Source organism: Streptosporangium sp. NPDC002524 (genome assembly GCF_040295985.1).
Classification (GTDB): domain Bacteria; phylum Actinomycetota; class Actinomycetes; order Streptosporangiales; family Streptosporangiaceae; genus Streptosporangium.
The window spans coordinates 1-55,719 of the sequence record NZ_JBEOWK010000036.1 but is presented as its reverse complement, the minus strand read 5'-3'; the positions used below and the strand labels follow the sequence as shown (position 1 = coordinate 55,719).

The following is a 55,719-nucleotide window of genomic DNA, read 5'->3' as shown; positions in this document are numbered from 1 at the left end:
CCGGGGCGTTCCTCAGTTCCCGGGAGGCACGGTCGCCGCGATGACGACGTTGCCGACGTTGCTGACGATGGTCGCGGTGACGGTGCGCGCGACCGCCTCGGCGGCGGCTCCGGCTCCCCAACTGCCTCGTTCGAGCTCCTTGGCGCGGGTGATCACGGGGGTCGTCCAGGGGATCTCCCGGTGGAACTGGGGGAGCGTCCCGCTTCCCGAGAGCAGTGCCGCGAGCGCGGCGACACGGGGCCGCGGTTCCGCGCCCTCGACGAGCACGTCGCGGACGTCCTCGAGGAGCCGGGAGCGGCGCCCGTTCCCGCCGTCCTGGAGGACCTTCGTGTCGAACAGGCCGAGCGTCTTGCGGCTCGCACGGCGGATGTCGCCGCGTTCGACGAGCCGGTCGAGCAGCGGGCCACGCAGTGTCGGCCCGATCGCCGCGAGCACCGTCTGGACGCCCCGGGGCTTCTCGGAGACGTAGTCCCAGGTGAGGCGGAGGATGTCATCCGACGGCGGGTTGTCCTCGACGGCCCGCACCCGCGTCGTCCCGGCCCGGCCCGAATCGGTTCGCACATGCTCGCCGAGTCCGAGATCCGCGAGCACCGCTCCCGCGAGGGTGTAGAAGAGCGTGTTCTCGCCCGCGATGGTCCCGGTGCCGGATCGGAGGCCGGAGTTCGGCTGGAACAGGAGGAGCAGGAGATCCTCCGCCAGGGTCGGGGCCCCGAGCCGTCCTGTCGCGCCGGGCGTCTCGGCCTCGCCGCCGACGAGGGGTCGTTCGGGCTGCTGGGTCATCGGTCCTGCCTTTCGGTGGGAAGTGGTGCCGGGGGTCGGGGGCCGGGGACATCGGAACGAGAAGTCGTGCCGAAGACACGTGGTCATGGTCTTCGGCGTGACGATCAGCCGGGCCCGGTGTTCCCGGTGATCAGTACGAACAGCGGCAGGCCCATGTTGTTGACGACGTGGACGGCCACCGCGGGCCAGATCGATCCGCTGCGGCGCATCGCCTCGGCGGCGATGACGCCCACCACGAACGCCGTGGTCATGGCGATGTTGATGCCGTGGAAGAGGGCGAAGACCACCGAGCTGGACAGGACTCCGACGACGGGCCCGTAGCGCAGCAGGGCGTTGGTGACGACACCGCGGAAGAGGAACTCCTCGCCGATGGGGGTGAGGACGGACAGGAAGGCGATGGTCAGGATCAGGGGCAGCACGCCGCCCCCTGCCGCGTCGTAGTACGAGCCCTGGGGATCGGCGTCGAACCCGGTCAGGGTGATGACGGCGTAGTTCACCACGCCCTTGAGCAGGAACGCGACCACGCCCGCGACCACGCCGATGCCCATCCAGCGCCAGGTGGTGCGGCGCACACTGAAGGCGCCCCAGGAGCGGATGCGGATCAGCGCGGCCGCGGCGAGGCCGACGAGGCCGACGACGCCCGACCAGGCGGCCAGGACCAGCCCGTACGCCACCGCGTCCGACTTCAGCCCCAGCGGGCCGAAGAACGGGGTCACGGCTATGGCGGCCGCCGCCGCGAGGAGGCCGACCACGATCTCGGGCCAGCCCGGACGCGTGGGATAGGTGGCGCCGGCCGGAGCAGGCTGCCGCGAGTGATCGGCATGGTCGGTCGACATGATGGTGAACTCCTTGTTCTCGTGGTCTCGATGGGTGTCGCCGGGCCCGGCGCGTGGCGTCCGGCGCGTGGCGTCCGGCAAGGGCACCGGCCGGCCTCTGGACCCGCCGTTGAGGGGCCGGCCCGCTTCTGGACTCGCGTTGGTGCGCGGCCGATGTGTCTTCAGGACGTCAGGCCGGGCGGGATTGCGAGAGTCGCACTTCGCCGCCGTGAGAGTCCGCGCGGCGCCGTCCCGCTTCCGGCCGAGCTCCTCCGAACACGAAGGAGGGACCGCGCCGCGCCGAGATTCGGAGGTTCGGAGGTTCGACGTCGATGACCGGTGTGGAGGACATGCGTCGATTCCAGCAGCCGCCGCGCTCGCCGGGCAGTGCGACCACGTCATGACCCCGCCATGACATTTCCCGGGCGAACGTATGACGCGGCGTCACTGGTCCCGTCGCGAAACAGACATCCTGTGCCGGTCGATCCTGGCATCCCGGAAAGTGAACCCCCGTGCGTCCCGCCGGCGGTCACCGCGACCGTCTTCCCGCACCGCCTCGGTGCCGGTCTCCCGCCCGATGGCGTCCCCGGAGGACGTGATCGGCGTGTGACGCGAGGAGAACGTCCGCACGATCCTTGATCCCGGAGGGTGCGCGGCCTGCCGTCGTCCGGATTCGGCGGAGGAGAGCGGCGCGTTGATCGGGGCGGGGCACTGGCAGGGCTCAGATGGGCCACCGACGTCCCAGGTCAGAGCAGGTTCGGCGGCTGGTGACACGTTCGTCGGCGGCGCCCGGATCGCCACGAGGAGCGGTGAGCCGGGAGGGGCGGTGACAGGGCTTATGGGGCGGGGGAGCGGATGTTGGGGACACGGATGGCCTCGATCTTGGAGTTACCGTAACAGTCACCGTCACCTTTGGCCAGATGTGAGCAGAAGTTCTGACTCTTCCAGTGATACTTCTTGACATTTCGCCGAAAATGGAGCGTACTTCGATCGGATGTTGATCTCACTACCCCCCGCAGCACCACCGATCACGACGCGACCGGTCAAGGCCTAGACCCATGTCGCGCGCGAAAACGGTGTCCCGAGCACCCGCAAGTCACCCTCACGCAAGCGTCACCGATTGGGGAACCATGACCGAGGTAGGCAGAGGCATGGCGAAAAGCCTGCTCTCCCGGCGTGCCTTCACCACGTCCGCGGCGGCAGCCGCGCTGGCACCATTGGTCACAGCGAGTCAGACCGCGGCGTCGGCCCAGGCCGGTACGGCCGGCACGACCACGGGCGCGGTCCGCCGCATCACCCTGTACGCCGAACGGCTGGAGAACGGCCAGCTGGGCTACGGCCTGGAGCCCGGCAAGGCCACGATTCCCGGGCCGCTCATCGAGATGGTCGAGGGCGACACCCTCGAGATCGAGATGGTCAACAACCTGGACGTGACGGCGAGCCTGCACGTCCACGGGGTGGACTACGACGTGGCCAGCGACGGCACGAGACTGAACGAAAGCGTGGTCGAGCCCGGGGGCCGGCGCACCTACATCTGGCGCACCCACGCGCAGGGCAGGCGCGGCGGCGGCGCCGGCATCGAGCCCGGCAGCGCGGGCTACTGGCACTACCACGACCACGTGGTGGGGACCGACCACGGCACGGGCGGCATCCGGCAGGGGCTGTACGGCCCGCTGGTGGTCCGGCGGAAGAAGGACGTCAAGCCCGACAGGACGTTCACCGTCGTCTTCAACGACATGACGATCAACAACCAACCCGCGCACCAGGCGCCGGAGTTCGTCGCCAAGGTCGGCGAGCGGGTGGAGTGGATCGTGATCACCCACGGCGAGTTCTACCACACGTTCCACATCCACGGGCACCGCTGGGCCGACAACCGCACCGGCATGCTGGAGAGCCTCGAGGACCCGAGCCGGATCATCGACACCAAGATCACCGGGCCCGCCGAGTCGTTCGGCTTCCAGCTGATCGCGGGCGAGCGCGTCGGCCCGGGGGCGTGGATGTACCACTGCCACGTCCAGAGCCACTCCGACATGGGGATGGCCGGCATCTTCACGGTGACGGACGCGGACGGCAACGTGCCGGGCCAACCGGGTGGCGGTCACGGTGGCCACGCGGGCGGCGGCCACACGGGCCACTGACGGCCGCGCCCGGCCGGCCCGGCCCCTGGCCGCCCCCCGGCCACCCTCCCAGACCGGACCTCCGGCCACCCTCCGAGACCGGACCCGGTCGCCCCATGCCGTACGAGCACGGCCCCACGCAGACGTCGACATCCCGGACCGCGGCCGACTCCCGAACTCGTCCGCGAACGGTTCCGAACCCCCCTCGATCCCAAGGAGTGATGATGGGTCGAACAGGCTATTCACCGCCCCGGCCACCCGCCTGGCGGCGCGTACTGATCACGATGTCGAGTGCCGTCCTGGTGCTCGGACTGGCGGCCCCGGCCGCCGTGCCGGCCCAGGCGCAGGCCCGGCCACAGGCGCAGGCCCCCGCCCCGGCCGCCAAGAAGCCCGCCGTCAACGTGCTGGTCTTCAGCGGCCAGGCCGCGCAGCAGGACGACCCGGTGCGCGCGGCCGCGACGGCGATCAGGGAACTAAGCGCGAAGAACGGGTTCTCCGTCGAGGAGGCCCAGGATCCGGCGGTCTTCACCGCCGGCAACCTGGCGCGGTTCCGCGGCGTGGTGTTCCTGTCCGCCAACGGCGTGAGCCTGGACGAGTCGCAGCTCGCCGCCTTCCAGGCGTACATCAGGGGCGGCGGCGGGTTCGTCGGCATCCGCGACGCCGCCCGCGCGCAGGTGGACTCGGCCTGGTTCACCGAACTGATCGGCACCCGTCCCGTCGGCGCCCTCCCCATCGCGGAGAAGGTGACGGAGGCCGCGGCGAGCGCGGAGAACCCGCCGAACGAGACCAAGGACAAGGTCTTCGACGGGGACAACGACACCAAGTGGCTGGCCCGGACGACGACCGGGTGGGTGCAGGGCAAGCTGGAGAAGGCCGTCGTGGTGGCGCACTACGCGCTGACGTCGGCCAACGACTCCGCCGGCCGGGACCCGAAGGACTGGACCCTCCAGGGGTCGCAGAACGGGACGGCCTGGACGGATCTCGACAAGCGCAGCGGGGAGGTCTTCCCCCAGCGGGCCCAGAGCAAGGAGTACAAGTTCGAGAACACCACGGCGTACCAGTACTACCGGCTCAACGTCACCGCGAACGGCGGTGAGCCCCTGACCCAGCTCGCCGAGCTGCGGCTGTTCGGGCCCGACTCCGCGCCTCCCCCCGCGGCGAAGGAGCAGAAGGCCGTCGTGGACATCGTCGACCGCCTGCATCCGGCGAACGAGGGGCTTCCGCTCACCCTGTCGCGGACCGACAAGTGGCTGAGCTGGAACCCCAATCCGGTGGGCAAGGTCCACACGATCGCGCAGGTCGAGGAGTGGACCTACAACCCGAGCATGAACGGCAACGGCCCGTTCCACCCCATCTCCTGGTGCCGTGACTACGACGGCGGCCGGTCCTTCTACACCGGCATGGGCGGCACCGCGGCGAGCTACACCGGCGACAAGCAGTTCCGTACGCACCTGGCCGGCGCCATCCGGTGGGCGACCGGCATCGTCCGGGGCGACTGCCAGGCGACCATCGCGGCCAACTACACCACCGAACGGCTGACCACGCCGAACACGCAGGGCCAGCTCGACCAGATCGGCGAGCCGCACGGCCTGACCGTCGCGCCGAACGGCAAGGTGTTCTACATCGGCAAGGCGGCGTGCGCCACCGGCCCGATCCCCGCCTGGACCGACCCGAAGGTGGGCCTCGGCTGCGGCACCATCCACCAGTGGGACCCCAGGACCAAGCAGGTCAAGCTGCTGACCACGCTGCCCGTCATGGGCAACCGCGGCAGCGGCGACGAGCTGGTCAAGAACGAGGAGGGCCTGGTCGGCATCACCCTGGACCCGGACTTCGCGGAGAACGGCTGGATCTACGCGTACTGGATGCCGCACGCGTCGATCGACCGGGACAGGCGCATCGGCAAGCGGACGGTCTCCCGGTTCGACTACGACTCGCGGACCCAGACGATCGACCAGGCCAGCCGCAAGGACCTCCTGCAGTGGGACACCCAGATCCACAGCTGCTGCCACGCGGGCGGAGGCATGACCTTCGACGAGGCCGGCAACCTCTACATCGGCACCGGTGACAGCAACTCCTCCGGCGGATCCAGCGGTTACTCCGGCAACAACTGGACCCAGGACTACAAGGGCACCTCCTTCCAGGACGCCCGCCGCACCTCCGGCAACACCAACGACCTCAACGGCAAGATCCTGCGCATCCACCCGGAGCCCGACGGCACCTACACGGTCCCCGAGGGCAACCTGTTCACCGGCGAGGAGGAGGGCGGCGGCAAGACCCGCGCGGAGATCTGGGTGATGGGCGTCCGCAACATCGCGCGGCTGCAGTGGGACAAGGAGAACAACTGGATCACGGCCGGCTGGGTCGGCCCGGACGCCGGCGGCCCGAGCGAGACATGGGGACCGGCGAAGTACGAGACCGTGACGGTTCTCACCTCCGCCGGCAACCAGGGCTGGCCGTACTGCATGGGCAACAGGCAGCCCTACCGCGACCGCAGCAACGCCAACGCCACCCAGCCCGCCGAGTGGTACGACTGCGACGACCTGAAGAACACCTCGCCGCGCAACACCGGCCTCGTCGACATCCCGCCGGCGCGCGACAACATGATCTGGTACTCGCCGCAGGGCGGCGGCCCGGTCTACCCCAAGCGGCAGGACGGCAGCGGTCTCCCGACGTACAAGCAGGGCGAGGAGACCCTGACCATGCCCTACCTCAAGGGCGGCGGCCAGGCGGTCATGTCGGGCCCGACCTACCACCGCTCCCAGGCCGACACCGCCAGCGGGGTCGCGTGGCCGGAGTACTGGGACAACAAGTGGTTCATCGGTGACCAGTCCAACGCCAACAACCGCGTCGCCGTGACCGTGAACCCCGAGACCGCCAGGGACGCGGGCCGGCCGGCGTTCGCCGAGGACCTGCGGAACATCATCCCGGGCGGCAACGGCGCAGGCCAGCTCCAGTCGTGGATGGACGCGAAGTTCGGCCCCGACGGCGCGCTCTACATGCTCGACTACGGCAGCGGCTTCTTCAGCCTGCACGCGAACCAGAAGCTGGTCCGCGTCGTCTACAAGGGCGGCCCGGCGACGCCGAACCCGGACGCCGCCACGGCGCGTCCCGTCCGGCAGAACGCCGACCCCAGGACGATGACGTTCTCCAGCGCCAAGGCCGGCGGCGTGTCGTGGGAGTGGGACTTCGGCGACGGCAGCGCGCCGTCGAAGGAGGCCGCCCCGACGCACACCTACGCCGGCTTCGGCACCTACGAGGCGACGCTGAAGGTCACCTACGCCGACGGCGAGCAGGCCACCGGGAAGATCACCGTCACGGTCGGCTGCGCCGCGCCCGACGCCCGGCCGACGGTGCAGCTGCTCGACGCCCTCACCGGCGTGCGCAACAAGGTGGCCGGCGGCGGCTGCACGATCAACGACCTGATCGACGACGAGGGCGACTGGAAGAACCGCAACCAGTTCGTCCAGCACCTCGACACCGTCGTGAGGCAGCTCCTCAAGGACGGTGTCATCACCGCCCAGGAGGCCGAGGCGCTGCGCGCCGCCGGCGCCAAGTCGGAGGTCGGGAGGGTGAGCGGGTACCAGCCCATCTTCGACGGCACGGCGTCGTCGCTGCTGGGCTGGACCCAGGCCCCGTCCGGGCGGTTCGCCCTCCAGCCCGACGGCACGATCCGCAGCTCCGGCGGCCTGGGCATGCTGTGGTACTCCGACAAGGCGTACGCGGACTTCTCGGTCCGGCTGCAGTTCCGTGACAGCTCGCCCGACCCGCATCGCGCCAACAGCGGCGTCTTCGTCCGGTTCCCGGACCCGAGGACCCCGCTGGAGCAGCGTCCCGCCGGAAGCTGCGGCACGGTCGGCGCGGCGCGCACGTCACCCGCGTGGGTCGCGATCTTCTGCGGCCACGAGATCCAGATCTACGACGGCGACACAGGCGAGCCGCAGAAGACGGGCTCGGTCTACAACTTCTCGCCCAACGCCCTGAACCGGGCCGGGGCGACCCCGAAGGGCCGGTGGAACGACTACGAGGTCCGGGCGGTCGGCCAGCACTACACGATCATCCGCAACGGCACGGTGATCAGCGAGTTCGACAACACGCCGGGCAAGGCGTCGTCGCGCGCCGGTGACCCGCCCACGGACCTGCGCCAGTTCATCAGCGGGTTCGTCGGGCTGCAGAACCACGGCAACAACGACGTGATCGACTTCCGCAACATCCGCGTGCGCGACCTCTAGGACGGTACACCGGCCGGGTGCCGGGCCGGGGAGCGTTCCCCGTGCCCGGCACCCCACCCCAGCTCGGAAAGGTGCATCGACACATGCATGTCGGATCCCTCCCCTCCCTCGTGATCAGAGCCCTGCGGCGGGCGTCCGGAGCCGTGACGGCGCCGCGCCTCGCCGTGGCGCTGCTCGCCGTGGCGCTTCCCGCGCTCCTGCTGTCGTCGGTCCAGGCCGCCGCGCAGCCCCGCGCGCAGCTCACCGCCGCGCAGGCGGCGGACCAGGTGCTCACCTGGACCGCCGACAACAGCATGACCGCCTACAAGTCGACGCCGGAATCGGCGACGGCGGGCCCCGCCACCATCGTCTTCGAGAACAGCGCGGCCACCGGCAACACCACCGGCATGACGCACACGCTGACGTTCGACACCTCCACCCCCGGCTACAACCACGACGTCAGCCTCAACATCATCGCCAGCCCCTTCGACGCCGAGGGCGGCCGGCACACCGCCCAGGTGAACCTCACCCCCGGCAAGTACCGCTACTACTGCGTGATCCCCGGTCACGGCCAGATGGTCGGCGAACTCGTCGTCACCGAAGGCGGCGGCGAGGACACGACCGCGCCGCAGGTCTCCGCGCAGGTGGCGGGCGACCGGGACGCGAACGGCGCCTACGTGGGCGCGGCGACGGTCACGGTCTCGGCGAGCGACACCGAGTCCGGCGTGGACACCGTGGAGTACGCGCTCGACGGCGGGGCGTTCGCGGCCTACTCGGCCCCGGTGTCGGTCAACCAGGCGGGGGCGCACACGGTGACCTTCCGCGCCACCGACAAGGCGGGCAACACCTCGGCCGTGGGCTCGGTGGCGTTCACGGTGGTGGCCCCGCAGGAGGAGGACACCACCGCGCCCGAGGTCACCGGGGTGGTGACCGGTGAGCGGGACGCGGACGGCGAGTACGTGGGCGCGGCGACGGTGACGGTCACGGCGAGCGACACCGGCTCCGGGGTCGACACCGTGGAGTACTCGCTCGACGGCCAGCCGTTCGCGGTGTACACGCAGCCGCTGACGGTCGGCCAGCCCGGCGCGCACACGGTGACCTTCCGGGCCACCGACAAGGCGGGCAACACCTCGCCCGTGGAGTCGGTGGAGTTCACGGTGGCGGCCTCGGAGGAGGAGGACACCACTCCTCCGCAGGTCTCGGCGCAGCTGTCGGGCGAGCAGGACTCGGCGGGCAACTACGTCGGCTCGGCGACCGTGATGATCTCGGTGAGCGACACCGAGTCGGGGGTGGCCACGGTGGAGTACTCGCTCGACGGCGGGGCCTACACCGAGTACCCGTCCCCCGTGTCGGTCACCAAGGCGGGCGCGCACACCCTGTCGTACCGGGCCACCGACAAGGCCGGGAACACCTCGGCGGTGGCGACGCTGAGGTTCACCGTGGTGGCTCCGGAGGACGACACCACGCTGCCGCAGGTGTCGGCCGCGATCACCGGCACCCAGGACTGGGCCTGGAACTACGTCGGCTCGGCGACGGTGAAGCTGACGGCGAGCGACGTCGGCTCCGGGCTGGACGCCGTGGAGTACTCGCTCGACGGCCAGCCGTTCGCGGCGTACACGCAGCCGCTGGTGGTCAACCAGCCCGGCGCGCACACCCTGTCGTACCGGGCCGAGGACAAGGCCGGGAACATGGCGGTGGGCACGGCCAAGTTCATGATCGTGGAAGCCGGCGGCGAGTAGCGACAGCCGCCGGGAAGGGGTGACGGCCGCCCCGGGAGGCGAGTTCGCCGGCCGGTGAGCGGCCCCCGTCCTCGGACGGGGCCGCTCACGCGTCAGGCCGCCCGGAAGGCGGCGACGGCCCGGGTCCCGGCCGGTTTTTGATGAGGAGGCGGCGGGTGGCCGGGGAGAGCGGATCGCGGGGCCCTGTCAGGAATCTGACCGCCGACTAGACTCGTGGCGTGTTCGATTCGCCTGACTTCGATACATCGTCTTATGCCGATTTCGACACACCGGCGTATGTGCGGCACACGTACAACAGCTGGGACAACGCCGGGTGGCGGTCGCTGCTGGTGCAGAGTTTCGACCACGCGTCCGAGGCCGAGCACCTCCCGCTGCCCGCGGTGTCCGACCTGCACATCGTGCTGTGCGTGGCGGGCAACGCGGTCGTCCGGCTGTACGCCGGCGGCAGGCCCGTCGAGCGGCGGTGGGGGCCGGGCCACCTGGAGCTCATGGTCCCCGGGCGCGCCACCTCCTTCACCTACCGGGCGACGTCGAGGTTGCGGACCGTCCAGGTGCACATCCCCTCGTCGGCCGTCCGGGAGGCGGCCGGGGCGCTGGGCGGTCGTGAGCCCGACTTCGAGGGGCTCTCCGCCGCCCTTCAGGCGGGAGATCCGGTCGTCGAGCAGCTTCTCCGCGCGCTGCCGGGCACCGGCGGCGCCGGCGACCTGTACGCGGAGTCCGCCGCGGCGTTCCTCTCGACGCACGTGCTCACCCTCGGCAGGGGCGTGCGCCTGCCCGGTCCCGAGCACGCCGCCGTCCGGGCGGGCGTCGCCATCATGCGAGATCGCCTGGCCGAACCCCTGACGCTGGCCACGATCGCCGCCGAGGTCCACTTGAGCGTGTACCACTTCGTCCGTGTGTTCCGGCAGGCCACCGGCGAGACACCGCACCGGTACCTCACCCGGTTGCGGATCGAGCGGGCGCGGCGGCTGCTGTCCACCGGCTCCCTCAGCGTCGAGCAGATCGCCTCGCGGTGCGGGTTCGCCACTTCGGGCGCGCTGTCGTCGGCCTTCCTGCGCCATACGGGTGTCCGCCCCTCGGCGTACCGCAAGAACTGATCGATTGACCGCAATCTCCCGCATGTCCAGTGACGTCGGCGGCTTCTACGTTTGTGGGCATGCCGTACTCCTATGGCGTGAGCGCACGCTCGCGGGCCGCTCCTGACGCCGTCTTCGCGGCGCTCGTCCACCCGGCCACCTGGCCCCGGTGGTCGCCGATCGACTCCGCCGACGTCGAGGGCGGCGATCCCGGGGACCGGCAGGAGGCCGGCGACACCAGGATCTTCCGCAGCGGCCGCGGCGTCTCCCGGGAGCGGATCGTCGAACTGGTCGACGACCGGCGGTTCGTCTACGACAGCGTGAGCGGGCCCTTCCGCTCCTACCGCGGGACCGTCGAACTCGCCCCGGAGCCCGGCGGGGGCACGCACATCACGTGGTCTGCCACCTTCATCCCCAAGATGCCGCTCTCGGGTGGTTTCTGGCAGTGGTACCTGTCCCGCTTCATGCAACGCATGGCCGACGGTCTCGCCGCGTACGCGAACGCCACCGACGGGTGATCGGCATCTTCCCGCGGTGGCGGCGAAGTCCGGGGCGTAACGCGCCCCCGTCGCGGCCCGTAGCCGTTTTTCGACCATCCGAGACCAGTGAGGGGACACCCGATGTCCATGACGAGAGCACGTTCCATCCGCGTCCGGAAGTGGTGGGTGCTGTGGGGGCTGATGGCACTGTCCGCGGTCGGCTTCGCCGTCGGGTCGGTACCGCCGTACCTGACCGGAGACGCGGCCGACGTCCCGTTGCCCCTCAATCCGGAGGTGGCGCTGCACTACCTGTCCCTGATGGTGCACGCCCTCCCGGGTGGCCTCGCCCTGGCCCTCGGGCCGGTGCAGTTCGTCAGCCGCCTGCGCGTCCGCCGGCCCGCGCTGCACCGCGTCGCCGGCCGGGTGTACATGATCTCCGTCGTGATCGCGTCCGTCGCGGCCGCGGTCAACGCCGCGATCACGATCAGCGGCTTCGCGGTCCAGGTCGCGTTCTTCATCCTCGTGGCGGCGTGGCTGTACACCCTGGCCATGGCCTACCGGAGCATCCGCCGCGGCGAGGTGGGGCTGCACCGGATCTGGATGATCCGTAACTACGCTCTGACGTTCGCCGCGGTCACCCTGCGCGTCTACCTGCTCCTCGGCCTGCAGCTGTCGCCCTCGGCGGGGTTCGAGGCGATCTACACCTCCGCCGTGTGGGCGTCCATCCTGGGCAACGTCCTGGTAGCCGAGTACTTTATCGTCCAGCGCACGCTGGCCCCCCTGGCCCGCCGCCAGCGGCACCGGGACACCCCACGGGTCTCCACGCCGGTATGACGAAAGCTAACCTAATATCACGGAAGGTTGACAACGTGGGCGGCGCCGACGGCGTCGTCCACTGAACGGGCCTGATGAGGGCGGCGGCGTGGCCCTCTGTCGGGCCGCCGTGCGGGGGACGCGGGCATCGTGCGGACGTTGTCGGTGGCCGGTGCCGATCCCGGCCGGAGGAGCGGCGGCGGCAGCGAAGGGCTACCCCTGTGCGCGGCCGCGTGCTGAGGGCACGTCGAGGTGGTGGTGGTCGCGCTCATGGGTCGGCGAATCCGCGCCGGCCGACGACTGGATTCATGGAGGCGAGGGGGCTTCAGCGGGTCGCGAGGCGGTGTGCTCAATTCCGGGACGAGCGTCTGTGAAGCAGGGTAATAAATCTACATTGTAAAGGCGCTGGCCTGAAGTTCAAGATCATTTACATATGGACTAAAGACTCATCAACCACAAGCGGGCCTTCGAAGAGGCTGAGTACGGAAATTGGCGGTAGCGAATTGCGACTGCTTCGCCTGTCAATGGTCCGTGATGAGGGCATCCGGAGCGGCAGCCTTGTCGGCCTCGGTGGGCAGGGCACCGGCGGGTGGTGTCCAGAGAGCCGTGGCCGAGGAGGCGGATGCGTAGTTCGCCGTTACGGGCCGACAGCCGGACGTCGGCCAGGTGTCGAGGCCGACGACCTCGGCGATGCGCGGTCCGGTGAAGTAGGGCAGCAGCGCCAGAGCCGTGTCGCGTGGGCTGGCGGTGAGCTGGACGTGGCGGACGTAGAAGTCGTCGATGGCCGACAGGTGGGTGTCGATGGTGTTGGGGGCGCGGCGGCCGTTCTTCACCGGAAGCAGGCGGGATCGGTTGCGCCTTCGCCCAGGCGTTTGACCTCGATTGTGGTTGAGGTTGCAGGATGGCGGCCGAGGCGTTGCCCCCTGTATCCGACCTTGAGGAGTGTGCCTGTTGAGCACGGATTCCGGTTTGTATTCGATCATCGACTACACCGTTGATGGCTTTGACACGCAGCGTGAGCTTGTGGAGGCGTTCGCGGAGATCCAGGAGAGGTGGGTGCGCTTCTATCCTGGCTATCACTCGGCTCGTTTTCATGTGAGCACCGACGGGACCCGGGTGTACAACATCGTGCGCTGGGCGAGCGAGGCGGATTACCGCCACTTCGTGGAGACCTCCGACACCGATGGCCGGATGGCCGCGATCGGCAAGGCGCTGGAGGGTCTGTCCGGTAAGGCCGAACCCCGTATGACCGGGGTGCCCACCTACACCGTCGTCCGTGAGGTCGGTCCTGGGCCGCAGCGCCTCGATGCCTGATCGTCCGGTCCCTGTCGGCGGGCGGTGGTGTCCGCCGGCAGCACGCCGGGTCGCCGAGTTCGCTCCATCAATTACGATCACTGTGCGGGATGTTCATGAAGCTTGAGATATACGCCGATGTGTTGTGCCCCTGGTGTTACATCGGCAAGAGACGCCTGGCGGCCGCCTTGTCCCAGCACGCCGGCCGTGACAGCGATGAGATCGTCTGGTGCGCCTACGAGCTTGCGCCGGAGGAAGGCCGTACGCCTGGCCCGACCGCCGCGGCGGCCATGGCCGGCTGGTGGGGCGAGCAGGCGCCCGCCCGCATCGACCGGATCCGGTCTCTGGGCGCGGCGGAGGGTTTGGAGCTGAACCTGCATCTGGCCCGCCCGGTGAACACCTTCGACGCGCACCGGCTGGTCAAGCTCGCCGCCGACCGCGGCCGGGCCGACCAGATGATGGAGTTGCTGCTGTACGCCTACCACACCGAGGGGCACAACGTGGCTGACGCGCAGGTCCTGCAGCGTCTCGGCGGCGAGGCCGGACTGGATGCCGGGGAGATGCGCACTGTGCTGGACGGCGACGACTACGCGGAGGAGGTACGCGCCGATCGGCGTCGCGCGGCCGAGCACGGCGTCACCGGTGTGCCCAGCCTCGTGATCGACGGCCGCCCGCCGGTCTCCGGCGTCCAGCCGGTGGCCGATCTGCAGCAGCTCCTGCGAAACGACCTGAGCGGCTCACACGGCGTTCTGATCAATCCTGACCGGCCAGGCTGACGGATGACTCCGGTCATGCCATCTCTTTCTGGAAGGAGTTGTCATCAGCGATGGACAAAGGCATGGCCCAGGAACGTAGGTCCCACGACCTGCCCAAACGGGTGCTGTCACCGAACCGGTACGAAGATCAACGGTCTACCGCTTCTGTACTCAGCCTCCTCGGAGGCCAGCAAGAGGCCGCCTGCGCGCCCAGGCATGTGTGGGCCGGTACGCGCATCTGACGGAGGTGGTCTTGAGGTCCGCCGGGTCTGGCATTGGCGAAGCTTCATCCCGCAGGACGGTTCACGGTGGGTGAGGTGTCCATGCGCCAGGCCTGCCGCAGGATGGCGGCCAGGCACAGCACTTCCACGGCGGCCAAGAGCAGGTAGTGGGGTTTCGCCGATCCGCCGCCGATGACGAACGCCGCGGTCAGTGGGGCCGCCACCAGGGTGACCCGCCGGGTGGCCGCCGGTTTCAGCACGCGCGACAACACCACCATCGCGATCGGGATCTCGACCATGATCGCGGATCCCACCAGGAGTAGCGGGGTGACGGTAACGCCCTCGGCGTGCCCCGCCATGAGTCCCCGTAGAAATCCGGCGTCCAGGAAACTGAGGACATCCGCGTAGAGCATGGTGAAGATGACGACGGTCCACAGGGTGGAGAGTCTTGCTCGTACGTCGCTCATTTCGGCCTCGGCGCCTTTCTGGGTCGTCGGACGAGGGGTCCGGGGGTTCCCGGCTGGTTCCGCGGGGCTGCCCGGCGATGGCGGAAGCCGCCCGTACCGGTCGTGGGGACAGGCTGGCGTGACGGGTGGGCGTATCGCCACGGCCATGGGTCGGCGCCCGGATGGCCGTAGGTCGGCGGTGCGGGATCTACTTTGGTCGGATTCCGCTGGGCCGGGGGCGGTCGTACCCTTTGAGCGTGACGACCCCGGCAGGCCTGGAGCATCGGATCCTGCTTCCCGCCGACGCGCTCAGCGGTCCTGAGCCCGTCCGGTCGCGCCCGGCCGGGCGCATCGGGCGTGACCGGGCGGCCGATGTGGTGTTGTTCCTGCTGGCCGTGGGGCTCACGGTGCTCGGTGTGGTGGAAGGTCTTGGCCAGGGTCTCGCACCGGTGCCGTTCGCGGTGGACGCCGTTCTCGGTGGGCTGAGCTGTCTGGGGGTGTGGTTGCGCCGGCGATGGCCGGTCGGTTTCGCGGTGGTCGCGGTGGTGTTCAGCGTCTATTCGATGTCGGCGGCGGGGGTGGCGCTGATCGCGTTGTTCACCGTCGCGGCGCACCGGCGTGTGGTGGTGGCCGGTCCGGTCTTGGCCGGGTGCGTGCTGGTGCCGTTCCTGACGCCGCTGGTCCGGCCGGATGTCCCGGTGCCGCCGTGGTGGCAGGTCCTGCTGGGTTTCGCCTGTATCGCCGCGGTGCTCGCCTGGGGGATGTTCGTACGGGCCCGGCGGCAGTCTCTGCGTGAACGGGCCCGGCGGGTCGAATCCGAGCGGGAGTTGCGTCTCGCCCAGGTCCGTCAGTCCGAGCGTGACCGGATCGCCCGGGAGATGCACGATGTGCTCGCCCACCGTCTGTCTCTGCTCAGTTTGCACGCCGGGGCGCTGGAGCTTCGTCCCGATGCCGCGCCCGAGGAGGTCGCCCGGGCTGCCGGGGTGATCCGTGACAGTGCGCACCGGGCGCTGGAGGATCTGCGTGAGGTCATTGGCATGCTCCGTGTCGGTCTCGGCCGGTCCGGGGAGGGGCCTCAGCCCACCTTGGCCGATCTTCCTGACCTGGTCGATCAGTCGCGGCGTGCGGGCATGCGGGTGTCGCTCGACTGCCGGGTGGGGGAGTCGGCGGCCGTGCCCGCGGCGACCGGTGTCGTGGCCCGGCGGCAGCACGCCGTGCGTGTGCTGAGCCTGCTCAGCGGACGGGAGCGGGAGGTGGCGGTCGCCGTGGGCCGGGGCGGGTCCAATGCCGAGATCAGCGGGGAGTTGTTCATGAGCGTCGCGACCGTGAAGGCCCACATCTCGCACATTCTCGACAAGCTTGACCTCAACAACCGTACCCAGATCGCCCTGCTCGCCCACGACGCCGGTCTGACCGGCTGAACCTCAGCCGGCGGCAACCTTGACGCGGCCGGCGCTGATCTCCGCACCCGGCCTCCCCGGAGGCCCGTCCCGCGAGAAAGCGAGCATCGGCCCGGTCACACCACCGCGTCGGCCCAGGCCAGGCTGAGTTTCCAGGCCGCGGCGCGAGTGGCGGCGTCGTAGGAGATGTCGGGTGAGCGCGTCTCCCGGTCGCGGACGTAGTAGCGGCCGGTGACGCCGGCGAGGCCGGGGGAGGTGGCCAGGCGCAGCGCGGCCTCGGCTCCCTGTTCGGGGGTGAGCAGGCGCCGGTGGATGAGTGACCGGAACGGTGCGAGGGCGGCGGGGACGACGTCGTCGATGATGCCGGTGCTCACGATGCCGGGGTGGACGGCGTTGACGGTGACGCCCGCGTCGTGCCAGCGTTCGGCGAACTCGTAGCCGCAGATCGTGGCGAGCAGTTTGGCTCGGGCGTAGGCGGCGAAGGGGGCGTATCCGTCGGCGGGATTGATGTCGCGCGCGTCGGTGACGGCGGAGAGGTCGAGGGGGACGGGCCGAGGGCGGCCGAACAGCGGCACGGGGCGGGCGTCGGACATCGTGGCCGACACGACGTTGACCACGCGGGCGTTCCTGGCGGCGAGCAGGTGGCCCTCCAGCAGGTGGGTGAGCGTGAATCCGGCGAGGTGGTTGACCGCCAGGTGCGCTTCGACGCCGTCGGCGGTCAGCAGGCGCTCGCGGTAGTGCGCGCCGGCGTTGTTGACGAGCAGGTGCAGGTGATCGTGGCGCGCGGTGAACTCGGCGGCGAGCCGGTGCAGGTCCGCGCGGGAGGCCAGGTCGCCGGTCAGGACCTCGACGCGGTCGGCGCCGATCTCCTGGGCGATCCGCCGCCGCAGCGCCTGGCCGCGGTCGTGGTCGCGGCTGGTGGTGACGACGTGCGCTCCGGCCATGGCCAGGGCGGTGGTGATGACCCGGCCCATCCCGCCGGTGCCGCCGGTGACGAAGGCGGTGCGGTGGTGCAGGTCGGCCGGGAGGTGTGCGGCGCTCACGAGGCGATCCGCGGGGCGCGGCGCAGGTAGGCCGGTTCGACGGTCTCCTTCACGATGAAGTCGGCCAGGTCGGCGCGCGAGACGGCTGTGGTCAGCCGGATGCGCAGGTCCGTGCCGGTGCGGTAGCGGCCGGTCGGCGCGGTGTCTCTCAACGCGGGTGGCCGGACGATCGTCCAGTCGGTGTCGGAGGCGCGGATCAGTGCCTCCATCGCCTCTTTGTCGCGCATCTTGGACCCGACCGAGGCCCACAGCGCCAGCGAGTAGGGGGAGCGGTCGCGGCTCTCGGCCGCGCCGTGGGCGCTGACCACCACCAGCCGGCGGACGCCGGTCGTCTTCATCGCGCGCAGCGTGGAGCGGATGCCGTCGGCGCACACCGTGGCGGGGCCGCGGGCTGAGGGGCCCAGGGCGCTGACGACCGCGTCGTGTCCCGCGACGGCGTCGGCGAGACGCTCGTCGGCCGGGCTGAGGGGGGCCGGTTCGGGGAGGGGGAGGTCTGGAAGGGCCGGGCCGGGAAGGGCCAGGTCGGGGATGACTTCGACGGTGAGTCCGGGGGCGGGTGGCAGGGCGTCGGCCCGGCGGGTGACGGCGGTGACGGTGTGCCCGGCGCGCAGGGCGGCCTCGACGACGGCCCTGCCGGTGCCGCCCGTGGCGCCGAGGACGACCATCCGGACGACTTCTGAGTCATTGTGTCTCATAGTTGAAGCTTGGCATTCATTCGACTTCTGAGTCAACTTGTCTCATAAGATGAGGCATGGCCGACACCACCGATCCGCGTGTGACCCGCAGCCGTGAGGCGATCCTCGCCGCCGCGCGAGAACTGTTGCGCGAGGAAGGTCCCCCCGCCGTCACCCACCAGCGGGTGGCCGCGCGGGCCGGGGTCGGCCGCGCCACCGTCTACCGCCACTGGCCCCGCCCCGAACAGCTGCTGACCGACGCGATGGCCGACGTCCCGATGCCCTTCTTCCTCGCCCCGGCCACTCCCGTACGACCGTGGCTGGAGCGGCAACTGCGCGTGCTCGCCGACCAGCTGGCCCTGCCCGACGTCCTGGCGGTGACGACCACGCTCGTGCAGGGGGCGCGCTCGCAACCGCAGATCACCACCCGACGCGACCGGCTCGCCACCACCATCGGCCGGCAACTCCGCGCGGCGCTGACCTTGGCGGAGCAGGCGGGAGAACTCCGGGTGGCGGGTGATTCCCGCGACGCCCCGGCCCTGATGATCGGCCCCCTGCTCTACCGCGGCCTGCTCGAACCCGGCCCGGTGTCCGACGACCTGATCGACCGCCTGCTTGACGCCGCGGGCACCTGGACCACAGACGGCCCCGCCGAAGACCCACCCCGCGAAACCCCCCATCCGCCCACCACCGAACCCTGACACCGACATGCCCCATGGCCCGGGGCCCCGCATTCGCGGTCTCACGCCTGCTGGTCAGACGCCTGACCGGTTACGGCAGGTCAGGCAGGTCAGGCAGGTCAGGCAGGTCAGGCCGTCGCTTCGCGGACGTCCTCTCCCCGTTCGGCGAACGCCTTGAAGTCCCGCATGTGCTGTTGCGACTGCTTGCGGAAGGCGCCGGGCATCAGAAGGCCCATCAGCTTCATCAGGAAGCCGCTGAACCGGTATTCGTTCTCGCTCTCCCAGAGCGTCGTCTCCGGGCCGGCTTCGGTCAGCCGCTCGCGCACGGCGCTCCACATGCCCTCGCCGACGATCTCGCGGTCGAAGTGAACGACGCTCCTTTTCGGGATCTCGCGCAGGTCCGCCGGTTCCCGGCGGGTGATGGTCTCGGTGCACTCGATCTTCCGCCGGCCCATCTGCATCACGACCCGCGACGTGGTGCCGAGCTGCCCGTGCTCCCCGTTCAGCGGCTCGTGCGACACCAGGCCCCGCAGCCAGTTCGGCAGGTGTGCCGGGTCGGCGAGCAGCTGGACCGCCTTCTCCCGCGGCAGGGCGATCTCGATGGAGACGGTGTATTTCATGGGCGCATCATTCTTTTCCTTCTGGGGGTGGGCCGGCGTGCTTTTGTACCGCTCGTCGTGCTCCTCGGCCGAGGGCGCCGCATTCCGTGCCCGTGAAGTGAAGGCAGGGGTGCGATCCGCGGTTGGGTGCCAGAGGGCGCGTTCACCGTGCGATCTCGGTACGCGTTGATGTTCTTACGCAGTGCGGGGGCGGCCCTTCGCCTGGCGATTCGTCATTCTCGTCGTGGGTGCGAGCGCCGGTCCACCGCAGCAGGGACGTCAGGCCGGGTCGGGTGCGTAGAACGCGGTGGTGGCCTCGACCGCGGACGCGACGTGCTCCGGTTCGCCACCGGCGGCCAGATGAGCCTGGCCCCAGGCCGCGGCGCTGCGCCGGCTGAACTCGCGTCCTTCGGGCGACTTCTCGAACTCCTCGTGGCCGGCGATCTCACCCTCGGCCAGGAACCGGGCCAGGGTGAGCAGAGCCAGGTCCCAGCCGACGCCGCCGGCGCCCGGGCCGTAGGTGGGGAAGAGGGGTTCGTCGACGAACGCCGCGTGGATCAGTTCGAGCTCCGTGTCGCCGGAGGGGCCCGGGACCAGGCGCACTTCCACCTCGCTCGTGCCGGGCCAGGCGTCGGCGTCCGGTCCGTAGAGCCAGGACACCTTGAGCAGACGCGGCGGCTCGCACCGGAGGATGTCGCCGTGCTCACCACCGTCCAGCTCGAACTTTCCGCCAGGCCGAAGGTCCCCGGTGACCGGCTTCAACCAGCGGCGCAGCCGCTCGGGGTCGGTGATGGCGCCCCAGACGTCGTCGATCCCCGCGTCGTATCGGCGCCGCAGCTCCACGGTGTACGCCTCGCCGGCGGGCACTCTGCCGCTGCCCATCGCCCGGTGCACGGTGGCCAGCTCGTCCAGTACGTCTTTCATGTCATGCCTCTGTCGGTCGTGGATCGGTTGTGCCCGTATCGGTGCCGGACCCGGCCTGCCGGGCGGGTTCCCGGTGGTCCCGGCCGCGCGTGCACGCCCGCCCCGGACCAGCTCGGTCCCCAGGGCGTCCAGGCGTTGTTCCCAGGACCGGCGAAACCGGTCCAGCCACCCGTCGACCTCGCTCAGCGGCGCGGGCTCGACGGCGTAGAACCGCCGAGCGCCCTCGGCCCGCACCGACGCGAACCCGCTGTCACGCAGCACCCGCAGATGCCGGGAGACGGCCGGCTGGGAGATGGCGAACTCGGCCCGGATGACGGCCGTGATCGCCCCGGAGGTCTGCTCGCCGTCGGCGAGCAGCTCCAGAACGCGCCGGCGCACGGGGTCGCCGAGGATGTCGAACGCGTGCACGACGGAGATCGTACCGGTCTGCACTTATATAAGTAAAGACTGATATTTTGGCGATCCTTACTGAGCCCGGCGACGACGAGACCCGCTCCGAACGGGGCACCCGCTGTTCTCGGCCCGTGTCCGCCCTCCCCCTGGCCGTCGAGCTAAGGGGGATCCGACTGCTGTGGGGGAGGCTCAAGGAGTGGCATCGCCGCGACAGGCTCCCCGGCCTTCTCGCGGGCTCGCGTTCCCGGTTCGCCGCTCGGTGTGCCCGCCGCGTCCGGCGAAGGAAGGCGCTTGTCAGTGGTGGTACGCGTGGACGACGGCGTGTCCCCTGCCCCGGCCGATGATCCACTTGTTGATAGGCGTGGTGACCAGGAAGGCCACCAGGAGGGCGAAGGCGAGAGCGCCCCAGAACAGGCCGGAGGTCAGTCCGGCGTCCATGGCGCCGGGGACGGCGATCATGACGGCGTTGTCGACGATCTCCATGACGAGGATGGACAGGGTGTCGGCCGCCAGCGCCAGCTTCAGGGCCTTGCGCCAGTCGACACCGGCCCTGCGCAACCCGACCAGGGTGAGCGCGTAGCCGAAGAAGAAGGCCAGCGCGACGGCCAAGATGATGGTGGGCACGTTCGGCCACCCCAGAGCCGTGCCGATCACCATGCCGAGCACCTCACCGATGGCACACCCGGTGAGGCAGTGCAAGGTGGCCGACGCGGCCACCCGCCAGGTCGCCTTCTGCCCGTGACCCGCATGACCCGCATGACCCGCATGGCCGACGTGACCGACGTGACCGACGTGACCGTGGTGGTCGTGGTCTCCGGCGTCATCCCTGGAAGCCATCGCTTCCGACATCACAGCCTCCCGGTTCGCATATCTTCTCGATGACTCCGCTCACCATATACGGGTAGGGGGTATATGGACAATGTTCCTTCCGTAAGGAGGTCGCGGGCCTCAGGCCCGCCTCGCTCGCGCACGGGGCGTCGGTGAGCCGATGGCGGTGAACGACACATGGCCGAGCGTCTACGACGGCCGATAGCATCGAGTGGTTCGCCGGTAGAGGGGAGTCTCACCCGATGCGTGGTCTGGGAGACTTGGAGTCCACGGTCATGGAGCGCCTGTGGTCGTACCGCCGGCCGGCGTCGGTCAGGGACGTGCTCGAAGATCTCCGTCGTGAGCGGGACATCGCCTACACGACCGTCATGACGGTGATGGACAAGCTGCACAAAAAAGGCCTGCTGCGCAGGAAGCCGGTCGGCCGGGCGTATGCCTACGAGCCGGTGGCCAGCAAGGAGGCCTACACCGCCGAGCTGATGCGCAGCACGCTGGCCTCCAGCGGTAACCAGGCGGCCACGCTGGTGCACTTCCTGGAGCGGCTGACCCCTGAGGAGTCGGTCGCGCTGGAGGCCGCATTGAAGGTGTATCCGCCGGGGGGCCGCGCGTGACGGCCGCCGCCGTCTTGGCCCTGTACGTCGTGGTCGCGGTGCTCCTGTCGCCCCGCCTGCTGACCCGGGGCGAGTGGGCCGGGCGCGCACCCCGCCTGGCGATCTGCGTGTGGCTGGCCGCCTGCGCCTCCGTGGTCGCCTCCGCGGTTCTCTCCGCGCTAGCCGTCGCGATTCCGGCCAGTGTGATCGGCCATGGCCTGGCCGGGTTCTTCGAGGCGTGCGCGGGCATGCTCTCCGACGGCGCGTCCTTCACCTCCCCGGGCGCTCGCGCCGCCCTGCTCTGCGCCGCCCTGATCACGGTCAGGATCACCCACTGCGGGGCGGCCATCGTGGTCAGAGCGCGGCGGGAGCGACGGCGGCACGCCGAGATGCTGAACCTGCTCGGCCGCCATGACGGCGCGCTGGGCGCGGTCGTGCTCGACCACGACGAGGCCGCCGCCTACTGCCTGCCCGGCCGTGACGGCAAGGCCGTCATCACCACCGGGGCCCTGCGATCCCTGACTCCCGAGCAGGTCGCCGCCGTTCTCGCCCACGAGCGGGCGCATCTGCGCGGGCGCCACCACCTCCTCCTGGCCGCCGCCGAGACCTTCTGCCGAGCCTTCCCTCGTCTGCCGCTGTTCGGCCGGGCCAAAGAGGAGATCGCCCGGCTGGTCGAGCTCCTCGCCGACGACGTCGCGGCCCGCCGTCACCCGCGTATCCACATCGCCACCGCGCTGATCCGGCTCGCCACGGGGCGAGCCCCCGCGTTCGCACTGGGCGCCGGCGGCCAGGCCGCTCTCACCCGTGTCCAGCGCATGCTCAGCCCCGCGGCCCCGCTCAGGCCCGGGGAACGCCTCGCGGGCCTGGCCGCGGTCGCCCTCCTGCTCGCCGGCCCCGCGGCCGTGGCGGCGATTCCCGCGGTGAGCTCGTTTCTGGCCCACTACCGTCACGGCGTCTCGTTGCTCTGACCGCGCCCGCGCTCCCACGTGGCGGACTCGCCGCACCTTCGATGTGGCCGGTGCGTCGACCGTCACCGCCGCGACCGCTCGTCGGCTACGCGCCACCGCGGAGCGGCCCCGAGGGCGGGCGACCGGTTCACGTCGCCGGCGCGCTCGTCACGGCGACGGACCTGCGAGACGACCAGCACGACGTAGAAGGTCTCTACTACGGATGATAGTCATCTTCTCCGCCCGGCGATCCCTCACCCTCGAGCGGCCCGGCAGTCGACGAGGCCTTCGGGCGAGCCTCGAAAATCCGCGCTGAGCAGTGGAAACGCGCAACGGCGCGTTGCGGGCGGATCTGCGGCCTCGCCCGGACACGGGACGTGATCATCTCGTGTCGGCCTGGAAGTACGGAGTAAAAGGTGAATAACCCATGCTGCTTCTGTAGCATTTCGCCCGACATCGGGACGAAGGAAGGCATCACACAGTGGCCGTTGCGGGCATGCCGGTGCGAGTCAGACGGATACCTGTGGCGGCGGGAGCCGTGGTCGCCGTCTTGCTGTGGTCTGTCGACGGAGCGGTCGCCGAGCCACGGCCCACCCTCTCCCAGGCCAGGGCGAAGCTCACGAAGCTCAACGACCAGGCCGGCAAGGTCGTCGACCGCTACAACCTGGCCGACGAGCGCTGGAAGAAGGCCAGGAAGCACTACGACAAGCTGAACAAAGCCTACGGCGAGCAGCGCGAATCAGTCGACGCCCTGCGCCGCAACCTCGTCACCCTGGCCGTCAGCACCTACCAGTCCGGCGGGCTGAGCGGCGGGGCGGGGCTCCTCTCCAGCGACGACCCCGGCTCGCTGCTGAGCGGCATGGCCGCGGTCGACCAGATATCGGCCGGGCACGCGCAGTCGTTGCGCACGTTCGACATCGCCACCCAGGCTCTCAGGGCGCAGCACGGCAAGGCCAAGGACGCGCTGACCGAAGCGGACACCGCACGCGACACCCTGGCCAAGGAGAAGACCAAGACCAGGCGCCTGATCGCCGAGCAGACGAAACTGCTGCGCAGGCTCGGCGCCTTTCGGACCGGCGACCCCACCAGCGTCGGTATCGCCTACACCGGCTCCGCCTCCGGCAACGCGAGGACCGCTCTGCAGTTCGCCTACGCGCAGATCGGCAAGCCGTACCAGTGGGGCGGAGAGGGACCGGGAGGCTACGACTGCTCGGGCCTGACGCAAACCGCCTGGGCCAGGGCCGGGGTCGGCATTCCTCGTACCACCTACGAGCAGTGGAGCTGGGGCGCCGGCAGGCGGGTGCCCCTGGACCTGAACCAGCTGCAGCCCGGTGACCTGCTCTTCAGCAAGGGCCTGGGCCACATGGGCATGTACGCGGGCAACGGCAAGATGGTGCACGCCCCGCGAACCGGCGACATCATCAAAGAGGTCGACCTCGACGACTACTGGTGGGGCCGCCTGCTGGGCGCCGTCCGTCCCTGACGTCGCTTCCGGCGGTCACGGCCGCGACGGCGGCGGCACGGCGGCAACCTCGTCCGCGGCGCTCGGGCCGGCCGTTGCTCGCGGTGGCCGAAGCGGCGAAACGGCGGGAAAAGCTGGGGCGCAGGTTGACAGGTCGCCTCCGACGACCGCTAGCCTTTTATATATGAAAAGTTCTTCAGATGAGCGGTTGGTGGCGATCGATGGGTGTACCGCCCGGATCGTGGACGCGCCGCGGGTGGCGGCGGTGCGTGAGCGGATGCCCGCGGCGCAGGATCTGACCGACACCGCGGAGGTGTTCGGGTTGCTGGCCGATCCGGGCCGCCTGCGGCTGCTGCTCGCCCTGCTGGAGGGGGAGATGTGCGTGTGCGATCTGGCCGCGGTGAGCGGCCAGAGCGAGTCGGCGGTCTCGCACGCGCTGCGGCTGCTGCGGGCGCACCGCGTCGTCTCAGCCCGCCGGGCCGGCCGGATGGCCTTCTACCGGCTGGAGGACGCGCACGTGCGGATGCTGCTCGACCTCGCCCTCGCCCACGCCGAGCACACCCAGGCCATCCACCCCGAACGCGACGGAAACCGCTGATGGGCCAGGTCCCGGCCGGGATGGACGCCTCCTCTGGGGACCTCGCGGCCGTCGAGGGCGTTCGTGACGTCCACGACCTGCCCCCGTGGACGTCGATCTCCGGCATGAACTGGTCACCATCGGGGGCGCCGGCAGCCACGCCGTCCTGGACCGGGCCCGCGACCTGCTGCGCCGGCGCCACAGCGTGGCCCACGCCACCTCGCAGGTCGAACCGGCCGGCCACCTGGGCTGGTGAACGCCCTTCACCGCCGCTACTGCGAAGACGGGGACAGGCGGGCCGCACCTCCCTGATCGCCGGGGTCGGTGTCGTCGGCCGGGGGCATGGCGGGGGCGTTGTCGTGGTGAGGGGGACTGCGGTGGGCGGGGCCGTGTGGCGCGGCGCAGTGGGGGGCGGGGTCGCCGATGGTCAGTAGTGCCGGTGGGGCGTGGTCGACCTGCAGGGTGACGTGCTCGATGCCGTAGGTGTCGTGGAACATCCGCTCGGCGGCCAGGCGTACGGTGTGGCAGTCGGCGCCGGGGGCGACCAGGACGTGCGCCGACAGGGCGGCGTAGCCGGAGGTGACCTCCCAGATGTGCAGGTCGTGCACCTCGACGACGTGTTCCAGGGCGGCGGTCCTGGCGCCGACCTCGGCGGGGTCCATGCCCACGGGGGCGGCCTCCATGAAGACCCGGCCCGCGTCGCGGACCAGTCTCCAGCCCGCTTTGAGCATCAGGGCGGCGACGACGAGGGCGGCGATCGCGTCGGCCCGGGTCCAGCCGGTGAGCCAGATGACGGCTCCGGCGGTCGTGGTGGCGGCGAAGGCGAACAGGTCGTTGAGGATGTGCTGGTAGGCGCCCTCGACGTTGAGACGGGAACGGTCGGCCCGGGACAGCAGCCAGGTGGCGGCCAGGTTGACGACGATTCCGGCCAGGCCGGTCACCACCACGTACAGGCCCTCGACGTCGGAGGGGGCGATCAGGCGGCGGACGCCTTCGTAGACGAACCAGGCGGCCAGCAGCAGCAGGGTGATGCCGTTGACCTGCGCGGAGATGATCTCGGCGCGCCTGAGCCCGTAGGTGAAGCCGCCCCGGGGTGGCCGGGCGGCGATCCGCATGGCGACCAGTGCGAAGCCGATGGCGACGGCGTCGGTGAGCATGTGCCCGGCATCGGAGATCAGGGCCAGGGAACGGGCGGCGAGGCCGACGACGACCTCGGCCGCCATGAACCCGGTGATCAGCGCCAGCGCCGCGGTCAGGTAGCGGCGGTCGGCCTCCGCGCCCACCCCGTGCCCATGCCCGTGCCCGGTGCCGCGCCCACCCGCGTGTCCGTACTCAGGCATCGCTTCACTCCCCATGGCGGGTGTCTGTTTCGTGTCCTATGTGGGTGATGGCCTGGGCGAACAGCATCCGCATGTGGGAGTCGGCCAGCCGGTAGTGCGCCAGCCGCCCGGCGCGGCGGACCTGCACCACGTGATGGGCGCGCAGCAGCCGCAGCGCGCACGAGGTGGCCGACATGCTCTGGCCGGTGACCGCCGCCAGGTCGCGTACGCACATCTCCCCGGCGTGCAGCAGGGCGGCCGTCAGTCGCAGCCTTCCGGGGTCGGCCAGCAGGGCGAAGACCTGCGCGAGTTCCCGCACCACGTGCTCGGCCGGCAGCGCCCGGCGGATGCTCTGCACCCGTTCGGCGGCCGGAAGCGGGCCGCAGGGGGCGTCGGGACACGCGGCCGCCTTCGCGGGGGAGTGGCCGGTCAAGTCCGCGTGGGCGCGGACCGTGGCTCGGGGGGTCACGGCGCCTACCTCTTTTCCTCGTCGGGGTAAGGGACGCAGGTCGCAATGAATGTATGTTCAGTTGCTCACATGTTTAAGCGTTTAGTAATGAGGAAATTACCCTTCGTGAGCATCGCAGGTCAAGTGCCCTCAGCCTGACCACGCCGCCGACTCCGCGCCGGTGCACAGATGCCGATCGAAGGGAAACACCGCGATGACCGCGAAGCGAACCACCGTCACCCTGACCGCCCTGACCGCGTGCGCCGCCGCGGGCGGGCTCATCTGGACCGCCCTGCCCGTCCACGCGACCGCCCGACTTGCCGAGACGCCCCCCGCTCCCGCCCTGGCCTGCACCTACCAGGTCACCAACGTGTACGCCGGCACCGTGCTGACCGTCCGCTCCCAAGCCGGCCAGGCCTTCGGCCCGGTCGGCACCCTGCGGGCGGACGAGACGCCGGTCGCCGGTGCCTGCGAGAGCGTCAACGGCTGGGTGCGGGTCAGGACCGCCGCCGCCGTCACCGGCTGGGTCCCGGCCGGCAACCTGCGCAAACTCCCCTCGTCTCCCGCCGCGACCGGCCGGCCGGCGCTGGGTTGCACCTACCGCGTCGACCCCACCGGCCAGAGGCGGTACGTCACCCTGCGCTCCGGTACCGACACGACTTCCCGCTCGGCCGGCACGCTCCGCGTGGCCGACGGCCGGTTCGCCGGTGCCTGCGAGAGCGTCGACGGCTGGGTACGGGTCACGACCGCCACCGGCGTCACCGGCTGGGTCCCGGCCCGCCAGGTGCGCAAGGTGCGCGACACCGGTTCCGCCCGCGTCCCCGGCCGCGCGGCCCTGGCCTGCGCCTACCGGGTCACCCACGTGCGGCGCGCCAGCTTCCTCAACGTCCGCTCCGGCGCCGGGCTGCGCTTCCGCTCCGTCGCCAGGCTGCGGGTGGCCGACGGCCGGATCACCGGCGCCTGCAAGGCGACCCGAGGCTGGGTCAAGGTGAGGGCGGCAGGCGGCAAGCGCGGCTGGGCCTCGACCGGCTACCTGCGCAAGGTCACCAAGTAGCGGCCGAGAGCAGCCGCTCATGGTGAGGACCCCCCGTCCCCGGCGACGCCCGTCGGCCGGGGAGGGGAACCTCCGACGGCGCGGTGCGCCCCGGATCCCGCGGGGAGAGCCGCTGATGCGCGACGCCACGGTGGATCGGACCACCACCGGCAGCGGCCGCGTCGAGACCATGACCCTGACCCGGTTTCGCGCGCTGCGGACCGGCTGACCGGCGCCCGCGCTCGGGTCCGCGCCCGGGGCCGGGGCCGCTGCCGGGCCGCTGCCGGGGCCGGGGCCGCGCCTGCCGTGACGTGGGCGCGGCCGTCTACGCCCGGACCCCCGACGACCGTGACGCCTGGCCGGCTACGGCGTCACCCCCGTCCTCACCGACCAGACAACCGACTACCTGGCCTGGACCCGAGGAACATGCCGCTCGTGAGGCCCCCTGCACTCACCCGGCACCCCGCGGCCAGGCCGGGCGCGAGAAGCCAACCTCGCTGCGTGCCGCACGGCCAGGCATCTCCCGCGAAGCCCGGGACCGCGACGGCCGGACGACACCGGTTCCCGATCTCGCCGCTCCCGCTCCCGCTTCGAAAACCATGGTGAAAGGTCACGTGAAAGGCCATGCACGACGACGAGCCCGGGCACACACCCGCCCCCCTCGACGAGATCGACCACACCCCTACCTTCCCGCTCGGCCCCGGCCTTTCCTTGGGCGTGAGCCGGTTGAGCCCCGCCGCCGTACGCAACCAGGTGTTCACCGTGGTCCGGCTGCGCGAAGGCTACGACCTGGCCGAGGTGGACACCTTCCTCGGCCAGGTCGAGACCACCTTCACCATGCTCGTACAGGAGAACGCGGAGCTGTACGCCCGGGTGAGAGCCGCCGAGCGCGCCGCCAGGCAGGTCAGACCGGCGGACGAGCGCGTGACGCGGATCATGGCGATGGCCCAGGACAGCGCCGACCGGATGCTCGCCGCCGCCGAACAGCAAGCCGAGGCGATCGTGGCGCAGGCCCGCGACCGTGCCGCCGCCCTGCGGAAGGAGGTCCATGCCTCCTGCGGGCAGGAGCTGGAACGCCGTACCGAGGAGTTCAACGCTTTTGCCGCCGACTACGGCGACCGGCTCAGGCGCGGTCTGCAGGCGCAGGCCGACCAGTTGCAGAACCTGCTCGGCGAACTCACCAACTTCAGCGAGCTGGGGCTGATGTCGCCGCCCTCACCCGTGGCCACCGGCCGGCGGCCGACGCCGGGACAACCGGCATCGCCACGGACACCGTCACCACGGACACCGTCACAACAGACGTCGCCGCCACGGACACCGTCACCACGGGCATCGCCGCCGGGCGGAGACACGTCGGCGAGCATGTCCGCAGGTGACGCCGTCGCCGAGGAGCGCTGAACGACCTGTCAGCCGGTTCGGAACCTTCCCGCGATCCGATCCCGACAAGAGGTGGTGAGACATGGTGATGGCCGAAGGGACCTCGGCGCTGGGACCGGCGCTGGGGGGAGCCCCTCCCGGTGCCGGCGCGTGGGCCGCGGTGCTGCTGGTGTCGCTGTCCACGCTCGCCGGGGCGTGGCTGGCCCGGCGTAACTCCGCGCAGGTGACGGTGTGGCTGGCGATCGCCTCGGCGATGATGCTGATCACCGCCCTGGTCGACCTGCTGCCCGACGCCTGGCGAGATGCCACCGAAACAGGGGTGCCCCTGTGGGCGGTCGGGCTGGCCATCGTGTTCGGCTTCCTGGTGATCACCTACTTCACCCGCAAGGGCTGCGGGCACGGGCATGGAGCTTCCCGGCCGGTCGGCGGCAGGCACGCGCCCGGCCTGCACCGCCGGGTCAGGGAAGCCGTCGACGCCGCCCTGTTCGGCGGCATGGGCACCGCGGCCGCCCTCACCCTGCACCGGGCGATCGAGGGTGCGACGCTGGCCCTGACCGCCTCCGCCGTGGTCGTCATCGCCCTCATGGTCCACTCGGCCAGCGAAGGACTGACGCTGGCCGCCCTGCTGGACATGGCCGGACAACGCCTGGCTCCGTGGCTGGTGGTCTCCTGCCTCAGCCCGGCCGCCGGCATCCTGATCGCCACCATCGCCCCGCTGCCCGGCCAGATCGTGCCGCTCCTGCTCGGCATGGTCACCGGTGTGCTGCTGCGCACCGCGATCGTCGGACTCAGGCTCGCCGCCGCCGGCCAGGAGAGCGGCCGGTTGTCCAGACGCCACCTGACCATCGCCGCGGGCGTCGCCGTCACCGGGGGCGCCCTCCTGATCGCCACACACGGTCTCCTGGGAGACGACCACCCGCGAATGGAGGGCGACCACCCGCGAACCGGGCACGGATCCCACGTCGCCGACCATGCGGCACCCGCCTCCTCCGCCCCCACGCCCTCTGCCCGGCCACCGACTCCACCGGCGCGGACCCCGTTGACCCATGCCCAGTTGCGTGAAGCGGTGAGTACCGGGCGGATGTCCCTGAGCGAGGTGCTGGCCCGCACCGACGACGTCGTCAGGAACGCCTGGGTCGGATGGCTGCTGTCGCTCCTTCCCGGCCACAATCCCGCCGAGATCACCAGAGTCCTGACGGCGGGCGGGATCGACGCCAGCCGCCACATCGGTGACCTGACCGAGCAGCAACGCCGCTACCTGCTCACCACCATCACCAGGTAACCGGCCGACCCCGGCTCTCCCAGACCATGCCACCGGGCTGCTCTCCGTAGAGCCGGGAGCACGCCACCCGGCGGGCGCCTGCTGTCGAACATGCAGAGCGTCGAACACGCAGACCCGAGAAGACGTGGCCCAGGTGCCTGACTCAGACGCGGGACGCGGGACGCGGGGCTGCCCGCTTCGGGGGCGAGGAGCCGGGCCATTGTCGCGTCGCCGACGAAGCCGGTGTTCAGATCGTCCCGGTGAGATCCTCCGCGCCGATCAGGGCGGTCAGCAGGGCGCGGCCGGTCGCGGTCAGGTGGTACATCACCAGCTTGCCGTCGCGGCGGGACGCGGCCAGATCGGCGTTGCGCAGGACGCGAAGGTGGTGGGAGACCAGGTTCTGGGCGAAGCCGCACACCCAGGCCAGGTCGCAGACACACATCTCACCGCCGGCGGCCAGGGCCAGCGCCACCCGTAGCCGGGAAGGGTCGGCCAGGGCCTTGGCGCGCTCGGCCGCCGAGGTCAGGCTCGGCGCGGCCGGCAGACGGGCGCGGACCTCTTCGGCGTGGGGAAGGTCGAGGCAGAGAAGGTCGCAGCGCTCATCACTCACCCGATCACGCTAACAGCCGGCCTGTGATCGCGATTCAGCGCCCACCGGAGGCCCACGGAGGCCCACGGAGGCCCACGGAGGCCCACGGAGGCCCACCGGGGCCGCGACGTGGGGCCGCATCTTTACCTCAAACACATATCAACATCCATTAGGTTGACTCGGTGTCGGCGACATCCCCTGACGTGAGGAGTGTGGACGTGTCGAAGACACCGGCCCGGGCCCAGGCCCGGCGAGACAAGATCGAAGCCATGCGCGCCGAGGAGCAGCGCCAAAGCAGGCGCAAGAAGAACACCATGATCTCCCTGTCGGTGATCGGGGTGTTCGTGGTGGTGCTGGGCGCGGCGCTCGCGATCAACCGGTTCGCCTCCGGATCCGACACCCCCGCCGTGGCCGCCGGTGAGTCCCAGCTGGTAAGGGCCGACAGCCACCGCGTGCAAACGGCCGCTGACGGCAAGGTGACGTTGGTGGAGTTCCTCGACTTCGAATGCGAGGCCTGCCGGGCCGCTTTCCCCATCGTGGAGGAGCTGCGCAAGCAGTACGCCGGGAAGGTGACCTTCGTGGTGCGCTACTTCCCCGTCCCCAGCCACTTCAACGCCGAGCGCGCCGCCCGCGCCGTCGAGGCCGCCGCCGGGCAGGGCAAGTTCGAGGCGATGTACCAGCGGATGTACGAGACCCAGACCCAGTGGGGCGAGAAGCAGGTTCCCGCCGACGACCTCTTCCGGACCTTCGCCCAGGACCTGGGCCTGGACATGGCCGCCTGGGACAAGGCCTACGACGACCCGGCCACCCTCGCCCGGATCAAGAAGGACATGGCCGACGGCGAGGCGCTGGGCGTACAGGGGACGCCGACGTTCTTCCTCAACGGCGAGAAGCTCGAACCCGAATCCTCCGACGACCTCAAGGCGGCCATCGATGCAGCGCTCGCCGGCTGAGCCCACGGCAGAACCCGCTGACGACCGGCCCTCTGTGGCGCACGATCGTCCGGACACGGCCGGGCACCCCGGCTCCGCGGAAGGGCCGTTTCCCCGGTCGCTGCCCTGGCTTCTGCTGGTCGGCGGGGCGATCGGGCTGGGCGCGGCGTTCACGCTCACCGTCGAGAAGATCGCGCTGCTCAAGGATCCGTCCTACGTGCCCAGCTGCAGCGTCAACCCGGTGCTGTCGTGCGGATCGGTGATGACCACACCGCAGGCCGAGGTGTTCGGGTTCCCCAACCCGCTGCTGGGCATCGCCGCCTTCGCCCTCGTCGCCACCGTCGGCGCCGCCCTGCTGTCCGGCGCGCGCCTCGGCCGCTGGTTCTGGCTCGGCCTGCAGGCCGGTGTCACCTTCGGGGTGGTGTTCGTCCATTGGCTGGTCTTCCAGAGCCTGTACGTGATCGGCGCGCTGTGCCCCTACTGCATGCTGGTGTGGGCGGTCACCATCCCGATCTTCCTCTACGTCACCCTGCACAACCTGCACCGTCGCCGGTCGGCGGCGCCCGCAGGTGGGCGGCGCGTCGTCGAGGCGCTGACGGGCTATCACACGGTGGTCCTCACCGTCTGGTTCCTGACCCTCCTCACCCTGATCGGTGTGCGGTTCTGGTCCTACTGGAGCACTCTGCTGTGACGTCCGACCGGCGATGCGCGAAACGTACCGGCTGGTCAGGCGCGCATCAGGGCACGACGGCAGCCGGCCGATGGCGCTGGTCGCGGGCGAGGGGGCGGCGTTCGACGGCGCGCGGGCAGTGTTTCCGCCGGCGGGCGTCCAGGGCGCGGGGCGCGAGCTTGGGGGGCGTCGCCGGCTGCCCGGCCGGGGACGGCGATGCGCAAACGCGGCCGGAGGCCCGATCTTGTGTCGTCGTTCGCGGTGGACTTCTTCGCGTGCCCGCTCGGATCGGTCAACGGCGCACCCGGTAGCGCAGGTGAAGCACCCGGTTGCCCTGAATCACCACGTCGGGATCCTCCAGCAGGTGCTGCGCGTGGACCGGCCCGAAGTAGCGCTTGCCGGACCCGAACACCACGGGGACGACGTCCATGCGTACCTCGTCGACCAGGCCCGCGGCAAGCACCTGGCCGCCGACGTCGCCGGCGGCGACCTCGACCAAGCGGTCACCCGCGAGCTCCCGCGCCTTGGCCACGGCCGCCTCGACGCCGCCGACGAAGTGAAAGGGCGCCTCGGGGTCCCAGCCCTCGGGCATCGGCCGGTGTGTCACGACGACCACGTGGTCGATCCCGCTCGGAGGCTTCCCGTCCCAGCCGCCCGTGATGTCGAAGACGTGGCGGCCGGCGATCGTCACCCCGATCTGGTCCCAGTACGCCCGGGTGTAGTCGTAGGAGGTCTGCGACACCTTCAGCGCGCCACTCTCGTCCAACGGGACGTCACCGCCGGTCAACCAGTCGAACAGCGGTCCGGGCTGGTCATTGTCGTCCGCGATGAAGCCGTCGATCGACACCGTGCTGTACATGACGACCTTGCCCACGGGGCTCTCCTCTGATTTGGGGTGCCCTCAAATTAGCGTGTCGTGAGCTGTCGCTCTTGTAAGAAATCAATCCGCCGGCAGCGGCCAGCCATCGAACACGTGACCGGGATGTTCGCGCAGGAACCGCCGCCGGACTTCGACGTACCGGGTCGGCGTGAGCCCGGTGAACGCCCGGAACTCGTGGCCGAAGTGGGCCTGGTCGAAGTAGCCCGCGCCACCGGCGAGCTCGCCCCAGTCGATCGGCCCGGCGGGGTCGATCGCGAACACGGTGGCGGTGAAGCGGTGGGTGCGGGCCAGCCGCTTCGGCGTGACGCCGATGAGCTCCTTGAACCGCTGTGCCAGATGGGTGCCGCTGACACCGGCCGCCACGCTCAGGTCGCCGATCGCCACCGTCCCGCCGGTCGCCGCGATGACGTTGCTCGTGTGGCGGACCAGCCCCAGGCCGGCGGTCTCGCCCAGCCGTCGCATCAGCTCCTCCTCGAGCAGCGTCAGCATCTCGTGCGGTCCGGCCGCGGTGGCCAGCCGGTCTCGCAGCTCGGCGACGGCGGGCCGGCCCCAGACCTGCTCCACCGTCACCGGCCGGTCACACAGCTCGGCCGCGGGCATCGGCAGGAACGGCGCCAGCCCCCACGGCTTGACGTGCGCGCCGACGGACCGGGTCCCGGGCGGATAGCCGAACTCGAAGGCGCGGGTGGGCATGGTGACCACGCAGCCGTCGGCGTACTCGGCCGTCTCGATGTCGGTGCCGGCGCGGATGCGGAACGGCGCCCCGAGGTTGACGATGAGCAACGCCGACGGACTCGGCGGCAGCGTCAGCCGGGCGTACGGCGGCGCACCCTCCAGGTAGTAAAGGTCGTCGATCAGCCCGTCCAGCGGCGGCCGCGGCACTCTGGACACGTACTCCACGCCCCCAGTATCGCCGACGCCCCCGCCGGCATCGAGCGCCGGGATGGCCGGCCGCACTGCCGCCGGAACGGGCGAGCGTCCGGCGTTACGCAGCCGGCGGGTCGGTGAGGTCCGGGCGCCGGTTGGGTCGGGTCTGTCCAGTGAACGGCTCTGGCCGCTTCCGGTGGTAACGGAACGCGCGCATCAAGCCGACGTCGCGAAGCCGGGCGGTTTCCCCACCGGACGCCTGTGGGACCGCGCGGTCGCCGGTGCCCTGCTCGCCGGACCGTCCCGCGACCCCCTCCTGGACCGGTTGATTCGTCCCCAGCGCGCCTTCATCGCCTGTGACCACGCTCGGTAGCCTGCTCGACGCCCCCGACTCCTGAGGACCGGGCCCGCCCCGCGCGACGAGGCACCAGAAAACCTCTGTCGTGGAGGGTTGGCGACACGGGTGAGGTTGATGTGACCGGATCGAGCGTAGGCGGGATGAGCTCGACGGGATGAGCGCGGCGGTCAAGCACGCCCGTCGGCCTCGATCCGGCCGATCTGGTGGCCGACCCGTTCACGCCTCCGCGCGTATTCGATGATGAGACACACCACACGGCGCCGCCTGTCCGGTGAACTCAGCTGAGGACCCTGCGGGCCACCGTGGTGATGTGCAGTTCGTCGGGGCCGTCGAGGAGGCGGGCCATCCGGCCGGTGCGAAACAGCGCGGGCAGCGGGGTGTCGGGGCCCAGTCCGGCCGCGCCGTGGACCTGGATGGCCGCGTCGGTGACCTGTTGCAGCATCCGGGCGGCGGCCACCTTCGCCAGGCCGGTCTCGACTCTGGCGTCCCGTCCCGCCTCCACCAGGGCGACGGCCTCGAACACCAGCGGGCGGGTGGTCCTGATCGCGAGCAGGGCTTCGAAGACGAGCGCCTGGACGAGTTGCAGGTCGGCGAGCCGTCCCGAGGCCGCTGGCCGTGAGCGGGCCCGCTCGCGCATGAGGGTGAAGGCGCGTTCGGCCTGGCCGAGCCAGCGCAGGCAGCGCAGCAGGCGGCCGAGCCGCACCCGTTCGGCGAGCACGCGCAGCCCTCGCCCGGCCTCCCCGAGGAGGTGGCCGGGCGGGACGGTGACCGCGTCCAGGGCGATCTCCCACTGGCCGCCCGCGCCGAGGACCGGCAGCTCACGAATCACGCGGAAGCCGGGCGCGCGGGTGGGGACGAGCAGCAGGGACAGGCCGGTCGTGGAGGGCGGGGTGCCGCAGGTACGGGCGAGCACGGCGGCCAGGTCCGCGTCGCCCGCGCCGGTGACGAACCACTTGCGCCCACAGACCGTCCAGGAGCCGTCGGGCTCTTGTGTGGCCCGGGTGGTGGTGAGGCCGGGTTCGGAGGCGCGTCCGGTTCGGTCATCGCGTTGCACATGGTCAGCTGCCCGCTCGCCACCCGGGGCAGGTAGAGGTCCCGTACGGCGGGGTCGGCGTGTCCGGTCAGGGTGGTCACGTCCAGCAGTGTCGTGGACCCGAGCACGCCCGGGCCGTGGTCGCTCGCGCCTTCGGCCTCGGCCACGTGCGCGTACTCCGTCAGCGACAGGCCCGCGCCGCCCAGTTCCGCCGGCAGCGGCAGTCCCCAGAGGCCTTCGGCGCGTGCCCGGCTCCTGAGCCGGGTGAGGAGTTCGCGTGCGGGCGCGCCGCCCGCGTCCAGTTCCACCTCGTGCGGCATGACCTGCTCCCGGACGAACCCGGCCACCCGCTCGCGCAGGGCGAGCACCCGCGGCGGGCAGGTGGGCGCGCCCCAGATGTCCCCGTCGGACAGTCCGGTATCGGTGGTGACGGCGGGCTGCTGTGGCATTCCAACTCCGTACATGTCGGGAACTGATTGAAAATTTCATCCGACTTCCTGCTGTGGAACAGGTCGCGGGATCGCGTCGCGGAGTTCCCGTTCGCGTCGGGCACGACTCGCGGTCACCACCGCGGGAGAGGAGAGCCATGGCACACTCCGTCACCGTCACAGCGGCACACCCGCTTGACGGCCTTGGCCTGCGGATGGCGGGGCCACCCGCCCTCACCGCCGTCGCCGCCCGGCATCTGGCCCTGCTGGGCGCCACCGGCCCCGGATCGGCCGCGTCGGGCGGTCCCGGGATCGTGTCCCTGAGCGATACGGGCGGACCCCCGCTCAGCGCCGAGATCGTCTGGGCCGAGATCGCCTCGCCGGAGGAGGTGAGCGACGAGGCCACCGCGCAGGCCGCGACCGGGGTCGCCCACGTGCACGGCCGCCGCGACGGCGAACCGCGCGGCCTGGCCGCCGACTACCTGACGACCACGTGCTCGGTACTGGCCGTCCAGGGACTCCTGGCCGCTCTGATCGGCCGGGCCCGCGGCCGCGCGGTCGAGACCGTGCGGACCGGGGTGGACCTGGCCGGGCTGCTCGCCGTCGGCCAGTACCTGGCCGCCGCCACCGCAGGGGAGGCGGAGGCGGTGCCGTTCTCACCCGGCGGACCGCCCTTCACCACGGCCGACGGCGTGTGCTTCGAGGTCGAGACCCTCGACCCGGCCGTGTGGACGACCTTCTGGCGGGCGCTGGGGGTGGCCGAGCGCCTCGCCGGATCGGCGTGGAAGTCCTTCCAGTTCCGCTACGCCACGGCCTGCTGCCCGCTCCCCGCAGAACTGCACGCACGGGTCGGCGCGGCGAACTGGGAGGAGGTACGCCACGCCGCGAAGGAGTCCGGAGCCTCGGTGTGCGCGCTGCGCTCCCTCGCCGGCCGCCTGGCCGAACCCCGCCCGGCGGCGCCCTGGCGGTTGTCGCCGCTTCTCCCGGCCTCCGGCCCGCCCTCGCCGGGCGCGGCGGCCGAGACCGTCCGGCCGCTGGCCGGGCTCACGGTCCTGGAGGCCGGGCGGCGGATCCAGGCGCCGCTCACCGCCCACCTGCTGGGCCTGCTGGGTGCCGACGTGGTGCGGATCGAGCCGCCCGGCGGGGATCCGCTGCGCGGCATGCCGCCCATGTGCGGTGACCTGTCGGCCCGGTGGCTCGCGCTCAACCGGGGCAAACGCGCGGTGGAGATCGACATCAAGTCGGCCGGGGGCCGGGCCGAGCTGCGCGACCTGGCCGCGGGCGCGGACGTCTTCGTGCACAACTGGGCACCGGGCACGGCCGAGCGCCTGGGCCTGGACGACCGCGACCTGTCGGCGGTCAACCCCGCCCTGGTCTACGCCTACACCAGCGGCTGGGCCGGGCGGCTGGCCGACGTGCCGCTGGGAACCGACTTCATGGTCCAGGCCCGCACCGGCGTGGGTGAGGCCGTACGGCCCGCCGGTGAGGTGGCCGCGCCGTCGCTGATGACCCTGCTGGACGTCCTCGGCGGCCTGCTCGGCGCCGAGGCGGTGCTCGCCGGACTCCTGCTGCGCGAGCGCGACGGCCGCGGAGTGCGGGTGGACTCCTCACTGCTGGGCGCGGCCGAGGTGCTCACCGGGCCCGCCCTGCGCCGGGCCGCCGGCGGCGGGGACTCCCGCGCCCCGGAGGGGTTTCGCCGCCCCCTGCGGACGGCCGACGGCTGGGTGAGCGTCGCCGACGACTCCGCCGGACGGCTGGGCGCGGCCTTCCCCGGCGAGATCGCCGAGATGACCTCGGCCGAGGCCCTGGCCTCGCTCCGGCGCCGGGGGCTGCGGGCCACCGCCGTGACGACCGCCCTGGAGGCGCTGCCCGCCGACCCGCGTTTCGCCTCAGCCCTCACCCGTGACGAGCACGGGGCCCTGGCCGTACCCGCTCCCTGGAGGTTCGCATGACGCCGCGCCTGGACGACCTGGTACCCGCCACTTTGAGGCGCCGGTGGGCCGCCGAGGGTACCTGCCCGGACCTCGACCTGTACGCCTTGTTCCGCACCCGTCGCCTGGCCGCCCCGGATCGGATCGCGGTGATCGACGCGGCGGGCGAGCTCACCTACGCCGAACTGGACCGCCTGGCCCGGGCGGGCGCGGCCGGGCTGCGCGGGCTCGGCGTCTGCGCGGGCGACGTCGTCGGCGTCCAGCTGCCCAACGGCCGGGACGCGGTCGTGGCGGACCTGGCCCTGGCGGCGCTCGGCGCGGTGGCGCTGCCGTTCCCCGCGGGGCGGGGGGTGGCCGAGGCGACCTCCCTGCTGGGCCGTTCCGGCGCGCGGGCCGTCGTCGCCGCCGTCGACCACCGGGGCGCCGCCCACGCCCGCGACCTGGTGGCCGCCGCCGGCGACCTGCCGGGCCTGCGGGCGGTGATCGCCGCCGGTCCGCAGGAGCCTCCGCCGGGCAGCGTCGCCTGGAGCCGGGTGCTGTCGGCCGACGGCGGCGCCTTCGTCCCGGCCAGGCCCGACCCCGACGGCGCGGCCCGCATCCTGGTCTCTTCGGGGTCGGAGTCGGAACCCAAGATGATCGCCTACTCCCACAACGCGCTCGCCGGCGGGCGGGGCAACTTCATGGCCACCCTCATCCCCGGCGAGAGCACGCCGCGCTGCCTGTTCCTGGTCCCGCTCGCCTCGGCCTTCGGCAGCAACGGCACCGCCGTCACCCTGGCCCGGCACGGCGGCTGCCTGGTGCTCCTGGAGCATTTCTCTCCCCGGGCCGCGCTGGCGGCGATCCGGGAGCATCGGCCCACCCATGTGCTGGCCGTACCGACCATGATCCGCATGATGCTCGACCACCCGGACGCCGGGCCGATGCCACCCATGACGGCCCTGGTGCTGGGCGGCGCCGAACTGGACGCGGCCACGGCGGCCGAGGCGGGCCAGGCGTTCGGCTGCCCAGTGATCAACCTGTACGGCTCCGCCGACGGGGTGAACTGCCACAGCGGGTTCCGGCCGGTCCCGATGAGCGATCCCGGCCCCGGCGTGGTGGTGGGCCTGCCGGATCCTCGGGTGGCGGAGATCCGCATCGCCGCCGCGCCGGACGGAGAGCGGTTCGGCGAGATCATCGCACGGGGCCCGATGACCCCGATGTGCTACGTCGGCGCACCGGAGCTGAACCAGCGCTACCGCACCGCCGAAGGCTGGGTCCGCACCGGTGACCTGGGGCTGATCGACGCCGACGGGCGGCTGCGCCTGGTCGGCAGGCTCAAGCAGGTCGTCATCCGCGGCGGTGTGAACATCAGCTTGGCCGAGGTGGAGCACGCGCTGGCCGACCATCCCGGGATACGCGAGGTGGTGTGCCTGGGCGTGCCCGACCAGGTGATGGGGGAGCGGCTGGCGGCCTGTGTGGTGCCGCGCCCCGGCCACGTTCCCGACCTCGCCGGCCTCACCTCCCACCTGCTTCGGCAGGGACTCGATCGGGGCAGACACCCTGAACACCTGCTGGTGGTGGAGGAACTGCCGCTGACCCCGGCGGGCAAGCCCGACCGGAACGCGTTACGCGATCTGCTGCTTCGCGGGTAGCGCGGATCGGTGTGATCTTCCCGGACCGGGGCGGCTCCGGCCCGGGAAGGGTCTTCGGTCAGGCGGCCCGGTCGGCGGCCTCAAGCGATTGGATCAACTGGCTGCGAGCGCGCGCCACCCGGGAGCGCACCGTACCGATGGGGCAGCCGATCAGTGAGGCGGCCTCGGCGTAGGGCAGTCCGACGACCTGGGTGAGCACGAAGGCCTCGCGCCGCTCACGTGGCACCTTGGCCAGCAGGTCCGCCAGGACCACCCCGTCCTCGCCTCCCGGTAGCCCGCGGGGCTGACATCGTTCGGCGGCGGCCTGCCAGTCGGCGAGATCGGCGATCCTCGGGCGGCAGGACGCCGAGCGGAACCGGTCGACGACAACCCGCCGGGCGATGGACAGCAACCAGGTCCTGGCCGAGGAGCGGCCGGCGAAGCGGGGCAGGCTCCGCAGGACGCGCACGAACGTCTCCTGGGTCAGATCCTCGGCCGACGGGCTCCCGGCCAGATAGGCGACGAACCTGCGGACATCGGTGTAGACCGCGCGGGTGAAGGCCTCGACGTCCGCGGGCGCTCCTCCGCGCGCGGCCAGTGCGAGGACCGTCAGCTGCTCGTCGGAGCACGCGGTGGTGTCGTGGTCGGGGGCGCGGTGATCGCGCGTGACAGAACTCATGATGGTCGTTCCTCGGGTCGCAGTGCAGAGCGGTGCAGAACGGATACACGGTTCGAAGAGAGGCGGCCCCTGACGGGCTGGTGGAGGAGACAGGGGCGCCGACAGGGCACGGACGCCGGGAGGCGGGCCGCGGGGTCGCGGAGCGCGAGGCGGCCGGAAAGCCTCCCGCGCGGGCCGCGTCATCACGCCCGCTGCCGCGGGAACCCCGGCGGGCCCGCGAGCGACTGTCTGGAGCGCGGCCGTCACGAGGACTCCGCGAGGGGAAGGAGGCCGCGATGCGGCGGGAACGACCGGCGGGCCCCACACCCGGCAGGGCCGGGGAACGGCGGGTGACCGTCCTGCTCACCGCGGCCATGGGCGTGTCGATGCTCCAGCTGTTCCTGATCGGCGCTCTCGGCCCGCGCCTGGTCGCCGAAGCGGGTGTCTCCCGTACGGCGATCGGCCTGACCACGACCGCCGGGTTCGGGGTCGCCGCGCTGCTGTCGCTCACCGCCGGCCGCTGGGTGGACCGGCTGGGTGCCCGTCGCTGCCTGGTCGTCCTGCTGCTGCTGGCCGCGGTGGCGCTGGCTTTGATCGGCGCCGCCTCGAACACGTTCGTCCTGCTGGCGGCGGTGGCACTGGGCGGGCTGCCGCAGGCTCTGGCCAACCCCGCCACCAACAAGATCATCGTGGCGGTGGTCGGACCGGCCAGGCGCGGCGCGGTCACCGGCTGGAAGCAGTCCGGGGTGCAGCTCGGCGCCTTCGCGGCCGGACTGCCGCTGGCGGCGCTCGCCGCCTGGGCAGGATGGCGCGGCTCGGTGTGGACGGCCGCCGCGCTCGCCGCCCTCATCGCCTGCTGGGCCCTTCGCGCCCTGCCACCCGACCCCGGCCCCGCACAGGCGCCACTCCGGGACATGCCGCGCGCCCGCGTCGGCCGGCTGGCGCTGTTCTCCTTCCTGCTGGGGTGCGGGATCGCCGCGGTGAACACCTACCTCGCGCTCTTCGGGGCCGAGCGGCTGGGACTGGGACCGGTGGTGGCGGCGTGGCTGGTCGCCGCGCTGGGCGTCACCGGCGTGGCAGGCCGGGTCGGCTGGTCGCGGCGGGCGGGCCGGCTGGGCCGGTCCGAGGTGCTGCTTGCTCCTTTGGCGGCGGGAGCGTGCGGGGCCGCGCTGCTGCTCGCGGCGGCCTCGTCGGCCCCCTTTCTGGTCTGGGTGGGGGCCGCGGCCGTCGGCGCCTTCGCCGTCGCGGGCAACGCGGTCACGATGGTCGCGGTGATCAAGCGTGCCGATCCTCGCGGCGCCGGTCGCGACTCCGCGCTTGTCTCGGCGGGCTTCTTCGCCGGTTTCGCCGCCGGGCCGCCCCTGTTCGCGATCCTCGTCGAACTTTGGGGGTACGGGCCGGGCTGGGTGCTGGTGGCCGCCGAGTTCGCTGCCGCCACCGCCGTCGCGGCGCCGTTGCGGTCGCGGGCCGGAGCACCGCGATGAGGTGGGCGGGCAGGGCACTGGCGGAGCTCCTCGTCCGGGCGGGGGACACCGAAGCCGAAGTGGGCGGGCGGTGGCCGCTGCACGCCGATCCCGGCTCCGGCCGCTGGACGACCACCGCCCGCGGGTCATGGACCGGTGGTTTCTGGGCGGGACTGCTCTGGCTGCGAGCGATCACGAGCGGGGAACGCGCCGACCGGGCCGCCGCCACCGGCCGCACCGCGCTGCTCGCCCCCTGGGTCGAGGCCGACACCGCGACCCGGGGCCTGATCCTCTGGTACGGCACCGCTTTCGGCGTGGCGGGCGGAGACGCCGCGGCGGCGGTGCTCCGCGACCGCGCCGCCCAGGCCTGCCTGAACGCCTGCGATCCCCGGCTCGGGCTGGTGCCCTGGGGGAGGGCGTTCGGCGGACCTCGTGAGGTGGCCCGGGTCGACGGGCTGCCCGGCCTCCTGCGACTCCTGCGCCTGCGAGGACCCGGTGGAATCACCGCCGCCGGCGACCAGCTCGGACTGCAGCTCGGGCTGACACTTGGGGAACGGGAGCCGCGCCCGGCCTGGCGGGCGCTGCCGGACGGCACCTGGGCTCCCCACCCCGATCCGGCGCCCGGCTGGAGCCGTACGACGGCCTGGCTGTCCCTGGCGGTCGCCGACACCGGCGACGAGGCGCAGCAACGCGAGCTGCTGGCCCATCCCCGGGTGGCCGCCCGCTTCGCGGCGGCCTCGCCCGCCGTTCCCCCGGCACGTCCCGGCGGGCCGCCCGACACCTCGGCCGCCGCGATCGAGGCCGTGGCCGCTCTCAAACTGGCCGCGCGATCCTCCGTCACCTGCCCGCGGGAGGCGGGCCGGTTGCGGGAGCGGGCCGTCGCCGTGCTGCGCGAGCTGGTCACGGCGCACCTGCGCGACGGCCGCCTCCTGGACGGGTGCTACGACATCGAGCACGGCGTGGCCACCCACCACGAGCTGGTGTGGGGCGACTTCTTCCTGGCCGTGGGCCTGGCGATCCTCACCGAAGTGATCGACCCCTTCACCTGCTGAGCACCGTGGCCGGCGCCTGGGCGACGGCTTGGCGGGGACGGTCCGGCAACCGAGGACAGCGCCGGGCGACGTGAGTGAGGGCATGCCGAACCTGGACAGTGCGATGGACGCGCACAGGCCGACCGGTCCTGCGCCGACGATGAGCACGGGAGCGTCCACGTTCCTCCTTTCCGGAAAACGGGGGTGGGGCGCCTCGCGCGGAACCGCCCCACGAGGGGTCAGCCCAGGGCCGCGGTCAGCGCGTCGGCGCCTGCCCGGTACACGGCGAGCAGGTCCAGCCCCCGGTCGGGGAAGTTGTTGATGACCACGCGCTCGGCCTGCACGCCGGACAGGGCGTCGCCGCCGGGCATGGCGGAGTTGTCGAGCACCAGCCGGGGTTTGGTGGCGGCCAGCTCGGAGATCTGGCCGGCGGTGGGCGGCTGCGGGCCGAACACCCCGGCGGGCCGGGCGCCGGCCAGGTCGGCGGCCCAGGTCACGAACGCCTGCGAGACGATCACCGGCGCGGTGCCCTCGGTGGCGGCGGTGACCTTCTCCTTCAGCGCGGTGTACTCGGTGTCGAAGGTCGCGGTCCACGCCTCGGCGGCCTGGGCGGTGCCGAACTCACCGCCCAGGCGCCGTACCTCGGCCTTGACCTTGTCGGGGGCGTTGTCCAGGGAGACCTCGATCAGCTTGGCCTCGGACCCGGCGGCCTCCTTCAGCTTGCCGGCGAAGCCCTCGAAGGCCGCGTACAGCACCACGTCGGCCTGGGCGACCTTGGCCAGGTCGGAGGGCTTGGGGTCGTAGTCGGCGGCGTGGTGCACGCCGGGCGGGACGATCACCGTGATGTCGGTCGCACCCGCGGCCTTGGCGAACCCCGCCTCCCAGGTGGAGGCGGCGACCACCTTCAGGCCGCCTTCCGAGGGGGAGGCGGCGGGGGAGGCCTCCTGGGTGCTCCCGCAGCCGGCCACGATCAGCGCGGTGACGGCCGCCAGGGCGGCGAGACGGAATCGGCGCAAGATGATCATTTCGTGAGGATCCTTTCCGGGATCGAGTAGAGGAGGACGGTGCACAGCCCGCCGACCAGCACCAGCACCGGGCCGGGCGGGAAGTCCAGAAGCAGGGCGAGCAGGAAGCCGCCCAGGTTGAAGGCCAGCCCGAAGGCGACCGACCAGCCGACCATGGCCGACAGGGAGCGGCCGACCCGGCGCGCGGCCAGGGCGGGCAGCAGGGTGAGCGCGTCGACCAGCAACGCCCCGGTCAGCCGGATGGCCGAGGCGATCGCCACCGCGATCACCACCAGCAGGATCAGCGTGAGCCGCTCTGCGGCCACCCCCGAGCAGACGGCCAGTTCCCGGTCGTGCAGCAGCAGGGCCAGGTCCTTGCGGCGCAGCCCGTACAGCGCCGGGACGAGCGCGGCCAGGACGGCGAGCGCGGCCACGTCCCCGGGGCGGGTCGCCAGGATCGACCCCCACAGCAGCTCGAACGCCCCGTTGGCGTTCACCCCGGAGATCGACAGCACCAGCAGTGCCGCCGCGATGGCCAGCGTCATCAGCAGGCCCATCGCCCCGGACAGTCCCGCGCCGCTGCGGGCCAGCGGGGTGAGCGCGCCGCCGGTCAGCCCGCACAGCACCAGCGCGCACAGCAGCGGGTCCAGGCCGGTCAGCAGGCCGATCGCGATGCCCAGCAGCGCGACGTGCATCATCGCGAAACGCACCGGCATGATGTCCAGCCCCACGATGAACACCCCGACGATCGGCAGCGCCACCGAGCCGAGCAGCAGCGCCAGCAGGGCGAGCCGGACCGAGGGGATCTCCAGCAGCGTCCAGATCGAGGTCACCGGACCTCCCGCAGCCGCCCGGCGGCCATCTCGGCCACCCGCCCGCACGCCTGGGCGACCACCCGGTCGTGGGTGACCACCACCACGCTCACCGCCAGGCCGGCCAGCACGCCGGCGACCTGCTCCTGACCGGCGAAGTCCAGGGCGGCGGTCGGCTCGTCGGCCAGCACCAGCCCCGCCCCGGCCGCGACCTGCCCCAGCGCCCGCGCCAGGTAGGCGCGCTGCAACTGGCCGCCCGACAACGTGGCCAGCGGGCGTTCCAGCAGGGCGCCCACCCCCAGGTCCTCGGCGGCGGCGAACGCCCGTTCGGCGTGCCCGCCGCTGGCCAGCAGCTCGCGGACCAGCAGCGGGAAGCGCCCGGCCGCCTGGCGCTGCGGGATCCAGGCGACCTCGGCGCGGCGGCGGGCCCAGTCGGCAGGAGTACGCGCCCGCCGCCCCGAGACCTCGATCACACCGGAGACCTCGCGGTGCAGCCCCAGCAGCGCGCGCAGCAGCGTGCTCTTGCCCGAGCCGTTGGTGCCGGTGATGGCCAGATGCTCACCCGGGGCGAGGTCCAGGTCGACGGCGTCCACCGCCAGGAGCCTGCCGTGCCGGCAGCTCACGGCGGACAGCCGCAGGCCGGCGCTCGGCGGGGAGTCGGAAAGGGGGACGGGCATGGGCGTACTCCGGGTGGGGGGTAGGGGCACGGCGGCAGCCGGGCGGACACAGGTCCGCCCGGGAGGGCATCGTGAGGAGACGGGACCGCCTGCAGAGGTCAGCCCGTGATGAGGGAGCGGCTCAGCCGCGCACGGGCGGCGGGGCCCGCCCGCTGAGCGCGTACCGCAGTAACGCCGACCGCAACAGGGGCGGGGCGGGAGAACTCGTGAACCACGGGCCGGCGGGGGCGGCCGTCTGGCCGCACCGGACCCTCAGCAGCCGCAGCAGCCGGACGGCGAGGCGGCGCAACATCGCCCAGAGCGCGGCCTCGCCGCGCGCCAGCCACAGCGCGGCCAGCGCTCCGGCCCAGCCGTGCGCCACCACCATGCCCAGGCCGGGGACCAGCCCGGAGCCCGAGTGCGCGTGGCCGGCGGCCTCGGCCAGCGGCGTGATGAGGTGGACCGTGGAAAAGAGCAGATGCAGCGCCACCTGCGTACCCGCAAGCAACGGCCAGATCACCGCCAGGCCGCGCTCGCCGCCGGTCGCGGGCAGCGCCACCAGGAACGCCAGCGCCAGGGCGCACGCCGCCGACGGCGCGGAGACGAAGCCGCCGCCGGAGATGTGGGCGAGCACGCCCAGCCCCAGGCACACCACGGCGAAGGCCGCGGCGCGGGCCAGGCGTAACGTCAGGTGCGCGGGCATGGGCGGCGGATCACTCCGCGCCGCCGGGACGGCGCCGGCGGGAGGCCGACGACCAGATGCCCGCGCCGATCACCACGAGCGCGAGGAGCGCGATCCAGGTCCAGCCCGGCAGGCCCCGGGAGGTCTCCTGGTCGTCGGCCGCCGAGACAGGGCCGCCGGCCACGGCGGGGGCGGGCGAGACGGGGGCGGGCGAGGCGGGTCGCGCGGCCGGCGACGGAACGGCGGAGGCCTCGGGCTCCGACGTCGGGGTGAGAGCCGCGGACGGGGTGGCGGACGGGGTGGCGGACGGGGTCGCCGGGGCGGTCACGGTGAAGGGGATCTCTCCCTCGATCGGGTGGCCGTCGGAGGAGACCACCCGCCAGGCGATCACGTACCTGCCCGGCGTCGGCGGCTCGGGAACGTCGGAGGTGACCGTGTCACCGCTCGCCCTGGCCTTGCCGATGTCGATGACCGTGTCGTCCGCCGTGCGCAGCGCGACCACGGGGAAGCGCATCCGGGAGCTGAACTTCAATGTGATCCGCTCGACGGCGGAGACCTTGGCGTTCTTGGCCGGGGAGCTGCTCTTGAGACGGTCGTGGGCGAGCGCGGCGGGTGCGCCGAGCAGGACGAACAGGGCGCAGCACAGCGCGGTGACAACGGTTGTGCGGACAAGTCGTGGCAGGGACGCCATCGCGGGCTCCAGAAAGGACCTTTCGCCGTGCCCTCAGCGCGGACCGGCGAGAACGGAAGGGACGCCTCCAGCGCAGAAGCAGGAGAAGGGCGTCGTGGTCACGGGGGCACGCCGCCCACCGGACCTTTCCTCCAGGTCCTTCAGCCGGCGTGTCGCGGCACGGGCGGGCCGCGCCGCCGCAGCACCGGTGAGATCTCCCAGCCGCCGTACGGCCGGATGCCGGTGGACGCGACGGCCCGCCACACCGGCGCCGCCATCTCGGCGGGGACGGCGAACAGCAACCGGATCAGCGGCCTTGGCCCGCCGTACAGGCGGATCATCAGCCACAGGGCGCTCTCCCCGCGATGCAGCCACCAGCCGGTGCCCAGCGCCACCACCAGGTGAACCACCGTCATGCCCAGCCCGGAATGGCCGTGCTCGGCCGACGACATCGCGTGCGACGCGGGCGCGGCACGGCCGAACAGCTCGTGCAGCAGGATCTGCGCCCCGGTGGTCGCGCCGAGCACGACCTCCACCCCGCGCTCGCGCCCGTTCAGCGCGTACGCCACGCAGAAGGCGATCAGCGCGCCGAGAACGGCCAGCTGTGGCGGGATCAGGCCGCCTCCGGCCAGGGCGTGGCCGCCCGCGGAGACCGCGAGGCACATCGTCGCGAAGACGACGGCTCGCGGCACGCGCAGCACCGACGCCGTAGGGGTCACAAGCGACATCTTGTCAGGCGGGTGGTCCGCCGAGAAGACCGGGATCGTGGATCATGTCGTCGGCCGTCGCGGCCGGGGGCGCCCACCTCATGCCCGGAGATACGCGGGAGGTGGCCCGGCGGTTCATCCGGCGGGCGCCCGGCCGTGCGTGCGAAACCGGCCCCGGCCGAGGCGCGGGCCGGGCTCGGCCGGTCTTCGCTCCACCGTCGTGGCGGGGAGGTTCCCGTTCCGGCCCGACGGCCGGTGTCACCGTGGCGGTACAGGTTGTCGCCGGAGACAGGGCGTGGAGACCGTGTGAGGCGTCGATACGGTGTCCGCTTCACCGACGGGACACCGCTCGACGCCGCCGCAAGTGGAACTTCGACCGGTGGGTGGGCGACAAGAGGTTCACCTTCTTCCACGCCCCGCAGGTCATCTCCGCCGTGGACACCCTCGGGCTCCGGCACCGTCCGGCTGACGCTGTCGGAGCCGTACGAGCCGCTGTTGCGGGAGATGTCGATCGTGCGGCCGGTACGGCTGCTCAGCCCGGAGTCCACGGCCGCCGACGTGCTGCCCCCAACCCTGCCCGCCGAGGTGAGGCCCTACCCGGAGACGGGGGTGCCGCAGGTGAGTCTGCGAACCGGAGGGAGCCGCCTCACGAACTGAACCCTTCTTCGTACTCTCTACCGCTAATTTCTGCACTCAGCCTCCTCGAAGGCTCACCCGCGTGACCACCGCGGCCGCGCCGACCACCGGGCCGCCCGCGCTCTCTTGCGGATGCGGCGCGACGCGGCCGCCACCCGAGCCCCTCGTCCGGCGGCCGCCGCGTGAGCGTGACGGCCGACCGCGCCGACCGCGCCGACCGCGCCGACCGCGCGTCATCGGCGCGCTCAAGCCGGCCAGATGCTACGCCGAGGTGGGTAACGCCACCCACCAGAGGTAGCGGCCCGGGCCAGGAAGGCGCGTCCAGCGCTCGGCCGCCACATACCCGCCCCGCTCGGCGGGGCGGCGAGCTCGCCGTTGATGACTGAGGTGGGGCGGCTTGCGACGGGGGCGGTGACGGCGTGCTCCGCGGCTCCCCGAGGGCCGACCAGCCCGCACCGTCATTCACCCTTGACTATGAACATTGGGCACGGCATATTCATACTCCAAGATGACCATTTCGAATGCTGCCGACGCCGACGTGGACGCGTTGAACCGCGTCTTCCTCGCGCTGGCCGATCCGACCAGACGCGCGATTCTCCAGCGACTGGGCGAGGGCGAAGCGCGGGTGACGACGCTGGCCGAACCGTTCTCGATCTCGCTCAACTCGGTGTCGAAACACCTGCAGGCGCTCGAGGGGGCCGGCCTCGTGATCCGGCGTCGCTCGGGTCGCGAGCATCTGCTGTCGCTGAGCCCCGAAGCGCTCGACCGTGCCGCCGAGTGGATCGCGCAGACCCAGAGCTTCTGGAGCAGCGGCATGGCGGCGATGGACGCCCTCCTCAGCGTCCGGAACATCGACGAAAAGGAACAAGGAGCTCATGACCAAACGAACTGACGACCTCATCACGGCGAGCGTCACCCATCGTTTCGCGGCGTCGCCGGAGGCGGTGTTCGACGCCTGGCTCGATCCTGAGCTCGTCGGGCAGTGGATGGCGGCCGCCCTCGCCGAGTCGTCGCCGGGCACCGAGCTGACGAGCGTGACGATCGACGCGCGCGTGGGCGGCACCTTCACCTTCATCGACAGCCGTGACGAGGACCAGGACGGCCCGACCGGCACCTACCTGCAGATCGACCGCCCCCGCCGCCTGGTGTTCACCTGGCTGCCGGAAGACGGCGAGCATTCGGTGGTCACGATCGACATCGAGCCGGCCGGCGAGGGGTGCGTGCTCACCCTGGTGCATGAGATGGACAGCAGGTGGGTCGATTTCGTCGACCGTACCGCCGAGGCCTGGGCGCGAATGGCCCGCCAGATCAACGCGGCTCTATAGACCCGATATCGGTGTCATCGGGGCATGACGAGCATCCGAACGGAAAGTCCCGTTAGCGGGGGGCACGCAGGACATCAACTCTGTCCGGTCACCCGGCGGCATCACTCCAGATCAACGCCTCCGTGTTGGTTACCGCACTGATTCGGTCTCGTGGACCGTTCGGCGGCAGACCGCCGAAACCGGCTCTCGCCGAGTGGCACCGCAGTCCGCGTGACACCTGACCGGTGCCCCTTTCCAGGGCACTTGACCTGCTCATTCCTTCGGCGAGACGCATTCGAACGGAAGGTCACGACAAGCCGCTCAACTCTGCTCCGCTAACGGGACTTTCCGCTCGGATGCGCGTCATGCCCCATCACAGGCTCCACAGTCCTTCGCCTAGTGTGGTGAGCCCGCCGGTCAGTGCGAGCAGTAGCACGATCAGCAGCCGGGCCGGCCTTTCGGGTACCCGCTGGGCGAGTGCCGCGCCGATCACCGACCCGGTCGCGATCATGGCCGCCACCAGCAGCCAGATCGGCGCGGTGAGCTGGGGCAGGCCCTTGGCCGCGACGGAGAGCGCGTTCACCACGAGCCCGTAGAAACGACTCCTCGCGGGTGCTCTTCATCGGTGATCAGACACAGCCTTTACACACACAACAGCGTGATCAACGGCATTTCTCCATCGCCACCACGACCGACAGGCCTGATGCGGTCAGCCGGCGCCACCGTCTGTGCGGCCGCTTGGTCGTGGCCGTGACGCAACTCTTGATAGATCGCGTGAAGCATCGGCAACTGCGCGTTGGCCGGCTCGGCTGCGATTCTGTTCTCGTCGCCCAGGTGGGGTTGCCGCGGTTCGAGCGGCCGGCTCGCGTCGCCGAGAACGGCGTGCCGGGTAACTCCCGATCCCCGTCATTCGGCGAGAACTACTTGACGTTCGGCGTCAAGTAGTTGATGCTGATCACCACTGCTTGACGTCCGACGTCAAGTAGGGGAGGAAACATGAACGCCTGGACGGAGGCGCGCGACGCGCTCGCGAACGATCTGGAGAGGGTCGTCGGCAGCCGGCTGCTCGATCCGCTCGACATCCTCTTCGGCACCGCGGACCTGATGCGAGACCGGCTGACGGCGCAGTCCCGCGCCTGGGCCGAGACGCTGCTGGGCCAGGACGACCAGGCCGCGACGCACACCGCGATCCGCCTGGTGAGCGCCCTGTATCCCGGCGACGCCCCGTTCGACCCACCGGCCGCGTGGTGGGGCACTCCCTTCGGCCAGGCCGTGCTCCGGCGGGCGGGGCATCCCAGCGCCGTCGCCGTCTCCGTGTCCGTGGCCGCGGGCATGCTCGGCATCACCCGCCAGGGCGTTCATGACCTGGCCAACCGCGGCAAGCTCGAACGGCATCCTCCCGGCATCACCGTCGCCTCCGTCCGCGTCCGGCTCGCCACCCGCGCACCGGACCCCGTAAAGGGAGATCACACATGATCAGCGACCACGCCGCTCCCGGCGGCCTCCTCCCGCTCGGCGACGGACCCGCCGTCGGCCGTCTCGGCTTCGGAGCCATGCAGCTGCCGGGAGCCGGTGCCTGGGGACCGCCCGAGGACCCCGCGACGGCCCGCGCCGTCCTGCGCCGGGCGGTCGAACTCGGTGTCACCCATATCGACACCAGCGACTTCTACGGCCCGCACGTGGCCAACGACCTCATCCGCGAGGCCCTTCACCCCTATCCCGACAACCTGGTGATCGCCACCAAGGTCGGGGTGGTCCGCGACGAATGGCGCGGCTGGAACCCCGCCGCCACACCGGCCGAACTGCGCGACCAGGTCGAGGAGAACCTCTCCCGGCTCGGCAGGGCCCGCCTCGACCTGGTCTACCTGCGGGTCGGCGGCGACGGCCTGCTCTTCCCCGACGAGACCCCCTTCGCCGAATCCTTCGCCACGCTCGTCGAGCTGCGAGGACGCGGTCTCATCCGGCACCTCGGGCTCAGCGGGGCCACCACCGCCCAGCTGGCCCAGGCCCGCGAGCTGGCCCCCGTGGCCGCGGTGCAGAACCGCTTCCACCTCCTCGACCGGGGCAGCTCCGACGTCCTCGCCGCCTGCGAGGAGCACGGGATCGCCTTCGTCCCGTACTTCCCCCTCTCCGCGGGGATGCTCAGGCCCGGCCTGGACACGTCACAGGCTCCCCCTGGCATGGCTCCCACCCGGGAGCAGGAGCTGACGCTGGACGACGTCGCCGGGCGTCACGGCGCGAGCCGCGCCCAGGTGATACTCGCCTGGCTGCTGGCCCGCTCGCCGGTCACCTTCGCCATCCCCGGGACCTCCTCCGTCGCCCACCTGGAGGAGAACGTCGCCGCGGCCGGCCTGCGACTGACCGAGGACGACATCGCCCGGTTGGACAAGCTCGCCTGACTCTCCTGCGTCCGGCGGTTCGCCATCGGTGGACGCCGACCCACGGGAAGGCCCGCCGACGAGGACGCCGACCGGCAGCGAGACTCAAGCGAGACTTATCGGCGGGTAGACCGACCGGCCAAGGTGAGCACGCCGGCCGATGGGATCCAACCGGCGGGCTCGGCGATCAGTTCGGATGCGCCGAAGCCGTTCCCGGTGAGCCCGGTCCCGAGCCCGGGCCGGCGAAATCGTGCGCGGATCCCGCTCGTCGTCGGGATCGGGTGGATACCACGCTCTGCCGGCCACACGATCGCGTTCGCGGCGGCCTCCACCGCTGCTCGTGCCGCCCTGTCAGCTGTTCCCACGGTGGCTTCTTCCATCTCACCCAGCGTGTGATCGAGCCGATGCTCAAGCAGGGTGGCGGCACATTGTGAACATCGTGAACATCGTGAACATCGCCACCACCCTGGCTGATCGCCCCTGCGTTCCCCCAGGATCCGGCGACCTGCAACACCTTGATCTTCGGCCCGGCCGGCGGGGAGTGGCTGACCGGCACCTTCACGTCTGGTTCGTCATCTACGCCCGATGCCCCCGGCGTTCCCGGGGGCATCGGTGTCCCCTCGTGAAAGCTGTCGGCCGCGGAGCCGTGAACGCGTTCTCGGCCCAGGTGCGTCTGCTCCAGGAGAGCCCATCTCGGCGGGTCTCAGCTCCCCTTCCACGACCACAATCGTATGATTCGGAGCACCTTGCTCACACAGAGTGACCGAGGTGAACGGGTGGCCGAGCCGATTCCGGCGTGCGCCGTCCTAACGGCGCAGCGCATCAACCGGCCTGCCGATGCCCTGGCCATGTAGGCGATGACCTGGACCATTCGCACAAGGAGCGATCGATGGCTGAGATCTACGACCATCGGGGAGACCCGGTCACGCACGGCCGGGCGCACGTCAACGGCATCCGCATGCACTACGTGACCGCCGGGCAGGGCGAACCACTGCTCCTGCTGCACGGGACGCCGAAGAACCATTTCTACTGGTACAAGCTGATCCCGCTGCTGACCGAGCATTTCACGGTCGTCGCCCCTGATCTGCGCGGTTTCGGCCACAGCGACAAGCCCCCGGCCGAGGCCGGCTACGACAGCCTCACCAGCACCACCGACCTGGCCGAACTCATGGACCGGCTCGGTCACGCGAACTTCCACATCCACGGCGAGGACCGGGGAGCAGAATACGGCTATGTCCTCGCCGCCACGCGGCCCGAGCGGGTCAAGACGCTGTCGTTCGGCGAGATGCTGCTGTCGGGGCAGGGCCTGGAGGAATGGTCGAACTTCACGCCGGACCACCTCTCGGCCCAGTACCGGCACCAAGGGATCTGGCTGTGGCACATCCCGTTCTTCTGGATGCCGCACATCCCGGAGATGCTGATCACCGGGCGTGAGCGGGAGTTCTGGGAGTACTTCATCGACGCCGAGACCTACAACCCCCAAGCCGTCTCCGAAGAGGCGATCTCCGAGTGGATCGGCCGCCTCAAGGTGCCCGGTGGCCTGCGCGGGTGCCTGGAGAGCTACCGCGCCGGGCTCGAGAACGCCCGCATCAACCGTGACCTCGGACAGAAGAAGCTGACCCTGCCGATCATGACGGTGAGCGGGACCGAGTTCTTCGGCCCTCTCGTCGCCGATCAGATGCGCATGGTCTCTGAAGGCGTCGAACGCAACGAGGTCTTCGACAAATGCGGCCACCTGCTTGCGCTTGAAGCCGAGGAGCGGCTGGCCACCATCCTGCGCGACTTCATGCTGAGGCGCTGAGCCTGCCGTCTGGCTACCAACCGATCGTTTCAAAATGAGGTCCGAAGGCGGCGCAGGCAGATGAGGCCGCCCGCCGGGTCGAGCAAACCTTGACGGAGGCCGGCGCGGTGCTCGTAGCGACCCGGAGCCGTCTGAACTGGTGCAGCCGGGCGAAGGTCCGCTCGACCACCCACCGGACGGCACCCAGCCCGGAGCAGTGCGAGGTGCCGCGGCGGGCGATGGCCGGCGTGATCCCGCGCGTGCGCAGGGGGAGGACACGTCGCTGATCTTCCACGGGCGGCGTGTCTGTCACCAGCCGACACCTCCGTTCATTTTGAAACGAGCTGTAAGACGCTCACGCCCTTGCGGCGCGGCAGGCATCCACCTCGTCGGCCGCCCACAGCGGGGGCCAGGACGCGAGGTTGCAGCATCTTCTGCGAATTAGTTCAGCAATTGACGGAGAGGATCCCGATCGTCCAGAGAATCGTTCATTGCCTGGAGTGCGACGGTGTGGGGGACGCCGGTCGCTCGGGCGATCTCGCGAGCCAGAGCCGGGGGGTCCGGGATCGTCGGGTAGCTCGGAGGGCTGACCCAGATCTCGGGACCTTGCGAGTCGGCCTCTCGATCGGAGGTGTCCGGGGTGAGTTGTGCGTAGTAACTCTGCTGGGCGGGGTCCCAGCCCCAGACACTCTGGCGGCGCCAGCCGGCCAATTCCAGGTTGTACATCGGAAAGGAGACCAAGGCATGCTCCCGTTCATGATCGGGTGAAATTGACTGTCATGCTAGATCAGGCGAGAAGAGCCGGGGGCTCTTGGCAGCATTCGGCCACGTCTGTGGGGATCGCATTCTGCTCATCCGGGCGTCGTCAAATGCGATCAGCTGACAGGAATGTCCCCGCGAGCAAGTTCCCTCAGCCTCACCCCCGGAGCATGACAACGAGCTCACGGGCGGCCTGCTCGCTTCCCTCACGGCGAGGGCGGTTGTGCCGGCGTTGCGGGGCAGATGGCGTTCGCGCCGAAGCGGGCCCGTGCCCGGTCCGCGGCGTCCTCGAGGCGGCGTCGCTTGTCGTCGCCGGGATCCAGGACGAGTTGTCGTACGGCGTGCTCGTCGTGCGTAAGATGCTCGGCGCGTACGGCGATGACGCGTACGGCGATGACGAGGACGCGGGCCCGCTGGAGCCCGAGCCGGGCATGCAGGTCGTAGGCGCACAGGCGGCACGGGCAGGGGTGTGCGCGGTGGGCTCGTCCAGAGCGCGCGAGCGCCGGGTGCTGGTGCCGCCGGCGTGGGTAAGGCTCAGCGCGAGCCGCGCGGTGACCCGCCGGGCCGCGCGCAGCCGCAGGCCGAGCCCTTCGGTGAGATCGAGCAACACCCGCCGGTGCGCGCCGGGATCGAGCTCGTCGCGGGGGGAGTCGTGCGCACATCCCATCGACGCGGGCGGGGCCGCGGCATGGACGGGCCGGGGGTCGTGGCCGCGGGCGCGCGTCGACAGCGTCAGCGCGGTGGCCGCGCCGAGGATGCGCTGCAAGGTGAGGAGCGGCACCCGGCGGAGGTCGCCGATGGAGTGGATGCCGTAGCTCGCCAAGGTGGTGGCCGTCGCCGGGCCCACGCCGAGCCCACGCCGAGCCCACGCCGAGCCCACGCCGAGCCCACGCCGAGCCCACGCCGAGCCCACGCCGAGCCCACGCCGAGCCCACGCCGGGCAGGTTCGGCCACCGGCCGCGGGGTGAGGAAGGCGGCGACGGCCTCGGGGTCGGGCGCGATGACGGTGATGGTGCCGGGGGCGGTGGCGGCGGCCGCCATGGCGGCGATCATGGGGTTGCATCCCGCGCCGATCGTGGCCCGCAGCCCGAGGTGGGCGGCCAGGCGCAGGCGCACGAGCTGAGCCGGACCCCGGGGCCAGGCCTCGGCGCCGGAGTCGAAGTACCTGCGGGCCTCGGTGACGTCGAGAAGGGCTACGGCGATCTGTCGTTCATGAACTACTCCCGGTACTACCAGGGAGAGCCCGAAGGCGACAACGGCGAGCACGCTTACTGGACGGCGTTCGACTGGCAGGTCGGGGCTCGTCTTATCGCCAGGCCGTTCGGTTGTGGGTGGTGTCAGGAGGGGTCGTCGTGTGACGTGGATTTCTTGACGGCGTCCTCCTCTCGAAGGTGTCCCCAGCCCCGGGTGGAGGTGTTGTGACCTGTAAGCGATGGCCGTCACCTGGATGTGGTTAGCACAGCGATCTCTTGGGCGGGGTCCTGGTCGGCCTGGTCGGCCTGGTCGGCGGGGTCGGCTTTCGGGCGCGTGTTGCGCAGTGCGGTCTCGACGCGGCGGTTGCTGGTCATGGTCGCGGTGACGGCG

General features: G+C 71.5%; 56 protein-coding genes and 3 pseudogenes. 32 read left to right on the top strand and 27 right to left on the bottom strand.

Going from position 1 to position 55,719, the window contains the following annotated elements:
• Positions 1–12 precede the first annotated feature (12 nt).
• Both ABT053_RS39255 and ABT053_RS39250 read right to left on the bottom strand, forming a co-directional pair.
• On the bottom strand, positions 13–780 hold the full coding sequence (locus tag ABT053_RS39255; RefSeq protein ID WP_350976376.1) for a GOLPH3/VPS74 family protein: 768 nt from the start codon (positions 778–780) through the stop codon (positions 13–15).
• 104 nt (positions 781–884) lie between these two features.
• Entirely contained in the window at positions 885–1,616 is a 732-nt protein-coding gene (locus ABT053_RS39250; RefSeq protein ID WP_350976374.1) for a CPBP family intramembrane glutamic endopeptidase, read from the bottom strand.
• A 1,130-nt stretch (positions 1,617–2,746) separates the two neighbouring features.
• On the opposite strand from ABT053_RS39250, the gene ABT053_RS39245 reads away from it, so the two are divergent.
• The 6 genes from ABT053_RS39245 (at position 2,747) to ABT053_RS39220 (ending at position 12,048) form a co-directional block, all read left to right on the top strand.
• Complete coding sequence (locus tag ABT053_RS39245; RefSeq protein ID WP_350976371.1) at positions 2,747–3,733, top strand: multicopper oxidase domain-containing protein; 987 nt, start codon at positions 2,747–2,749, stop codon at positions 3,731–3,733.
• Between the two features lie 263 nt (positions 3,734–3,996).
• Positions 3,997–7,941, top strand: a complete 3,945-nt coding sequence (locus ABT053_RS39240; protein WP_350976368.1) for a ThuA domain-containing protein — start codon at positions 3,997–3,999, stop codon at positions 7,939–7,941.
• Positions 7,942–8,024: 83 nt separating this feature from the next.
• The gene (locus ABT053_RS39235) at positions 8,025–9,659 is read left to right on the top strand and encodes an OmpL47-type beta-barrel domain-containing protein (RefSeq protein WP_350976366.1); all 1,635 of its coding nucleotides are present in this window, start codon (positions 8,025–8,027) and stop codon (positions 9,657–9,659) included.
• 278 nt (positions 9,660–9,937) lie between these two features.
• Complete coding sequence (locus ABT053_RS39230) at positions 9,938–10,756, top strand: helix-turn-helix domain-containing protein (RefSeq protein WP_350976363.1); 819 nt, start codon at positions 9,938–9,940, stop codon at positions 10,754–10,756.
• A gap of 59 nt (positions 10,757–10,815) precedes the next feature.
• Positions 10,816–11,253 (top strand): SRPBCC family protein, encoded by a 438-nt coding sequence (locus ABT053_RS39225; RefSeq protein ID WP_350976360.1) that lies wholly within the window; start codon positions 10,816–10,818, stop codon positions 11,251–11,253.
• Between the two features lie 102 nt (positions 11,254–11,355).
• Complete coding sequence (locus ABT053_RS39220; RefSeq protein ID WP_350976358.1) at positions 11,356–12,048, top strand: DUF2306 domain-containing protein; 693 nt, start codon at positions 11,356–11,358, stop codon at positions 12,046–12,048.
• Positions 12,049–12,548: 500 nt separating this feature from the next.
• On the opposite strand, the gene ABT053_RS39215 is transcribed toward ABT053_RS39220, so the two are convergent.
• The gene (locus tag ABT053_RS39215; RefSeq protein WP_350976356.1) at positions 12,549–12,860 is read right to left on the bottom strand and encodes a hypothetical protein; all 312 of its coding nucleotides are present in this window, start codon (positions 12,858–12,860) and stop codon (positions 12,549–12,551) included.
• A gap of 118 nt (positions 12,861–12,978) precedes the next feature.
• Between ABT053_RS39215 and ABT053_RS39210 the strand changes: the two genes are divergently transcribed.
• Both ABT053_RS39210 and ABT053_RS39205 read left to right on the top strand, forming a co-directional pair.
• Positions 12,979–13,341 (top strand): antibiotic biosynthesis monooxygenase family protein, encoded by a 363-nt coding sequence (locus tag ABT053_RS39210; protein ID WP_350976354.1) that lies wholly within the window; start codon positions 12,979–12,981, stop codon positions 13,339–13,341.
• 95 nt (positions 13,342–13,436) lie between these two features.
• Positions 13,437–14,096 (top strand): DsbA family oxidoreductase, encoded by a 660-nt coding sequence (locus ABT053_RS39205; RefSeq protein ID WP_350976352.1) that lies wholly within the window; start codon positions 13,437–13,439, stop codon positions 14,094–14,096.
• A gap of 265 nt (positions 14,097–14,361) precedes the next feature.
• Here ABT053_RS39205 and ABT053_RS39200 read toward each other — a convergent pair whose 3' ends face one another.
• Positions 14,362–14,763 (bottom strand): DUF6326 family protein, encoded by a 402-nt coding sequence (locus ABT053_RS39200; RefSeq protein ID WP_350976350.1) that lies wholly within the window; start codon positions 14,761–14,763, stop codon positions 14,362–14,364.
• Positions 14,764–14,999: 236 nt separating this feature from the next.
• Here ABT053_RS39200 and ABT053_RS39195 point away from each other — a divergent pair, with 236 nt between their 5' ends.
• Positions 15,000–16,163, top strand: a complete 1,164-nt coding sequence (locus ABT053_RS39195) for a helix-turn-helix transcriptional regulator (RefSeq protein WP_350976348.1) — start codon at positions 15,000–15,002, stop codon at positions 16,161–16,163.
• A 95-nt stretch (positions 16,164–16,258) separates the two neighbouring features.
• Here ABT053_RS39195 and ABT053_RS39190 read toward each other — a convergent pair whose 3' ends face one another.
• Both ABT053_RS39190 and ABT053_RS39185 read right to left on the bottom strand, forming a co-directional pair.
• Positions 16,259–17,185 (bottom strand): SDR family NAD(P)-dependent oxidoreductase, encoded by a 927-nt coding sequence (locus ABT053_RS39190; RefSeq protein ID WP_350976346.1) that lies wholly within the window; start codon positions 17,183–17,185, stop codon positions 16,259–16,261.
• Positions 17,182–17,880 (bottom strand): NAD(P)-dependent oxidoreductase, encoded by a 699-nt coding sequence (locus ABT053_RS39185; protein WP_350976344.1) that lies wholly within the window; start codon positions 17,878–17,880, stop codon positions 17,182–17,184. Before ABT053_RS39185 ends, ABT053_RS39190 begins: the two co-directional genes overlap by 4 nt.
• A 56-nt stretch (positions 17,881–17,936) precedes the next feature.
• On the opposite strand from ABT053_RS39185, the gene ABT053_RS39180 reads away from it, so the two are divergent.
• Positions 17,937–18,560: a TetR/AcrR family transcriptional regulator gene (locus ABT053_RS39180; RefSeq protein ID WP_350976342.1), complete on the top strand. Its 624-nt coding sequence runs from the start codon at positions 17,937–17,939 to the stop codon at positions 18,558–18,560.
• A 107-nt stretch (positions 18,561–18,667) separates the two neighbouring features.
• On the opposite strand, the gene ABT053_RS39175 is transcribed toward ABT053_RS39180, so the two are convergent.
• The 3 genes from ABT053_RS39175 to ABT053_RS39165 form a co-directional block, all read right to left on the bottom strand.
• Positions 18,668–19,159, bottom strand: coding sequence for an SRPBCC family protein (locus ABT053_RS39175; RefSeq protein WP_350976339.1), 492 nt, complete (start codon positions 19,157–19,159; stop codon positions 18,668–18,670).
• 258 nt (positions 19,160–19,417) lie between these two features.
• Positions 19,418–20,494, bottom strand: coding sequence for a metalloregulator ArsR/SmtB family transcription factor (locus ABT053_RS39170; RefSeq protein ID WP_350976337.1), 1,077 nt, complete (start codon positions 20,492–20,494; stop codon positions 19,418–19,420).
• A 255-nt stretch (positions 20,495–20,749) separates the two neighbouring features.
• Positions 20,750–21,292, bottom strand: a complete 543-nt coding sequence (locus tag ABT053_RS39165; RefSeq protein ID WP_350976335.1) for a DUF4396 domain-containing protein — start codon at positions 21,290–21,292, stop codon at positions 20,750–20,752.
• Positions 21,293–21,525: 233 nt separating this feature from the next.
• Here ABT053_RS39165 and ABT053_RS39160 point away from each other — a divergent pair, with 233 nt between their 5' ends.
• The 5 genes from ABT053_RS39160 to ABT053_RS39140 all read left to right on the top strand — a co-directional run bounded on the left by ABT053_RS39160 (position 21,526) and on the right by ABT053_RS39140 (position 25,115).
• Entirely contained in the window at positions 21,526–21,894 is a 369-nt protein-coding gene (locus ABT053_RS39160; protein WP_350976334.1) for a BlaI/MecI/CopY family transcriptional regulator, read from the top strand.
• Positions 21,891–22,841, top strand: coding sequence for a M56 family metallopeptidase (locus ABT053_RS39155; RefSeq protein WP_350976332.1), 951 nt, complete (start codon positions 21,891–21,893; stop codon positions 22,839–22,841). Before ABT053_RS39160 ends, ABT053_RS39155 begins: the two co-directional genes overlap by 4 nt.
• Before the next feature lie 529 nt (positions 22,842–23,370).
• Complete coding sequence (locus tag ABT053_RS39150; protein WP_350976331.1) at positions 23,371–24,303, top strand: C40 family peptidase; 933 nt, start codon at positions 23,371–23,373, stop codon at positions 24,301–24,303.
• A 190-nt stretch (positions 24,304–24,493) separates the two neighbouring features.
• Positions 24,494–24,880: an ArsR/SmtB family transcription factor gene (locus ABT053_RS39145; RefSeq protein ID WP_350976330.1), complete on the top strand. Its 387-nt coding sequence runs from the start codon at positions 24,494–24,496 to the stop codon at positions 24,878–24,880.
• An 85-nt stretch (positions 24,881–24,965) separates the two neighbouring features.
• Positions 24,966–25,115, top strand: coding sequence for a hypothetical protein (locus ABT053_RS39140; RefSeq protein ID WP_350976328.1), 150 nt, complete (start codon positions 24,966–24,968; stop codon positions 25,113–25,115).
• Positions 25,116–25,131: 16 nt separating this feature from the next.
• On the opposite strand, the gene ABT053_RS39135 is transcribed toward ABT053_RS39140, so the two are convergent.
• Together ABT053_RS39135 and ABT053_RS39130 are read right to left on the bottom strand one after the other, a co-directional pair.
• Positions 25,132–26,199 carry a cation diffusion facilitator family transporter gene (locus ABT053_RS39135; protein WP_350976326.1) on the bottom strand — a complete coding sequence of 356 codons (1,068 nt, stop codon included), beginning with the start codon at positions 26,197–26,199 and terminating at the stop codon, positions 25,132–25,134.
• A 4-nt stretch (positions 26,200–26,203) separates the two neighbouring features.
• A complete protein-coding gene (locus ABT053_RS39130) occupies positions 26,204–26,647 on the bottom strand; it encodes an ArsR/SmtB family transcription factor (protein WP_350976324.1) in 444 nt (147 codons plus the stop codon).
• Between the two features lie 193 nt (positions 26,648–26,840).
• On the opposite strand from ABT053_RS39130, the gene ABT053_RS39125 reads away from it, so the two are divergent.
• The 3 genes from ABT053_RS39125 to ABT053_RS39115 all read left to right on the top strand — a co-directional run bounded on the left by ABT053_RS39125 (position 26,841) and on the right by ABT053_RS39115 (position 30,318).
• Complete coding sequence (locus ABT053_RS39125) at positions 26,841–27,680, top strand: SH3 domain-containing protein (RefSeq protein ID WP_350976323.1); 840 nt, start codon at positions 26,841–26,843, stop codon at positions 27,678–27,680.
• A 603-nt stretch (positions 27,681–28,283) separates the two neighbouring features.
• Entirely contained in the window at positions 28,284–29,057 is a 774-nt protein-coding gene (locus tag ABT053_RS39120) for a DivIVA domain-containing protein (protein WP_350976321.1), read from the top strand.
• 61 nt (positions 29,058–29,118) lie between these two features.
• Entirely contained in the window at positions 29,119–30,318 is a 1,200-nt protein-coding gene (locus tag ABT053_RS39115; RefSeq protein WP_350976320.1) for a hypothetical protein, read from the top strand.
• Between the two features lie 226 nt (positions 30,319–30,544).
• On the opposite strand, the gene ABT053_RS39110 is transcribed toward ABT053_RS39115, so the two are convergent.
• Complete coding sequence (locus ABT053_RS39110; protein WP_350976318.1) at positions 30,545–30,907, bottom strand: ArsR/SmtB family transcription factor; 363 nt, start codon at positions 30,905–30,907, stop codon at positions 30,545–30,547.
• A gap of 197 nt (positions 30,908–31,104) precedes the next feature.
• Here ABT053_RS39110 and ABT053_RS39105 point away from each other — a divergent pair, with 197 nt between their 5' ends.
• Both ABT053_RS39105 and ABT053_RS39100 read left to right on the top strand, forming a co-directional pair.
• Positions 31,105–31,839, top strand: a complete 735-nt coding sequence (locus ABT053_RS39105; protein WP_350976316.1) for a DsbA family protein — start codon at positions 31,105–31,107, stop codon at positions 31,837–31,839.
• 34 nt (positions 31,840–31,873) lie between these two features.
• The gene (locus ABT053_RS39100) at positions 31,874–32,509 is read left to right on the top strand and encodes a vitamin K epoxide reductase family protein (protein ID WP_350976314.1); all 636 of its coding nucleotides are present in this window, start codon (positions 31,874–31,876) and stop codon (positions 32,507–32,509) included.
• Between the two features lie 271 nt (positions 32,510–32,780).
• On the opposite strand, the gene ABT053_RS39095 is transcribed toward ABT053_RS39100, so the two are convergent.
• From ABT053_RS39095 to ABT053_RS39075, 5 genes and pseudogenes are all read right to left on the bottom strand, one after another.
• Positions 32,781–33,362, bottom strand: coding sequence for a dihydrofolate reductase family protein (locus ABT053_RS39095; RefSeq protein WP_350976313.1), 582 nt, complete (start codon positions 33,360–33,362; stop codon positions 32,781–32,783).
• Positions 33,363–33,428: 66 nt separating this feature from the next.
• Positions 33,429–34,268, bottom strand: a complete 840-nt coding sequence (locus tag ABT053_RS39090) for an AraC family transcriptional regulator (protein WP_350976311.1) — start codon at positions 34,266–34,268, stop codon at positions 33,429–33,431.
• Between the two features lie 602 nt (positions 34,269–34,870).
• The gene (locus ABT053_RS39085; RefSeq protein WP_350976408.1) at positions 34,871–35,422 is read right to left on the bottom strand and encodes an acyl-CoA dehydrogenase family protein; all 552 of its coding nucleotides are present in this window, start codon (positions 35,420–35,422) and stop codon (positions 34,871–34,873) included.
• Between the two features lie 21 nt (positions 35,423–35,443).
• Positions 35,444–35,647 (bottom strand): annotated as a pseudogene (locus ABT053_RS39080) (acyl-CoA dehydrogenase family protein); the annotation flags it as partial.
• 68 nt (positions 35,648–35,715) lie between these two features.
• Positions 35,716–35,946, bottom strand: a pseudogene (locus ABT053_RS39075) (acyl-CoA dehydrogenase family protein); the annotation flags it as partial.
• Positions 35,947–36,212: 266 nt separating this feature from the next.
• Here ABT053_RS39075 and ABT053_RS39070 point away from each other — a divergent pair.
• Positions 36,213–38,006: a CoA transferase gene (locus ABT053_RS39070; protein ID WP_350976310.1), complete on the top strand. Its 1,794-nt coding sequence runs from the start codon at positions 36,213–36,215 to the stop codon at positions 38,004–38,006.
• Complete coding sequence (locus ABT053_RS39065; RefSeq protein WP_350976309.1) at positions 38,003–39,616, top strand: class I adenylate-forming enzyme family protein; 1,614 nt, start codon at positions 38,003–38,005, stop codon at positions 39,614–39,616. Before ABT053_RS39070 ends, ABT053_RS39065 begins: the two co-directional genes overlap by 4 nt.
• A 58-nt stretch (positions 39,617–39,674) precedes the next feature.
• Here ABT053_RS39065 and ABT053_RS39060 read toward each other — a convergent pair whose 3' ends face one another.
• Complete coding sequence (locus ABT053_RS39060; RefSeq protein ID WP_350976307.1) at positions 39,675–40,274, bottom strand: sigma-70 family RNA polymerase sigma factor; 600 nt, start codon at positions 40,272–40,274, stop codon at positions 39,675–39,677.
• A 275-nt stretch (positions 40,275–40,549) separates the two neighbouring features.
• Here ABT053_RS39060 and ABT053_RS39055 point away from each other — a divergent pair, with 275 nt between their 5' ends.
• Together ABT053_RS39055 and ABT053_RS39050 are read left to right on the top strand one after the other, a co-directional pair.
• The gene (locus ABT053_RS39055) at positions 40,550–41,737 is read left to right on the top strand and encodes an MFS transporter (protein ID WP_350976306.1); all 1,188 of its coding nucleotides are present in this window, start codon (positions 40,550–40,552) and stop codon (positions 41,735–41,737) included.
• Positions 41,734–42,768, top strand: a complete 1,035-nt coding sequence (locus ABT053_RS39050) for a hypothetical protein (RefSeq protein WP_350976305.1) — start codon at positions 41,734–41,736, stop codon at positions 42,766–42,768. Before ABT053_RS39055 ends, ABT053_RS39050 begins: the two co-directional genes overlap by 4 nt.
• A gap of 218 nt (positions 42,769–42,986) precedes the next feature.
• On the opposite strand, the gene ABT053_RS39045 is transcribed toward ABT053_RS39050, so the two are convergent.
• The 6 genes from ABT053_RS39045 to ABT053_RS39020 form a co-directional block, all read right to left on the bottom strand.
• A complete protein-coding gene (locus ABT053_RS39045) occupies positions 42,987–43,772 on the bottom strand; it encodes a metal ABC transporter solute-binding protein, Zn/Mn family (protein ID WP_350976304.1) in 786 nt (261 codons plus the stop codon).
• Positions 43,769–44,584: a metal ABC transporter permease gene (locus ABT053_RS39040; RefSeq protein ID WP_350976303.1), complete on the bottom strand. Its 816-nt coding sequence runs from the start codon at positions 44,582–44,584 to the stop codon at positions 43,769–43,771. Before ABT053_RS39040 ends, ABT053_RS39045 begins: the two co-directional genes overlap by 4 nt.
• A complete protein-coding gene (locus ABT053_RS39035) occupies positions 44,581–45,240 on the bottom strand; it encodes a metal ABC transporter ATP-binding protein (protein ID WP_350976301.1) in 660 nt (219 codons plus the stop codon). Before ABT053_RS39035 ends, ABT053_RS39040 begins: the two co-directional genes overlap by 4 nt.
• Positions 45,241–45,361: 121 nt before the next feature.
• Positions 45,362–45,922, bottom strand: coding sequence for an MFS transporter (locus ABT053_RS39030; protein WP_350976299.1), 561 nt, complete (start codon positions 45,920–45,922; stop codon positions 45,362–45,364).
• Positions 45,923–45,932: 10 nt separating this feature from the next.
• Positions 45,933–46,592, bottom strand: a complete 660-nt coding sequence (locus tag ABT053_RS39025) for a copper resistance CopC family protein (protein ID WP_350976297.1) — start codon at positions 46,590–46,592, stop codon at positions 45,933–45,935.
• 140 nt (positions 46,593–46,732) lie between these two features.
• On the bottom strand, positions 46,733–47,290 hold the full coding sequence (locus tag ABT053_RS39020) for a hypothetical protein (protein ID WP_350976295.1): 558 nt from the start codon (positions 47,288–47,290) through the stop codon (positions 46,733–46,735).
• A gap of 492 nt (positions 47,291–47,782) precedes the next feature.
• Here ABT053_RS39020 and ABT053_RS39015 point away from each other — a divergent pair, with 492 nt between their 5' ends.
• The 3 genes from ABT053_RS39015 to ABT053_RS39005 all read left to right on the top strand — a co-directional run bounded on the left by ABT053_RS39015 (position 47,783) and on the right by ABT053_RS39005 (position 49,239).
• Positions 47,783–47,935: a hypothetical protein gene (locus tag ABT053_RS39015; protein WP_350976293.1), complete on the top strand. Its 153-nt coding sequence runs from the start codon at positions 47,783–47,785 to the stop codon at positions 47,933–47,935.
• Between the two features lie 487 nt (positions 47,936–48,422).
• Positions 48,423–48,806, top strand: a complete 384-nt coding sequence (locus ABT053_RS39010) for an ArsR/SmtB family transcription factor (protein ID WP_350976291.1) — start codon at positions 48,423–48,425, stop codon at positions 48,804–48,806.
• Positions 48,790–49,239: an SRPBCC family protein gene (locus tag ABT053_RS39005; RefSeq protein WP_350976290.1), complete on the top strand. Its 450-nt coding sequence runs from the start codon at positions 48,790–48,792 to the stop codon at positions 49,237–49,239. Before ABT053_RS39010 ends, ABT053_RS39005 begins: the two co-directional genes overlap by 17 nt.
• A 352-nt stretch (positions 49,240–49,591) precedes the next feature.
• On the opposite strand, the gene ABT053_RS39000 is transcribed toward ABT053_RS39005, so the two are convergent.
• Positions 49,592–49,801 carry a hypothetical protein gene (locus ABT053_RS39000; protein ID WP_350976288.1) on the bottom strand — a complete coding sequence of 70 codons (210 nt, stop codon included), beginning with the start codon at positions 49,799–49,801 and terminating at the stop codon, positions 49,592–49,594.
• A 29-nt stretch (positions 49,802–49,830) separates the two neighbouring features.
• On the opposite strand from ABT053_RS39000, the gene ABT053_RS38995 reads away from it, so the two are divergent.
• The 4 genes from ABT053_RS38995 (at position 49,831) to ABT053_RS38980 (ending at position 53,397) form a co-directional block, all read left to right on the top strand.
• Entirely contained in the window at positions 49,831–50,163 is a 333-nt protein-coding gene (locus ABT053_RS38995) for a hypothetical protein (RefSeq protein ID WP_350976286.1), read from the top strand.
• 51 nt (positions 50,164–50,214) lie between these two features.
• Positions 50,215–50,694, top strand: coding sequence for a hypothetical protein (locus tag ABT053_RS38990; protein ID WP_350976284.1), 480 nt, complete (start codon positions 50,215–50,217; stop codon positions 50,692–50,694).
• Complete coding sequence (locus ABT053_RS38985) at positions 50,691–51,617, top strand: oxidoreductase (protein WP_350976283.1); 927 nt, start codon at positions 50,691–50,693, stop codon at positions 51,615–51,617. Before ABT053_RS38990 ends, ABT053_RS38985 begins: the two co-directional genes overlap by 4 nt.
• A gap of 868 nt (positions 51,618–52,485) precedes the next feature.
• The gene (locus tag ABT053_RS38980) at positions 52,486–53,397 is read left to right on the top strand and encodes an alpha/beta fold hydrolase (RefSeq protein ID WP_350976282.1); all 912 of its coding nucleotides are present in this window, start codon (positions 52,486–52,488) and stop codon (positions 53,395–53,397) included.
• A 29-nt stretch (positions 53,398–53,426) separates the two neighbouring features.
• Here the strand turns inward: ABT053_RS38980 and ABT053_RS38975 are convergent.
• Both ABT053_RS38975 and ABT053_RS38970 read right to left on the bottom strand, forming a co-directional pair.
• Positions 53,427–53,644, bottom strand: a pseudogene (locus ABT053_RS38975) (transposase); the annotation flags it as partial.
• Between the two features lie 648 nt (positions 53,645–54,292).
• Positions 54,293–54,982: a DinB/UmuC family translesion DNA polymerase gene (locus tag ABT053_RS38970; RefSeq protein ID WP_350976280.1), complete on the bottom strand. Its 690-nt coding sequence runs from the start codon at positions 54,980–54,982 to the stop codon at positions 54,293–54,295.
• A gap of 153 nt (positions 54,983–55,135) precedes the next feature.
• Here ABT053_RS38970 and ABT053_RS38965 point away from each other — a divergent pair, with 153 nt between their 5' ends.
• Entirely contained in the window at positions 55,136–55,258 is a 123-nt protein-coding gene (locus ABT053_RS38965) for a hypothetical protein (RefSeq protein ID WP_350976279.1), read from the top strand.
• The last annotated feature ends 461 nt before the right edge of the window (positions 55,259–55,719 follow it).

Coding starts and splice junctions, on each gene's coding strand:
- ABT053_RS39255 (WP_350976376.1), bottom strand. CDS start 780: ATGACCCAGCAGCCCGAACGACCCCTCGTCGGCGGCGAGGCCGAGACG.
- ABT053_RS39250 (WP_350976374.1), bottom strand. CDS start 1,616: ATGTCGACCGACCATGCCGATCACTCGCGGCAGCCTGCTCCGGCCGGC.
- ABT053_RS39245 (WP_350976371.1), top strand. CDS start 2,747: ATGGCGAAAAGCCTGCTCTCCCGGCGTGCCTTCACCACGTCCGCGGCG.
- ABT053_RS39240 (WP_350976368.1), top strand. CDS start 3,997: ATGTCGAGTGCCGTCCTGGTGCTCGGACTGGCGGCCCCGGCCGCCGTG.
- ABT053_RS39235 (WP_350976366.1), top strand. CDS start 8,025: ATGCATGTCGGATCCCTCCCCTCCCTCGTGATCAGAGCCCTGCGGCGG.
- ABT053_RS39225 (WP_350976360.1), top strand. CDS start 10,816: ATGCCGTACTCCTATGGCGTGAGCGCACGCTCGCGGGCCGCTCCTGAC.
- ABT053_RS39220 (WP_350976358.1), top strand. CDS start 11,356: ATGTCCATGACGAGAGCACGTTCCATCCGCGTCCGGAAGTGGTGGGTG.
- ABT053_RS39205 (WP_350976352.1), top strand. CDS start 13,437: ATGAAGCTTGAGATATACGCCGATGTGTTGTGCCCCTGGTGTTACATC.
- ABT053_RS39200 (WP_350976350.1), bottom strand. CDS start 14,763: ATGAGCGACGTACGAGCAAGACTCTCCACCCTGTGGACCGTCGTCATC.
- ABT053_RS39185 (WP_350976344.1), bottom strand. CDS start 17,880: ATGAGACACAATGACTCAGAAGTCGTCCGGATGGTCGTCCTCGGCGCC.
- ABT053_RS39180 (WP_350976342.1), top strand. CDS start 17,937: ATGGCCGACACCACCGATCCGCGTGTGACCCGCAGCCGTGAGGCGATC.
- ABT053_RS39175 (WP_350976339.1), bottom strand. CDS start 19,159: ATGAAATACACCGTCTCCATCGAGATCGCCCTGCCGCGGGAGAAGGCG.
- ABT053_RS39165 (WP_350976335.1), bottom strand. CDS start 21,292: ATGGCTTCCAGGGATGACGCCGGAGACCACGACCACCACGGTCACGTC.
- ABT053_RS39160 (WP_350976334.1), top strand. CDS start 21,526: ATGCGTGGTCTGGGAGACTTGGAGTCCACGGTCATGGAGCGCCTGTGG.
- ABT053_RS39135 (WP_350976326.1), bottom strand. CDS start 26,199: ATGCCTGAGTACGGACACGCGGGTGGGCGCGGCACCGGGCACGGGCAT.
- ABT053_RS39125 (WP_350976323.1), top strand. CDS start 26,841: ATGACCGCGAAGCGAACCACCGTCACCCTGACCGCCCTGACCGCGTGC.
- ABT053_RS39120 (WP_350976321.1), top strand. CDS start 28,284: ATGCACGACGACGAGCCCGGGCACACACCCGCCCCCCTCGACGAGATC.
- ABT053_RS39115 (WP_350976320.1), top strand. CDS start 29,119: ATGGTGATGGCCGAAGGGACCTCGGCGCTGGGACCGGCGCTGGGGGGA.
- ABT053_RS39070 (WP_350976310.1), top strand. CDS start 36,213: ATGGCACACTCCGTCACCGTCACAGCGGCACACCCGCTTGACGGCCTT.
- ABT053_RS39065 (WP_350976309.1), top strand. CDS start 38,003: ATGACGCCGCGCCTGGACGACCTGGTACCCGCCACTTTGAGGCGCCGG.
- ABT053_RS39060 (WP_350976307.1), bottom strand. CDS start 40,274: ATGAGTTCTGTCACGCGCGATCACCGCGCCCCCGACCACGACACCACC.
- ABT053_RS39055 (WP_350976306.1), top strand. CDS start 40,550: ATGCGGCGGGAACGACCGGCGGGCCCCACACCCGGCAGGGCCGGGGAA.
- ABT053_RS39050 (WP_350976305.1), top strand. CDS start 41,734: ATGAGGTGGGCGGGCAGGGCACTGGCGGAGCTCCTCGTCCGGGCGGGG.
- ABT053_RS39045 (WP_350976304.1), bottom strand. CDS start 43,772: ATGATCATCTTGCGCCGATTCCGTCTCGCCGCCCTGGCGGCCGTCACC.
- ABT053_RS39035 (WP_350976301.1), bottom strand. CDS start 45,240: ATGCCCGTCCCCCTTTCCGACTCCCCGCCGAGCGCCGGCCTGCGGCTG.
- ABT053_RS39030 (WP_350976299.1), bottom strand. CDS start 45,922: ATGCCCGCGCACCTGACGTTACGCCTGGCCCGCGCCGCGGCCTTCGCC.
- ABT053_RS39025 (WP_350976297.1), bottom strand. CDS start 46,592: ATGGCGTCCCTGCCACGACTTGTCCGCACAACCGTTGTCACCGCGCTG.
- ABT053_RS39015 (WP_350976293.1), top strand. CDS start 47,783: ATGTCGATCGTGCGGCCGGTACGGCTGCTCAGCCCGGAGTCCACGGCC.
- ABT053_RS39010 (WP_350976291.1), top strand. CDS start 48,423: ATGACCATTTCGAATGCTGCCGACGCCGACGTGGACGCGTTGAACCGC.
- ABT053_RS39005 (WP_350976290.1), top strand. CDS start 48,790: ATGACCAAACGAACTGACGACCTCATCACGGCGAGCGTCACCCATCGT.
- ABT053_RS38990 (WP_350976284.1), top strand. CDS start 50,215: ATGAACGCCTGGACGGAGGCGCGCGACGCGCTCGCGAACGATCTGGAG.
- ABT053_RS38985 (WP_350976283.1), top strand. CDS start 50,691: ATGATCAGCGACCACGCCGCTCCCGGCGGCCTCCTCCCGCTCGGCGAC.
- ABT053_RS38980 (WP_350976282.1), top strand. CDS start 52,486: ATGGCTGAGATCTACGACCATCGGGGAGACCCGGTCACGCACGGCCGG.
- ABT053_RS38965 (WP_350976279.1), top strand. CDS start 55,136: ATGACGGTGATGGTGCCGGGGGCGGTGGCGGCGGCCGCCATGGCGGCG.